General features: G+C 63.0%; 46 protein-coding genes, 2 tRNA genes and 1 pseudogene (1 of these 49 running past the window's edge). 12 read left to right on the forward strand and 37 right to left on the reverse strand.

Features of this window, described 5'->3' with window-relative positions:
- The first annotated feature begins 198 nt into the window (after positions 1-198).
- The gene (locus tag A9513_RS36710) at positions 199-1,503 is read left to right on the forward strand and encodes a PAS domain-containing methyl-accepting chemotaxis protein (RefSeq protein ID WP_016486921.1); all 1,305 of its coding nucleotides are present in this window, start codon (positions 199-201) and stop codon (positions 1,501-1,503) included.
- A gap of 14 nt (positions 1,504-1,517) precedes the next feature.
- Positions 1,518-1,782 (forward strand): annotated as a pseudogene (locus A9513_RS34720) (Tn3 family transposase); the annotation flags it as partial.
- Here A9513_RS34720 and A9513_RS07845 read toward each other — a convergent pair.
- The 24 genes from A9513_RS07845 to A9513_RS07960 form a co-directional block, all read right to left on the reverse strand.
- Complete coding sequence (locus tag A9513_RS07845; RefSeq protein WP_255302830.1) at positions 1,759-3,552, reverse strand: hypothetical protein; 1,794 nt, start codon at positions 3,550-3,552, stop codon at positions 1,759-1,761. The pseudogene A9513_RS34720 and the gene A9513_RS07845 sit on opposite strands and share 24 nt — an antisense overlap.
- Positions 3,552-4,166, reverse strand: coding sequence for a hypothetical protein (locus A9513_RS07850; protein ID WP_026146252.1), 615 nt, complete (start codon positions 4,164-4,166; stop codon positions 3,552-3,554). Before A9513_RS07850 ends, A9513_RS07845 begins: the two co-directional genes overlap by 1 nt.
- Entirely contained in the window at positions 4,163-5,422 is a 1,260-nt protein-coding gene (locus tag A9513_RS07855) for a hypothetical protein (RefSeq protein WP_065084406.1), read from the reverse strand. The genes A9513_RS07850 and A9513_RS07855 overlap by 4 nt, the downstream gene beginning before the upstream one ends.
- 413 nt (positions 5,423-5,835) lie before the next feature.
- A complete protein-coding gene (locus A9513_RS07860) occupies positions 5,836-7,548 on the reverse strand; it encodes a DUF262 domain-containing protein (protein ID WP_065084407.1) in 1,713 nt (570 codons plus the stop codon).
- A 94-nt stretch (positions 7,549-7,642) separates the two neighbouring features.
- Positions 7,643-10,651, reverse strand: a complete 3,009-nt coding sequence (locus tag A9513_RS07865) for a type I restriction endonuclease subunit R (RefSeq protein ID WP_065084408.1) — start codon at positions 10,649-10,651, stop codon at positions 7,643-7,645.
- Positions 10,648-11,808, reverse strand: coding sequence for a restriction endonuclease subunit S (locus A9513_RS07870; protein WP_065084409.1), 1,161 nt, complete (start codon positions 11,806-11,808; stop codon positions 10,648-10,650). The genes A9513_RS07865 and A9513_RS07870 overlap by 4 nt, the downstream gene beginning before the upstream one ends.
- Entirely contained in the window at positions 11,801-13,687 is a 1,887-nt protein-coding gene (locus A9513_RS07875) for an ATP-binding protein (protein WP_065084410.1), read from the reverse strand. The genes A9513_RS07870 and A9513_RS07875 overlap by 8 nt, the downstream gene beginning before the upstream one ends.
- Entirely contained in the window at positions 13,680-15,218 is a 1,539-nt protein-coding gene (locus A9513_RS07880) for a class I SAM-dependent DNA methyltransferase (RefSeq protein ID WP_065084468.1), read from the reverse strand. Before A9513_RS07880 ends, A9513_RS07875 begins: the two co-directional genes overlap by 8 nt.
- Positions 15,219-15,307: 89 nt before the next feature.
- Positions 15,308-16,810, reverse strand: coding sequence for a class I SAM-dependent DNA methyltransferase (locus A9513_RS07885; RefSeq protein ID WP_065084411.1), 1,503 nt, complete (start codon positions 16,808-16,810; stop codon positions 15,308-15,310).
- Positions 16,807-17,004 (reverse strand): hypothetical protein, encoded by a 198-nt coding sequence (locus tag A9513_RS07890; RefSeq protein WP_021250014.1) that lies wholly within the window; start codon positions 17,002-17,004, stop codon positions 16,807-16,809. The genes A9513_RS07885 and A9513_RS07890 overlap by 4 nt, the downstream gene beginning before the upstream one ends.
- A 66-nt stretch (positions 17,005-17,070) precedes the next feature.
- On the reverse strand, positions 17,071-18,132 hold the full coding sequence (locus A9513_RS07895) for a site-specific integrase (RefSeq protein ID WP_065084412.1): 1,062 nt from the start codon (positions 18,130-18,132) through the stop codon (positions 17,071-17,073).
- Positions 18,129-19,031, reverse strand: coding sequence for a hypothetical protein (locus A9513_RS07900; protein WP_065084413.1), 903 nt, complete (start codon positions 19,029-19,031; stop codon positions 18,129-18,131). Before A9513_RS07900 ends, A9513_RS07895 begins: the two co-directional genes overlap by 4 nt.
- Positions 19,028-19,249 carry an AlpA family transcriptional regulator gene (locus A9513_RS07905; protein WP_065084414.1) on the reverse strand — a complete coding sequence of 74 codons (222 nt, stop codon included), beginning with the start codon at positions 19,247-19,249 and terminating at the stop codon, positions 19,028-19,030. The genes A9513_RS07900 and A9513_RS07905 overlap by 4 nt, the downstream gene beginning before the upstream one ends.
- A gap of 141 nt (positions 19,250-19,390) precedes the next feature.
- Entirely contained in the window at positions 19,391-20,200 is an 810-nt protein-coding gene (locus tag A9513_RS07910; protein WP_034085895.1) for a hypothetical protein, read from the reverse strand.
- Entirely contained in the window at positions 20,197-21,375 is a 1,179-nt protein-coding gene (locus A9513_RS07915; RefSeq protein ID WP_065084415.1) for an integrase arm-type DNA-binding domain-containing protein, read from the reverse strand. Before A9513_RS07915 ends, A9513_RS07910 begins: the two co-directional genes overlap by 4 nt.
- A gap of 217 nt (positions 21,376-21,592) precedes the next feature.
- Positions 21,593-22,693, reverse strand: coding sequence for a redox-regulated ATPase YchF (gene ychF, locus A9513_RS07920; RefSeq protein ID WP_065084416.1), 1,101 nt, complete (start codon positions 22,691-22,693; stop codon positions 21,593-21,595).
- 40 nt (positions 22,694-22,733) lie between these two features.
- Complete coding sequence (pth, locus tag A9513_RS07925; protein ID WP_024767097.1) at positions 22,734-23,318, reverse strand: aminoacyl-tRNA hydrolase; 585 nt, start codon at positions 23,316-23,318, stop codon at positions 22,734-22,736.
- 38 nt (positions 23,319-23,356) lie between these two features.
- Positions 23,357-23,971, reverse strand: a complete 615-nt coding sequence (locus A9513_RS07930) for a 50S ribosomal protein L25/general stress protein Ctc (protein WP_024767098.1) — start codon at positions 23,969-23,971, stop codon at positions 23,357-23,359.
- A gap of 112 nt (positions 23,972-24,083) precedes the next feature.
- Positions 24,084-25,025: a ribose-phosphate pyrophosphokinase gene (locus A9513_RS07935; RefSeq protein ID WP_015478849.1), complete on the reverse strand. Its 942-nt coding sequence runs from the start codon at positions 25,023-25,025 to the stop codon at positions 24,084-24,086.
- Between the two features lie 52 nt (positions 25,026-25,077).
- Positions 25,078-25,152, reverse strand: a tRNA-Gln gene (locus A9513_RS07940).
- A 62-nt stretch (positions 25,153-25,214) separates the two neighbouring features.
- Positions 25,215-25,289, reverse strand: a tRNA-Gln gene (locus A9513_RS07945).
- 30 nt (positions 25,290-25,319) lie between these two features.
- The gene (gene ispE, locus A9513_RS07950) at positions 25,320-26,168 is read right to left on the reverse strand and encodes a 4-(cytidine 5'-diphospho)-2-C-methyl-D-erythritol kinase (protein ID WP_065084417.1); all 849 of its coding nucleotides are present in this window, start codon (positions 26,166-26,168) and stop codon (positions 25,320-25,322) included.
- A gap of 1 nt (position 26,169) precedes the next feature.
- Complete coding sequence (gene lolB / locus A9513_RS07955; protein WP_065084418.1) at positions 26,170-26,799, reverse strand: lipoprotein insertase outer membrane protein LolB; 630 nt, start codon at positions 26,797-26,799, stop codon at positions 26,170-26,172.
- A 3-nt stretch (positions 26,800-26,802) separates the two neighbouring features.
- Positions 26,803-28,569 (reverse strand): tetratricopeptide repeat protein, encoded by a 1,767-nt coding sequence (locus tag A9513_RS07960; protein WP_169890142.1) that lies wholly within the window; start codon positions 28,567-28,569, stop codon positions 26,803-26,805.
- Between the two features lie 146 nt (positions 28,570-28,715).
- On the opposite strand from A9513_RS07960, the gene hemA reads away from it, so the two are divergent.
- The 6 genes from hemA (at position 28,716) to A9513_RS07990 (ending at position 34,081) form a co-directional block, all read left to right on the forward strand.
- On the forward strand, positions 28,716-29,984 hold the full coding sequence (gene hemA, locus A9513_RS07965) for a glutamyl-tRNA reductase (protein WP_038803562.1): 1,269 nt from the start codon (positions 28,716-28,718) through the stop codon (positions 29,982-29,984).
- The gene (gene prfA, locus A9513_RS07970; RefSeq protein ID WP_065084419.1) at positions 29,981-31,063 is read left to right on the forward strand and encodes a peptide chain release factor 1; all 1,083 of its coding nucleotides are present in this window, start codon (positions 29,981-29,983) and stop codon (positions 31,061-31,063) included. The genes hemA and prfA overlap by 4 nt, the downstream gene beginning before the upstream one ends.
- Positions 31,064-31,077: 14 nt before the next feature.
- Positions 31,078-31,908 carry a peptide chain release factor N(5)-glutamine methyltransferase gene (gene prmC / locus A9513_RS07975; protein ID WP_037011947.1) on the forward strand — a complete coding sequence of 277 codons (831 nt, stop codon included), beginning with the start codon at positions 31,078-31,080 and terminating at the stop codon, positions 31,906-31,908.
- Positions 31,902-32,657: a molybdopterin-synthase adenylyltransferase MoeB gene (locus tag A9513_RS07980; protein ID WP_065084420.1), complete on the forward strand. Its 756-nt coding sequence runs from the start codon at positions 31,902-31,904 to the stop codon at positions 32,655-32,657. The genes prmC and A9513_RS07980 overlap by 7 nt, the downstream gene beginning before the upstream one ends.
- Positions 32,650-33,444 (forward strand): glutamate racemase, encoded by a 795-nt coding sequence (gene murI / locus A9513_RS07985; protein WP_065084421.1) that lies wholly within the window; start codon positions 32,650-32,652, stop codon positions 33,442-33,444. Before A9513_RS07980 ends, murI begins: the two co-directional genes overlap by 8 nt.
- Before the next feature lie 115 nt (positions 33,445-33,559).
- Positions 33,560-34,081: an acyloxyacyl hydrolase gene (locus tag A9513_RS07990; protein WP_024762576.1), complete on the forward strand. Its 522-nt coding sequence runs from the start codon at positions 33,560-33,562 to the stop codon at positions 34,079-34,081.
- 87 nt (positions 34,082-34,168) lie between these two features.
- Here A9513_RS07990 and phrB read toward each other — a convergent pair whose 3' ends face one another.
- The 4 genes from phrB to A9513_RS08010 all read right to left on the reverse strand — a co-directional run bounded on the left by phrB (position 34,169) and on the right by A9513_RS08010 (position 38,655).
- A complete protein-coding gene (gene phrB, locus A9513_RS07995; protein WP_024762577.1) occupies positions 34,169-35,596 on the reverse strand; it encodes a deoxyribodipyrimidine photo-lyase in 1,428 nt (475 codons plus the stop codon).
- Positions 35,593-36,543 carry a MerR family transcriptional regulator gene (locus A9513_RS08000; protein ID WP_065084422.1) on the reverse strand — a complete coding sequence of 317 codons (951 nt, stop codon included), beginning with the start codon at positions 36,541-36,543 and terminating at the stop codon, positions 35,593-35,595. Before A9513_RS08000 ends, phrB begins: the two co-directional genes overlap by 4 nt.
- Positions 36,544-36,561: 18 nt before the next feature.
- Positions 36,562-37,521 (reverse strand): DUF523 and DUF1722 domain-containing protein, encoded by a 960-nt coding sequence (locus tag A9513_RS08005; protein ID WP_037011966.1) that lies wholly within the window; start codon positions 37,519-37,521, stop codon positions 36,562-36,564.
- A gap of 150 nt (positions 37,522-37,671) precedes the next feature.
- Positions 37,672-38,655: an NAD(P)/FAD-dependent oxidoreductase gene (locus A9513_RS08010; protein ID WP_024762580.1), complete on the reverse strand. Its 984-nt coding sequence runs from the start codon at positions 38,653-38,655 to the stop codon at positions 37,672-37,674.
- 275 nt (positions 38,656-38,930) lie between these two features.
- Here A9513_RS08010 and A9513_RS08015 point away from each other — a divergent pair, with 275 nt between their 5' ends.
- The 4 genes from A9513_RS08015 to A9513_RS08030 all read left to right on the forward strand — a co-directional run bounded on the left by A9513_RS08015 (position 38,931) and on the right by A9513_RS08030 (position 43,902).
- Positions 38,931-39,836 carry a TIGR01777 family oxidoreductase gene (locus A9513_RS08015; RefSeq protein ID WP_065084423.1) on the forward strand — a complete coding sequence of 302 codons (906 nt, stop codon included), beginning with the start codon at positions 38,931-38,933 and terminating at the stop codon, positions 39,834-39,836.
- A gap of 123 nt (positions 39,837-39,959) precedes the next feature.
- The gene (hemH, locus tag A9513_RS08020) at positions 39,960-40,982 is read left to right on the forward strand and encodes a ferrochelatase (protein ID WP_024762582.1); all 1,023 of its coding nucleotides are present in this window, start codon (positions 39,960-39,962) and stop codon (positions 40,980-40,982) included.
- A 336-nt stretch (positions 40,983-41,318) separates the two neighbouring features.
- Positions 41,319-42,683 (forward strand): MFS transporter, encoded by a 1,365-nt coding sequence (locus A9513_RS08025; RefSeq protein WP_037014720.1) that lies wholly within the window; start codon positions 41,319-41,321, stop codon positions 42,681-42,683.
- A gap of 187 nt (positions 42,684-42,870) precedes the next feature.
- Positions 42,871-43,902, forward strand: a complete 1,032-nt coding sequence (locus A9513_RS08030; RefSeq protein ID WP_065084424.1) for a hypothetical protein — start codon at positions 42,871-42,873, stop codon at positions 43,900-43,902.
- 160 nt (positions 43,903-44,062) lie between these two features.
- On the opposite strand, the gene A9513_RS08035 is transcribed toward A9513_RS08030, so the two are convergent.
- The 9 genes from A9513_RS08035 to A9513_RS08075 all read right to left on the reverse strand — a co-directional run.
- Positions 44,063-47,119: a multidrug efflux RND transporter permease subunit gene (locus tag A9513_RS08035; RefSeq protein ID WP_065084425.1), complete on the reverse strand. Its 3,057-nt coding sequence runs from the start codon at positions 47,117-47,119 to the stop codon at positions 44,063-44,065.
- Positions 47,120-47,202: 83 nt separating this feature from the next.
- Positions 47,203-48,321 carry an efflux RND transporter periplasmic adaptor subunit gene (locus A9513_RS08040; RefSeq protein WP_065084426.1) on the reverse strand — a complete coding sequence of 373 codons (1,119 nt, stop codon included), beginning with the start codon at positions 48,319-48,321 and terminating at the stop codon, positions 47,203-47,205.
- A gap of 270 nt (positions 48,322-48,591) precedes the next feature.
- Positions 48,592-49,686 carry a DUF1513 domain-containing protein gene (locus tag A9513_RS08045; RefSeq protein ID WP_037009471.1) on the reverse strand — a complete coding sequence of 365 codons (1,095 nt, stop codon included), beginning with the start codon at positions 49,684-49,686 and terminating at the stop codon, positions 48,592-48,594.
- Positions 49,687-49,839: 153 nt separating this feature from the next.
- On the reverse strand, positions 49,840-50,901 hold the full coding sequence (locus tag A9513_RS08050) for an imelysin family protein (protein WP_065084427.1): 1,062 nt from the start codon (positions 50,899-50,901) through the stop codon (positions 49,840-49,842).
- A gap of 15 nt (positions 50,902-50,916) precedes the next feature.
- Positions 50,917-52,341: a di-heme oxidoredictase family protein gene (locus tag A9513_RS08055; protein WP_065084428.1), complete on the reverse strand. Its 1,425-nt coding sequence runs from the start codon at positions 52,339-52,341 to the stop codon at positions 50,917-50,919.
- Positions 52,342-52,532: 191 nt separating this feature from the next.
- On the reverse strand, positions 52,533-53,870 hold the full coding sequence (locus tag A9513_RS08060; protein WP_024762589.1) for an imelysin family protein: 1,338 nt from the start codon (positions 53,868-53,870) through the stop codon (positions 52,533-52,535).
- 281 nt (positions 53,871-54,151) lie between these two features.
- A complete protein-coding gene (locus tag A9513_RS08065; protein ID WP_024762590.1) occupies positions 54,152-56,233 on the reverse strand; it encodes a bifunctional diguanylate cyclase/phosphodiesterase in 2,082 nt (693 codons plus the stop codon).
- A gap of 194 nt (positions 56,234-56,427) precedes the next feature.
- Positions 56,428-57,009: a superoxide dismutase [Fe] gene (gene sodB, locus A9513_RS08070; protein WP_024762591.1), complete on the reverse strand. Its 582-nt coding sequence runs from the start codon at positions 57,007-57,009 to the stop codon at positions 56,428-56,430.
- 322 nt (positions 57,010-57,331) lie between these two features.
- Positions 57,332-57,671 carry the 3' portion of a LysE/ArgO family amino acid transporter gene (locus A9513_RS08075; RefSeq protein ID WP_037009461.1) on the reverse strand. Its footprint extends 263 nt past the window's final position, so the window shows 340 of its 603 coding nt (coding positions 264-603); its start codon lies off the right edge, out of view; its stop codon occupies positions 57,332-57,334.

The raw sequence follows: 57,671 nt of genomic DNA on the forward strand, positions 1-57,671 counted from the left end.
GGAAATGCCCGATTGAGGTCATGACAGAGGTAGTGGCGTTGCAGCATGATGCACCTGCTTCAATCCAGTAACCGTGTTGCACTCAGCTTCTGCAACCGCCCAACTATAAAGAGCTATGCTCTCAAGAAGCGGTTGCGCTAACCGATACAGTATAAATTAGGCCCCAAGTATTATTTTATTTGCACAAAGGTAATGATTATGTTTTTCAATAAAAACAAACAACTGCTGGACACAGAAAATAAGCTCTCAGAACTACAGTGGCAGCTTGATTCAATAAATCGAAATGTCGCGGAAATCAGATTCAGGCCAGACGGGAGCGTAATCTATGCGAGCAATATCTTTCTAGAGATGCTTGGTTACAAACTCGAAGAAATAGCAGGGCAGCACCACAGAATTTTCTGCGAAAAGAATTATGCTAGCACAGCTGATTATTCGCGCTTCTGGCAGAAATTGGCTGACGGCCATCCTCTATCAGGTTTATTTAGGCGGCTGCGCAAAGACGGTAACTTAATATTGATTGAGGCTACTTATATTCCAGTTCAAAATCAAGATGGAAAAGTTATTGAAATCATTAAGATTGGCTCAGATGTCACTCAGAGAGAAAACGAGTTACTCTCACTAAGAGCCGTCCATGCAGCCATCTCCCGCTCGATGGCGGAGATCGAGTTCACACCTAACGGTGACATTCTGCATGCAAATGAGAATTTCCTCCGTGCTATGGGTTATCGCCTCAGCGATATCAAGGGTCGACACCACCGAATGTTCTGTTTCGATAATTTTTATCAAGAAAATACAAATTTTTGGCAGAGTTTAAAGGGAGGAACTTTTTTCAGCGGGCAATTTGAGCGCAAGACCGCATCGGGAGAGACCATCTATCTTGAGGCCACCTACAACCCCGTCGTTGATGAAGCCGGCCAGGTTGTGAAAGTGTTAAAATTTGCCACCGACGTCAGCTCGCAGAAGCATAAGGCTGATGAAATCCGTCAAGCCGCAGAGCTTTCCTTCACCACCGCCGAGGAGACATCTCAAATTTCCGTGCGGGGCATGGAGTCCCTTGCTAGTTCAATTGAATTATCTCAGAGCACACTTAATTTAATAAACGGTGCGGTTATTTTGATTACACAGCTAAATGCTCAGGCTAAAGATATCGAGAAAATTGTTACCACCATCCAAGGCGTGGCAGAACAAACTAACTTACTAGCACTTAACGCCGCAATTGAAGCTGCCCGAGCGGGTGAAATGGGCCGAGGCTTTGCTGTAGTAGCCGACGAGGTTCGTCAGTTGGCAGCTCGAACTAGCAGTGCCACCGTGGAAATCCAGAATGTGGTAACTGCTAACGGAAAGCTTACTCAGCAACTGAATATAGATATGAACAGCATCGCTAGAAGCGCCGAAGAAAACAACGATCAGATCGCAACTGTAACAACTATTATGCGTGAAATCAGTGACGGTGCAGACCATGTTGCCCGTACCGTATCGACGTTGTTCAAAGACAATAGCTAGTGTCCAGTTTTAGGCAAAATCAGGATCGGAACTTCGAGCCGCAGCGCTACAGAGCCAGAAGCCCAAACTTGGTGACGGCCATCGTGCTATGGAACACGATGTATCTGGAGCGCATCACTTGGGGCTGGTCGAGGCAAGTCGGTGGGCGGCGAGCTGCTGCAATACCTGTTGCCGCTGGGCTGGGAGCACATCAACCTGACTGGCGATTACGTCTGGCGGCAGAGCCGCAGGCTGGAGGTCGGGAAGTTCAGGCCGCTACGATTGCCCGGAAAACCTTAGCGTACGATTTTTTCCGAATTCTGCGGGCACCCCCTGCTGCAAGGCCGCCAAATCCTGCTGGCGTTGCTGACGCTGCTGATCCAGTGCGTAGTGCCGCTGTGCCGACTGGGCCAAATGGGTGCCGAGTTCTGCGAGCCTGTCCTCCAGTGTCTGCAGCCGCGTCTTGCGCTCGGCCTCGCTCTGCTGCAGATCCTGCATTTGCGCGTAGTCTCGCAGTTCGGCATCCATCTGTGTCAGTTGCTGCTCCAATGCCTGGCGCTGTTGCTTGACCCTCTCCAGGGCTTGGGCGGTGGCCAATTGTTCTTGCAGCTGAGCCTGCTGTTGCTGCAGCTCCTGCTGCAATTCGCCCAGTTCCGTCAGAGTGCGTTGCTGATACTGCGCGGGCAGGGCTTCCAGCCGCAGTTGCAGGCCAGGCAAGTTGAGTTGCCGGGCATCAGCATCGGCCAAGGCTGCAATCAGCGCCTTGCCATCGAGATGGAAGTCTTCGCTGCCCAAAGTCAGTACCGGCTTGGCCAGCATCTTGTTCAGCGCACTGAGTTGTTCCGCAGATACGACACCGGCCAGTTGCTGATAGAGGTTCTGCCCCTGGGTGCGCAACTCCTGAGCCAGCTGCGCGGATTCCCGTTCGATCCGGGCCAGCTCGCGCTCGATGGCCGCAGGCGTGCGGCTCTGGGCCTGGCCGATCCGTACCACCAGCGCATCCCGTTGTTCCTGCAGCTCGCGGCGGCGCGCCTCCAACAGGGCGCGTTCAGGGATCAAGGCAAAACGCTGCTGCAACGCGCGCAACTGTTCGCTTTGTTGGCGGAGCTGCTTTTGTTCCAGTTCGCACTCTTTTTTCTCGCCAGCCGACCGCATATCCTCTTCGCGCAGGCGCTGCAGCTCGACATCGCACTGCGCCAACTCATGCTGCAAGGTTTGCTGGCGGGTCTCGTAATGCTGTTGCCACTGACCCAGTGCCGCGTCGATCAAGGGGCGCCAGCACAGCAATTTGCCGCGCAACACCAGGCGGGCCTCCTGCTTCCGTTCCAGTTCGCCAAGGGTGGCTTGCAGCCGCACGGCGGCCAGGTACTGGCTGCGTTCGGCGTTGAGATCGGCGAATGCCTTGTCCCATTCCGCCTTGAAGTCGATGCTGGCATCCGGCAGATCGCGCCGGAAAATCTGCAGCAGATAGTCTTTCACCTCGCTGGAGCGCAGTTTGTCCAGGCGCAGCGTGCGGGTCAGCACCCGCTGAAAAACGCTGGCATCGCTGGCGTGCTCCAGGCGGAAAACGCAGAAATCCTGCTGGCTGGCGAGCTTGCGGCTGCGCCCGCCATAGACCATGTCGGCGAATTCGCTGCTGCTGTAGCTGAACACCCGGCGCCCAAAGCTCGCCAGATGGCTGGCCAGTTGCGGTTGGGGCACCAGGGTGCCATCCGGCAGGCAGAACTCCTCGACCTTCAGCGGCCCGGCATAGGCGAAATACTCGTACTCGAAGCTCACCCCTTTGCCCACGCAACCCAGCACGACGGTGCCGGACTCCGGCAGCGACACCTCCAGCAGCACATAGGCGCTGTTGTTGGGGAAATAGAAGCGCCGGCTCTTGTCTACGTCATGCGCGCCGAAATCCATGCGGCGGCGGTCGATGATCAGCAGAAACTGCAGGGCATTGATCAGGCTGGTCTTGCCGGTATTGTTGGGCGCTACCAGAGAGACCGCACCATCGAGCGGCAGCTCGGCACGCGAGTAGCCGGCGCTGCCCAGCAGGACCAGACGTTGGAACCCGTACTGCATCAGGTGTTCTCCTCGTCGTCTGGTGCATCCGCAGTCCAGTCTTCCGCTGCAGGCGTGCTCTCTTCGTCGCCATCGGTCTTGGCCGTCAACGCCAGGCTTTCGAAATGATCGAGGTAACGGCATACAGCGGGCAGCAGTCGCCAGCCCGCCGGCTCTGGCACTGCAAAGCCGAGGTTGCAGGCGCGGCCCATCAGCTCCACCAGGGCGTCGGGGTTGAGGCCCTCGGCATCCAGCAGGTCTTGCTGTTGCTTGTAGACCTCGGCCAGCCAGGCGCTGTCGATCAGCCAATCGGTAAAGCGCTGCAGGGCCTTGCCGGCGTTGGCCTGGGCATCGAAGATCACCATGAACAGCAAGGCCAGCTGGCGGCTGATCTTGCCGATGTTGCTGTTGGCGTCACTGTTGTGAAACCAGGCAAAGCCCCTGGCATCCAGGCGCAGCTCGAACCCCAGCGCGGCAAACAAGCCGACATAGCTGGCCTCGTGCTGTTCCAGCTCCGCCCACAGCGCGGGCTCGGCCATTCGATTCAGGTGTTTGCCGGAGAGAAACAGGCGGAACAGCTCGGCCAATGCCGGCATTTGCGACAGGGCGGCTGCCAGAGCGTGTGGGATCGTCATTGCGGGATACTCACGCGGTGAGGGTGATGCAGGACGCGAATCGTCTGCAGCGTGGTTTTTTCAGGCTGGCTGGCTGCCTCGAACTGCCAGCCGGGCTCATGTTGCAGGTCATGGAACAGGCGCAGCAGGGTGGCATCCTGCAGGTGGGTGTAATGGCGGTGCAGCCAATCGAGCAGATTTTCCACCGGCAGGCTGCGGGCCAGATGCGCACGAATAGCGGCTTCGTCCACCTGCTCCAGCAAGGGAGCGTCATCGCCAGGCTCATCCTGCGGAAAGGCCACCGCCTGCGGCTGGTATTGGCGCGCGGCAGCCATGATCGCCCGTACCTCATCGCCCAATTGCAATTTGAAACCGCGCTCATTGCGCCAGACGGGGAGTGCGGTCTCATCCGCCGGGCGCGACAGCGCGCGACGCAGACCGCGTTTGCGCACCTGCCCCAACAGCAAGCTGATGGCACTGGTCAGTGCGTTGTGCTGACGCAGCTCTTCGCGTAAGGGCAGCAGTGTATCGGCGCACTGTTGCGCAACCAGCCGCCCAAAGCGCCGCAGTTCCTTGGCCTGGTGCGCCACCTGACGCAACTGCAGGCGATGCGAGTAGAGCGCACCCTGTACCGACAATTGCTCTAGGCTCAAGTCGAGCGCACGCTCCGCTTCTTCCAGATAGCGATAGAAGGTGCCCTGCGAGCCGCTGTCCATCATCTGGTTCATCGGCTCCACATAATGATCGTAGGCTTCCAGCACCTCGCGGTAGCGCTGGCTGATCGGCATGCTGCTGTCGGCGCTTTTGGCGTTTTCCGCCAGCTCAAAGAGCGCGTGCCGGTCCTGATCGAGCTGCAGACTGATCTGGCGGAAGAGTTCTGCCAGCTTGTTGGCGGCTCCGCGCACGCGATCCATGTCGGCCCCGAGCATCCCCTCATTGAGTGCTTCGGTGGCTTCACGGATGGCCGCAACACGCGCCTGCAGTACGGCAGCCAGGCCCAGCTCATGTTCACGGGTGAGGCCGCGCACGAACTCCAGCACATAGGCATTGAGCTGCAGATCGCTGCTGCGCGGCAAGGTTTGCAGGATGTCCGCATTGACCAAGGCACGTAGCACCGCGCCCTGCGTTTCGGCATCCCGTTGCCCGGATACCTTGGCAATGCCGTTCAACACCTGATCGCTGGTCAGCACGGCAAACTCGCGCGACAGCCGCACCAAAAGCTCCACGGTGTCCCAATGGGTGTAAAGCGCGTAGACCAGAGAGCGAGGGTTGGCCATGTCAGTTCAGTCTCCCACCACCGAGCAGGCATGCCCTGTGCGGCATGCTCTCACCCGCCAGCCGCACAGGGCGGCAACCCGGCGCATGGCCGCAGCGGGGTTTCATAAGGTTCAGGCTGGACGCATCGACCATTCGTTGTCCCCACGCCGCCGCGCCCGATTTCTGGCGAAATCGAGCCCAGCGGCCACATTCTTTGTGCTCTCGCGAGCCAGCACAAAGAATGTGCTCATCGCGCCGGGGACAAGCGACTCTCGGCCTGCGTCCCACCCGGAATGTGTCAGGCATGGTGGCAACACTGTGTGCACAAAGTGGCGTCAATGTGGTGAACAGCGTGGCAACATTGTGTTGAACATGGCGGCAGCATTGTGGCGACATGTGGGTCACAGTGTGGCAACAAGGTGGCGCTGACAGCTCAAGCGGTCGCATGGATGAAAGCATTCAGTGCCGCCGCGATGCGTTTACGGCGCTCTTGCAAGAACGCCTTGTAGTGATCCAGTGCCAACAGTTCCTCCTCCACCGGGATGCACTGTGCTGCGAATGGTGTTTCACCGTGCTGCGTCACCAGCGGCAACAGGTAGGTCACAGGCGCTTTGTCGCTGATCGCGCGATTAGTTTTGCCGCCGATGAATGCCAGATTGGCGATGTCGTCGGCCTCGCGAGGGGTGTAGCTGCCGCGCAGCAATGCCTTGGGGAAAATGTGATGAAACTGCAAGCGGTGCTGACTGCCCGAGTGGTCCAGGGCAATGGCCAGGTGGCTGCGCCAATCCTTAGCGCCTGCCGCACGAAACGCCAGGAACATGGTCTTGAACAGCGCGCTGCGCTGGTTGCGCCCCTCCAGCTCTTCCGGCGTGATGTCAAGGCGGCCGAACTGGAGACGCAGCCGGTCGATCAATTCATTGACGCCGCCGCCATTACGGATGGTCGCCAAATCCTGATCCAGAATGGTCTCACTGGAACCCCGGGAGAAACGGCCTTTGGCATTGGCAGCCAAGGCCCAGTAACGTAGCTGCTGCGCCTCTTCCGTGCTGAGGGCATAGTCGCGGCGATGCCCAAAGTAGGCCAGTACCACGAGTAAGAAGGGCGATGACAGCAAGGCAGGGCTGTCGATACCCAGATTGCTGCGTGCGAAATTGAGGGCAAATTCCATCCCCTCGCAGGCTTCTTTCCACGCTTGCTGCAGTACCTCCAGGGTCAGGCTGCCGACGGTCAGAAAACGGGATTGCCCGGTGGCAAAGGCCATCAAATTCTTCAGGTGCAAACCCAGATCCAGCTCGAAACCGTTCTGGGCGCAAGCATTCTGGAAATCCAGGAAGGTCTGCAGCGAGTGCCGCCATTTGGCCGTGATCTGCGCCAGAGCCAGATCGGAGCTGCGCAGCTTGGCGCCCAGCGAGTTGACCCGCACGAAGATTTCCGTGACCTCGTCGTAGGACAGTGTTCGCTCCAGCACGTCCATGCGATACACGTACTTGCGAATGCCGCGTAGCCGGGCCAGGCGCTGACTGTATTTCTCGTAACGCGGATCATCAAAGCCACTGATGCCCGCACGTTTGAGGAAAGGCGCATCGCTGTCGGTCTTGAAGACTTCGGATACCTTCACCCACTGCGGCAACTGCTCCAGCTTCCGGGTCGCCACCACGAAGGTCATTTTGTTGAAGCGCGTCAGCAGTTCGTCCTCGCTGGCGTCGGCCTCGTCGCCGCCCAGCTCGCCTTCCTCATCGACCTCAGCGTCATCGCCGTTCTCATCCACTTCGGTCACGACGGCCAGTTGGTCGGGATGCTCCAGATTGAACAGCAAATCGATGGGCCGACGGCGACCGCGTACCGACACCGGCTCGCCACGAATGACGGCAGATAACGAAGTCAGACGCTGTTGTCCATCGAGCAGCAGGCGGGTGCTCTGATAAGGGTTATTGCTTTGGCTGACGGCAAAGCTTTGCAGGGGCACGGCCTCATCGGTTTCCCATAGAAGGATCGCCCCCGAGGGATAGCCCCGATACAGGGAGTCGAGCAAGTCGCGCACGCGCGTGGAGCGCCAGACATACTGCCGCTGCATTTCCGGCAAGCGCAGCTCACCGCGCTCGATCATGGAGACCAGTTCTTCAACGCTGGCTTCAGCCTTGGCCATGCTTCGTTCCTCTCTATCCTTGATGATGGTTGCCGGCGACACCGGGCCAACCGATCCGCAACACCGTTTCCGAACCCATTTTCATGCTGGCCGCTCAGTAATACTGCCGGATGTAGCTGTAGGCCTTCTCGAACAGCTCCTCATCCGCATGCAGCTTGTACTTGAACAGCGCTTTCCTGAGCGCTTTCTTGACCTCACGCTCGCCGGCCTGCGTACCTTGCCACCCCGGGAACCGGACGAGGCGCACGATCTCGTCGATGTCCGCGACCACGCGTTCGACCATGATGGGCGTCTCGGCCGTCTTGACCTCGTTGAACAGCTCGGTCAGCGCAGCCTTGCCACGATCCTCGTCCTCTTCGGGCGGGACCTCCTTCTCGGCTTGCAGCGTCTCCTTGGCGATCTCCAGTAACTGCTTCAGAAATTCGACGCTGTTGATCTGCCCGGATTCGAAGCGGTCCTTCAGCGCATCGAGCCGCTCCGACAGCTTCTTGAACTTGGGGTTGCCGCCATGCCCACGCAGTCGGCGCTTGAGCTTGATCTCGATCTCCTTGGCCTTCTTCGGGTCGGGGTTCGACAGCACGGCCTCCAGCAGATCAGCGTCCAGCACCAGGGTGTCAAGGTCATCCCGCACGGCGTCCACATGCACGTTCTGGTGGATCAGCTCGATGGTCTTTGCGCCCAGCGAATGCCAGATCAGCTTGCCGTGGCCACTGGAGGGCTGCACCGACTGGTACACCTGCGACAACCACTTGTAGTCCTTCTCGAAGGGGCCCAGAACGGTGTCCGGTGACAGCGCCTCCCAGATCTTGTTGAGCACGCTGTACTCGGCGGCGAAGTTGTCTCGCACCTCGTTATTGGGCAGACACTGCTGCGCAGCGATCAGGCCCTCGTAGCCTTGCAAACTGCGGTCGCAGCCAGCAAAGAAGGCCAGGCATTTCTGCATCGCCTCAGGCAGCTTGTCCTTCAGCTCCTGGATGTTGCTGACCACCTGCTTGACGCTCTGGTCGTCGAATTCCAGCGCTGCTGCCACGTCATCGAAGATGCCGAGGTAGTCGACGATCAGGCCGTGGGTCTTCTGCTCGGAGTAGGTGCGGTTCACCCGGCAGATGGCCTGCAGCAGCGTGTGGTCGCGCAACGGCTTGTCCAGGTACATGGCCTGCAGGATGGGCGCGTCGAAGCCGGTCAGCAGTTTGGCCGTGACGATGATCAGCTTCAGCGGATCGGCCGGGTCGCGGAAGCGATCGAGCAGCCGTTCTTCCTCATCGCGTGAACGGTCATAGGGCGCGTACTCTGGATGTTCCTTCTTGTCCGCCGCCTGCACCGACATCACGATGTCTGTGGCCTCGGGCGGCAAAAGCTTGTCCAACTCGGCCTTAAACAGCAGGCAGGACTCCCGGTCGAAGGTGACGATCTGGCCCTTGAAGCCGTTGGGCTCCACCTTGGTCTGGAAATGCTCGACGATGTCCTCACAGACCTTGCGGATGCGCTCGGGCGTCTTCACCAGCACGGCCATCTTGGCGGCGGTCTTGGCGAGGTTGTCCTTGTCCAGATCCGACAGGCCGCCGGTCAGGTCTTTGTAGGCGGCGTCCAGCGCGGCCTTGTCGATGTGCAGATCGATCAAGCGCGGTTCGAAGTGCAGTTTCAGCGTGGCACCGTCGCGGATCGACTCCTCGAAGCCGTACCGGCTCATGTAGCCCTTCTCATCCTCGTCGGCTCCGAAGGCGTAGAAGGTGTTGCGGTCGGCACGGTTGATCGGCGTGCCGGTCAGGCCGAACAGGAACGCATTTGGCAGCGCCTCGCGCATCTTGCGACCGAGGTCGCCTTCCTGCGTGCGGTGGGCTTCATCTACCAGTGCGATGATGTTGCTGCGGTCGTTCAGGCTGCCCCCTTTTGTTGAATTGGGGCCCTCGCCAAACTTGAAGATCGTGGTGATGATGATCTTGCGCACGTCCTGCGCCAGCAGCTGCTGCAGCTTCTCGCGGCTGTCGGCTTTTTCCAGGTTGGGAATGTCCGCGCCGGTGAAGGTGCCGGTGATCTGAGTATCCAGGTCGATCCGATCCACCACGATCAGCACGGTGGGATTCTTCAGGCCGGCGTGCATGCGCAGCTTCTGGGCGGCAAAGACCATCAGCAGCGACTTGCCCGAGCCCTGGAAGTGCCAGATCAGCCCTTTCCTGGGGTAACCCGCCAGCACGCGCTCGACGATCTTGTTGGCCGCTTCAAACTGCTGGTAGCGGCAGATGATCTTGATGCGCTGCTTTTTCTTGTTGGTGGCGAAGAGGGTGAAGCTGCCGAGGATGTCCAGCACCACATGCGGGCGCAACATGCTTTCAGCGGACAGCTTGAGCGACTTCAGCGGGTGGTGCTGACCATCGTCACCGTCGCCATCCAGATGCCACGGCCCCCAATCCTTGACCGGCAGGCCGATGGACCCGTAGTGGTAGGCCTTGCCCTCGGTCGCCACCGAGAACACGTTGCAGACGAAGAGCTCAGGCACGAACTTCTCGTAGTCGTCGTGCACCTGCACCGCGCCATCGACCCAGCTGATGCACTTCTTGACCGGCGTCTTGGCCTCGATCAGCACCAGCGGCAGCCCGTTGACCAACAACACCAGATCGGCGCGGCGCTCGGTGGGGCCTGCGCGGTAGATGAACTGCTGGGTGACGATGTACTGGTTCTGCGCCAGGTCATCCAAGTCGATCAGCCGCACCGGCACATGCTCGTTGTTGGGGCCGAAGGGCATCGAGCGCTCACCGCGCATCCAGGCGGTCATTTCCTCGTTGGCGCGGATCAGCCCATCCGATCGCACCGACAGCACGATGGCGCGCAGCTTGTAGAGCACCTCGTCGGCGCGGTCGGGCTGGGCGGCAATCTCGGGGTTTAGGCGGATCAGCGCATCCCGTAGCCAAGGTTCGACCAGCACTTCCTGAATCTGGCGCGGCACCTCAGACGGAGCAGCGTAGCGCCAGCCGATGCCTTTGGGGCTGGGACCGTAGCTGGCTTGAGGTTCCTGGGCGGTGTTGGCCGGGACAGCCTTGACTGGGCCGGCGAGCAGATCGCGGACGTAGGCTTCGACGGTGTTGGATTCGTTGAAAGAGCTCACTCTGCGTCCCCCGCAATTTCTGCCAGCAACTGCTTCTTCATCTCCTCTGCGGAAGAGCGGCGCACCATCGCTGCTCTTTCCGCGGACTTCGCGCACGCAATCTCCTCCAGCAGCTGCTTCTGCACCTCCAAGGGCGGTAAAGGCAGACGAACACGGAGTAAGTTACTGGCGTTCACGTTCGCCTGGCTTACCGCTTTCGTCGCATATGCAAGAACTTGTCGACGCCCGAAATCAGAGTTCAGGTAAAGCGTGAGGAACTTCGGTTCCAGCTTTTCAGGGATAGTCTTGATCCGTACCAGGTACGAAGCAAAGACGTGATCGCCCTCGAGCTCGTACACTCCTGTTCGGCCAACTAGCTCATAGCTGTTTGTCCGGTTGAAAAGCACATCGCCGTCGACCAGCCGATAGGCTTCGAAGTCTTTCTCGCTGAGGTCTACATACTTGATGTCATTTTCGACGCAGAGCCCATCTTCAATATTCATCATTCGCAGCATCGGATATTGACCGTCCGATCCGGCGTTGATTGAGAGGCCGTACTGGGTCCCCTGAACGACTGAGCCAAGGTCGACAACTGGCCATTCCCGATTCAGCACGTCGGACAGCAATGAACGAACAAGCTTGTCGGCGGAGCCGCCTATCTTCCGATGCGACTCAGTCGTGCGCTCTATCGCTTGAAGCAGATCAACAAGCCTTACTTGTTCATCAATTGGCGGTAGCGCGAACTCCTGAATGGCCATCGTTTTCCAATTGATTGTGGGCGACAGTGAGCCAACAGATATTTCCACTGCTCGCTTCATAAACAGATCGCTCTGCATGAAGAAGGGCAGGAACTCCGGCAGCACGACTTCGGGCTTGGCACGCAGTACCATCGCATGGGCCGAGCAGATGCCATCAAATTCTGCAACACCGAGCTTGCGCTGGTAGGCGCGACGGCGTCCGAAAATGATGTCGCCCTTCTTGAACATCAGCTTGGTGGCTTCCACATCGTCCGGCGAACCCCAACGGCGAATCTTCAGTGAGTCGGAATCCAGATGTTCCAGGCCAACGTAGTGCTCCATGCCCGACTCGGACGGGTTGTCGATGCGGACATTGACGTTCGTCGCCATCTGCTCGAAGCGCCAGACTTTCCAGCCGGGTTTCAAATCCCTTTCAATCATTACGCTTGTCCTCTGGGGCAACATACGCCTGGTGTGGATGTTTGGCGCTTTCCGGGTAGCGGAAACGTAATTGGCCGTCACGCACCATGGGGATCAGATGCTTGTTACGCAGATAGTCACGGTCTTTACCCAGCAAGGTTGCAAGTTGATCACCGCTCTGGGGCGCCCACTGGCACAGGCGGCGGATACCGTTACGCAAGGCTTCGCTGCTGATCCGGCCCTGCAAGGTTGCAAGTAAGGTTGCAAGCTCAGGCGGCAAGGTTGCAAGCTGAGAGTTGCATGCTTGCTGGCCCGCTACCGCCTCTGCAGGCTGAGGCTGGCCAACAGGAGGGGTGTCTGCGGGGACATCCAACGGCAGCTCTGACTGTGCGCTCTCCAGAGTCGGCCGAGGCTCATTACCGGCCAGGGTGTAATAGGTGCGACTGCCTGCACCCCGCTTCTCAAGCAGGCCCCGGTCGCGCAGCCGGCGCAGTACCATGCTGGCGGCCAGGGTATCCGAGCCACAGAAGTCGCGGCAGGCGGTGTTATCCACCGCGCCGGTTGCCCGCACATAGATCAGCACCTTGGCTTCGTCGGGGCCCTGTGTGCTGCCCGCATAATTGCGCAGCCAGGTGTGGTCTTCTTCGGTGAGCAGGTTGTGCAGAAACAGGGTGAGCTTAAATTCATTGGCCTGCCGGTCTGAGTGGAACTCTGGCAGCGGCAAGCCTGCATCCGCAGCCAGGCGCCGCATGGCACGAATCCCCGTACCCTTGGCTTCGGCCAGATGCAGATCATGCAGCACTGCTGCAATGGCTGGGTTGCGCAGACGTGAACCTGGCAAGCCCAGCTGCGCTGGCTCCTTGAGGGAGTAGCCGACGTTACGAATTTCGATGCGGTTGCTGTAGCGAATGATCTGCGTTGGGCTGTGTAGGGTGTAGTTGCGGTGCATGGCGGCATTGGCCAGCGCCTCGCGGATCACCTTGCGCGGCAGAATGGGCTCTTGCACGCTCTGTAGCTGGCCCTCTGGCAGGCGAAAGCCTTTAGGCAGCTCATCAATAATGCTGGCTTCGGCGAGCGGCAATGCCAGTATCAGGGGCTTGCGGATGTCGATGGATTGGAAGCGATTTTCTGGATCTTCGACCCATTCGTTGCCCGGTACACGTATGTAGTCAATACGCACCATGGGCAGCAATCTGCGCAAAGCTAGCGGTTTACCGAACAAAACGATGCCAGCCAATGTGGGTTGCAAAACACCATCCACACGCCTTAGTGCCCCCAGGGCTTCGAGCATGTCTTCGTCGCCATAGTCCAGCTCTTCGGCCTGGGGGTTGATGCGGGCACGCTCACGCCGATACGCGGCAATGGCGGTCGGGTCAAAGTCGTCGGCGCGGGCATCAGAAAGAATGCTTGAATCAGGGCCATGCAAGGGCTGGCTTTCACCACGCAACACCCAGAGGTCTTCATCGACGCAGCGCTGGTCGCTTGAGCCGATGCGGCGGTAAGCGCCGCCTGGTAGGCCCGTAGCTTTTTTGTAGATGGGTTTGTGAGTGACGTCAGCCTCGGGCACATACACCACCAGCAGCGTCTTGCCACCCACCTGCTCCAACTGCATCTCTGGCCGCAGAGCGACGTTGAGCATGCTGGCACACTGGCTGGCGAGATCACGCTGCACCTTGTCCGGATCGGGCAACCCCACCGGCCGGTACACGGTATCGCCCTTGTCGTTGATCGCCCAGTCCACGCCCAGTAGCAGGTAGCCGCCATCCAGGCTGGGCTCGTTGGCAAAGGCGATGACCGTTTCCATCACCGATTTACCCATGTCGCTGGCACGCTTGGCTTCGATGCGGGCGGACTCGTCCACCGCATTGAGTTCATCCAGTAGATCGGTAGCGCTACGCATCGGCAGCCTCCTGAGCGACGAGACCATCGAGCGTTTCGACCAGCGCATCCATCTGTTGCCAGAACGCGCGGCCATCGGTTTGCCATTGGTCCCAGGCAGAGCGCAGCGATACCGCGTCACCATTGCTGTCGGTGGCGATGGCGGCAGCAATGCGCTTCACGTACAGCGGGATCGAGAGGTTGCCGGCATTGGCACCGATTTCGGCCAGAGTGGCGACCTTGGCGAAACCGGGCACATCGGCAAACGTCTTGTAAGCGGTCAGGATGCGCTGCTGGTGCTCGGGCTTCAGAAAGCTCTGCGCCCGCTCCCGGGTGACCTCATTCACCGCGTCGATGAAGATCACCTTGCCCTTGCGAGCGGCGGCCTTCTTGCGGTTGCAGATGAGGATGCACGACTCCATCGGGGAGTTGTAGAACAGGTTGGGGCCCAAGCCGATGACGGCCTCGACCCAGTCCTGCTCGACCATCTTGGCGCGCATGGACTGTTCTTCGTTACGGAACAGCACGCCGTGGGGCCAGAGCACGGCGCAGCGCCCCTTGGCGGTGAGGCTGGTCAGGATGTGCTGCTGGAAGGCGTAATCGGCGCGGCCCTGCGGCGGCGTACCCAGCGAGTTACGGCCCCACTTGTCACTGCTCCAGGCCTCGCGATTCCACTGCTTGATGGAGTACGGGGGGTTGGCCAGGATCACGTCGAACTGGCGCAGGCGATCGCCTTCGATGTGTTTGGGTTCGGCCAGGGTGTCACCCCGAATGATCTCGAAGTCCTCCACGCCATGCAGGAACAGGTTCATGCGGGCAATGGATGAGGTGATGAGATTGCGCTCTTGCCCGTAGAGCTTGAGCGTGCGGTACTCGCCGCCCGAGCGCTTCACTTCGTCCAAGGCCGAGATCAGCATGCCGCCGGTGCCACAGGTAGGATCGTAGATCGACTCACCCGCCTGCGGTGCCAGGAGTTGCGTCATCAGGTGGACGACGGTGCGGTTGGTATAGAACTCGGCTGCCGTGTGGCCTGAGTCGTCCGCGAACTTCTTGATCAGGTACTCGTAGGCGTTGCCGAGCTCGTCTTCGGGCACGTTGGCCACTGAGAGTGTCTGGGTCGAAAAATGCTCGATCAGGTTTTTCAGCGTTTCATCGGGCAGGCGCTCGCGGTTGGTCCACGGCGCATCGCCGAAGATGCCGTCGAGCAGATCCGGGTTGGCGCTTTCGATGGCGCGCATGGCCTTCTGGATGGCGGCACCGACGTTCTTCGGGGTCTGGCGTATATCGTTCCAGTGCGCGCCCTCGGGAATCTGGAAGCGGTGGTTCTCCGCGAACTGCGCGTAAGAGAGGTCACCGCCTGAGTTGGCCAGCGCCGCCTGGTATTCCTCGTCCCAGACATCCGAGACCCGCTTGTAAAACAGCAGCGGGAAGATGAACTGCTTGTAGTCACCCGCGTCGATGAGGCCGCGCAGCAGCACGGCGGCGCCCCACAGGTAGCTTTCGAGTTCCTGTTGGCTGATGCGTTTGGTGCTACGAGCTTTCTCTTGTTCCATCTGGGCAAACTTTTCCTTCAGTCGAGCGCGCGCAGCATTAGCCAGTTCTTCAGTAAATATCTTGTTGTCTTTGAATGGGCGGTCCGAACTCATTGCAGCCATCCCCCTTCAGTCATGACCTGCGCGAGCCGCTCTTCGGCTTCACGGCAGCGGGTGAGCGCGTCCTTGAATGCCGCGATGGCAGCGGGCAGCGGCGGGATGTCTTCCTGCAATGGCGGAAGAACATAGCGCGAGATGTTCAGCGTCCAGTCCTCGGCTTTGATCTCGTCGAGACTGACTACCCGGGCCGCGTCCTGCACGTCAGCAAAGCCGCGATACCAGCTGAGGATTTCGGTGGCGTGCTCGGGCTCCAGATAGTTTTGCGCGCGGCCCCGGCGGAACAGGCGCGACGCATCGGCGATCAGCACCTTCTTCTTGTGCTTGGCCGGCTTGCGCTTGCGCAGAACCAGGATGCACGCGGCGAGCCCGGTGCCGTAGAAAAGGTTGGGCGCCAAGCCGATCACCGCCTCGACCAGATCCATCTCCAGCAGCTTCTGGCGGATGTTGCCTTCCACACCTTTGCGGAACAGGGCGCCCTGGGGCAGCACCACAGCCATGCGGCCGCTGACGTCGGCCATCGACTTGACCATGTGCTGCACCCACGCGAAGTCACCGCTGGATGAAGGCGGCAGACCGGCAAAATTGCGGCCGAAGGGATCGTTCAGCCACAGGTCCTCGCCCCACTTTTCCAGCGAAAACGGCGGATTGGCGATGACGCAGTCGAAGGTGGCCAGCCGATCGACCTCGAAGAAGGCCGGGTTGCGCAGCGTGTCGCCGCGCACCACCTGGAAATCTTCAATGCCGTGAAGGAACAGGTTCATCCGCGCGATGGATGAGGTGGTGAGGTTTTTCTCTTGTCCGTACAGCTTGCCCCACAGCCGCTTCACGTCGCCATGCTGTTCCTTCACGTGCTGCACGGCGGCCAGCAACATGCCGCCGGTACCGCAGGCCGGGTCGTAGATGGTTTCGGCTTCCTTGGGATCGAGCATGTCGATCATCAGCCGAACGACGCTGCGCGGGGTGTAGAACTCGCCGGCCTTCTTGTTGGTGGCGTCGGCGAACTTCTTGATCAGGTATTCGTAGGCGTCGCCGAGCAGGTCCGAGTTGACGTTCTTGTTGCCAAGCGGCAGCTTGGAGAAATGCTCGATCAGGTCCTTGAGCAAGGCATCGGACAGCCGCTCCTTGTTTGACCACTGGGCATCGCCGAACACGCCGTACAGGGTGTCGGGGTTGGCTTTCTCAATCTCGCGCATCGCGCGCTGAAGGGCCGTCCCGACATTGCTGGCCTTGGTGCGAACGTCGTTCCAGTGGCAGTCTTCCGGGATCTGGAAGCGGTGCGACTCCGGAAACCAGGCCAGTTGCTCGTCGCCGGTCTCATCGACGATCTCCTGGTACTCCTCGTCCCAGACGTCGCAGATGCGCTTGAAGAACAGCAGCGGGAAGATGTAGGTCTTAAAGTCAGCCGCATCCACCGGGCCGCGCAGGATGTTGGCGGATTCCCAGAGGTGGCTTTCAAGCTGGTTGAGTGTGATTGTCGAAGCTGCTTGCGTCATTTGGATGGCGTGCTCCTGACTGGCGTTTTCGCGAGGCCATCGGCGTGCAGATCGTGCGCGCGGGCATACTCCAGCACCAGGATTTCGATCATCGAAGCCACCGAGCGGCGCTCGCGCTCAGCCGCCAAGCGCAAAAGCTGCTTGATCTCAGCGGAGGTGCGGATGGATAGGGTTTCGTCCTTCAGGCGTGACATGGCAGCGTCTCGTCAGTAATGTCATGCAAATGTACTGCATTTTGCTCCACCTCGCCACGATTCTCGTCAGGGCGTAGATTCCGTGCTTGAGGCTGCTCGATAACACGGCACCTTAGCGGCGGTCGGCTTTACAGGGCGCTCAGCCTCGATGACGATGGGTTGCAGTGCATGCCGGCTGCTGGCCTGATTGGCTTGGCCGTAGTGTCGCCGTGTCTTGGCGCTGGCATGTCCCAGCCCCTGGCTGACTGAGTCCGCAGCCGCGTGCCGTTTCAGGTCGGCTGCCCATTGGTGGCGCAGGCAGTAAGCCGTGATAGCGTGCTTGTGCTTCGGCCAGAGGCTATGTGCTAGCCGACGGACTTCGACGGTGAAGTTGACCGGGCTGTCAATGCAAACGAGCAATTCCCGCCGCCCCGCTAGCCGGATGCGCAGCGCCTCCAGCAATGGATGGGGATCGTGTGCGCCATAGGCGATCAAGCGGTGCGGCTGGCCTTGATGCGCCTTGACCTTGGCGCCATCGATCTCGAATCTGATCTCGCCCATGCCGCTGCGCGGATTGTCCACCCGGCGAATGTACACGCCTTGCCGGAGCTCTTCCGGGCGGCAGCCGGTCAGCGCGGCGACCAGAGTCGCATCGGCATACTTGCCTTTCGCAGCGCGCCGATACAGTTGCTCGCGCCAGTCGCCGGGGAGGCCGCGCAAGGCTTGCCGCTTGCTGGCACGCTTGCGGCGCTCACCGGCAGAGCCGCTTTGCCGGGCCATATCGAACTCGCGCAGAAATGCACGCTGTTGTTGCAATTGGGCTTGGATGGCCATGACTTGCAACTCGTCCACAGGTTGAGCAGAGAGCGCGGAATGCAGGCTTTTCAGGCGCTCGACAAGATCGGCGTACAGGCAGTAGCGAAGCGCTGCGACGCGCTTGTAGTAGGTTGTCGGACGCTGGGTGGCCGTGATGACTTCGGCCATTCCACCTTCGGCGTAGCGGGCACGCAACAGCAGCGTTCGGCCGAGCTGGCGATAGTCTTGCCTGGTCTTGCTACTCAAGCTGGCAAACTCATCGGCCGGGAGCATGGCTTGCATCTCGCGCCGGCACGATTCGATCAGCGTAAGCATCTCATCCGCGTCGATCATTGCTTCCGGCCATGAAACATCGCTTTCAAATCGGCGATGGCCTTTGCGCGTTCAGCCTTAGCTTTTTGACGCTCGGCTTCTGACTGTTGCACAGTGGGGCGCGATGCCGCTACTTCCATCGCCTCCTGTCGGTTCTTTCGCCAGCGAGCGATATTCGGCGCGAACTCAGCGATGAATTCTCCCGCGACAGCGCTATTCATCACGGCCAGCAACCATGAGCGGACGGAGCGGATGCCCGCATGCTTGCCACTGCCGGCCGCCGATAGCACGCCAGCCAGCTCGTCGGCGACAAGCTGTATCTGTTCTGCCGTGAGCGAGGGCCCGAAGCGGCGGGTTACGTCGCCTATGACGCGCAGGTAGGGTAGAAGGGAAGGGTGCGACAAGTCCAAGGGCGCGGAAGCCTCGCCAATTTTCTGAGAGTTATCCACAGCCCCGGTCTGTAGTAGTGGTTTTATATTTTTAACTACTACTTCTTCCTTGTATTCACCTACACCTATATCACCGCCCTGACCGGCGACGGATGTGCCGTCCACGGTTTCTCCGTCGCCGGCCAAGCCGGCCATGGATGTCTGTGGCGCCTTTTGCGAAACGGGTGTCAACACGGACTCCCATCGCCAAAGCCCTTCCTCGTCCTGAAACTTCCTCCGCGCCAGGTAGCCGGCATCTTCAAGCTCGCGCAGGATGCGGCGGCAAAGGTCTCGCCCAAGATGGCCTTTCGCTCGCGACTGATCGTGCAGCACGCGCGGCAGTGCGACAGCGCGCAACTGCCAGTTACGGCCTAGCGAGAGCAAGTGGCAAGCCACGCCTCGGGCTTCATAGCTCAACCGGGAGTCGCGTAACAGGCTGCAAGGCAGAGACCACCAGTATTCGGCGGAGTCGTCAATGCGGATGCGGCTCATGACTTCGCCCTCTGGCGAGCCAGACAACCGGCGTGCTCACGCTCCGCCGCCTGGGTCTCAAGCCACGCCTCGATCTCGTGGGCAAAAAAGCCAATCGAACGGCCGCCAGGGCCTAGCCGAACTGGCTTTGGAAAATCTTCAGTCTGGCAAAGTCGCCATAGGGTTGTCCGGCTGACCGAGATCTTCGTGCAGACATCCTGCGTCTTGATGATTTGCATGCTGTTCCTCTTAACGTGTTGAAACACGAAGGGATCATGCAAAAGATCTGGTTATGAAGTCAGGGAGCACGGTTGTCACCTGCACTCCCTATTCTCGGGCCTGAAATCACCCAGCATGCAAACCGGTGTCGAGCAGTGGCCTCAGCTGTGCCAGTCGAATGTTTCACAAAATGGCCGAGACAATCCAAGCTCGTATCCTTGGCAAGATGCCGTAAGGATGCTGCTTGTGGGCAGGGTTGGTTCACGTCCCTCGGAGACGGCTTTCATTATCTGGGACATGTAAAGATTGGGCTCTATCACTGTTTTCTTCAGCAGCACCCTGACTACAACTCCATCGATAGCGACGGTAAATCCTTTGCTGAAACGCCCCAGATAGTGATTGGCGCGATGAGCAGGCGTGGTTTCAGCATCGGCCTTCATGCCGCCTGCAGCATAGATGGCGCCGAGGAGATAGGCGGATGGCTCGTTCTTGCTGTTCACCGAGTGGTACTCGAACTCCTTGCTCCACTTGATCGGAATTCTGAATTGCTGGCAGGTGACGATAAATTGCTTCGCGATCAGTTCCTTGGCCTCATGTTCTCTGCTTGCTCCGGACGCTGATAGTTGCCTGCTCACGGAGTGTAGCGACTCGCAGAACAGCTTATGGGTAGGCAGGTCCTTCCTCAGAAATTCGGGTAATAGCGCTGCCGACTCTTCGTCCAGGCTTCGAAGCGCCTTGCTTAACCGGGACGCCGCATCTCGGAGTCTTTTTAGTTGCTCAAGTGTGCCTTCTTCAATTTCAGGGGGCGGCATCGTACGCCAACGAAAACTTTCTGCCAGCCGCAGAAAAGCATTTACACATTGCTCGCGGCGCTGAACGCCATATCGGTCGCAGGTTGCCTCTGCTCTGGTGCGCAGCTCGGCGACGGCATCGGAGTTGGGAATATCTGGAGCCATGATCTTTGTGGTCATGCCTGTGCTTGCTCTTTCCATTCGTCCAATCTGTCCGCCCATTCCTGCATCATGGTGCGGCGCTCATCGAAATAGGTGGCGTGGTTGTAGGTACGACGCACATTGTTCTGGTCGGCATGGGCAAGCTGCGCCTCGATGGCATCGGGGCGGTAGCCCATCTCGTTAAGACGGGTACTGCCGCTGGTCCGCGTGGCGTGTGGGCTATAAGCGCCACTCCACCCCAAAACCTTGAGCGCCTGGCGAAGCGATGCGGCGGACATAGGGGCGTTGCGATCATCCCGGCCAGGAAACAGGTGCTTGCGGTTGCCGGTAATGGCATGCAGTCCTTTGAGCATCTCCACTGCCTGTCGTGGCAGAGGCACGACGTGCTCCTTGCGCGCTTTCATGCGCTGCGCCGGGATACGCCAAACAGCCTTCTCAAGGTCAAACTCATCCCAAGCCGCTTCGGCCACTTCGCTCGGTCGCGCCAAGGTCCACCACATCAGTTGCATGCAATGACTTACCTGAAAGCTGCAACGGTGGTTTGCGACGTCACTCAGCAGTTTGCCGATCTGCTCTTTACTCAGCGCCGGTTTGTGCTGGGTCTTGTTTGCTGGTAGCGCCTTGCGTACCGGCCAAACCGGGTCGCTGTCCGCTCGCAGGGTGGCGACGGCGAACTCGAATACGGCGGACATGGTGCGCCGCGCCTCGGCGGCGACCGTGGGGGCGCCACGCTTTGCTGTTTTCTGCAGGATGTCCAGGACATGGGCTGGCGTTATTTCGCGAGCCGGCATATTGCCGATACTGGGGAACACCACGCGCTCCAGCATATCCAGACGCCGGTTCTTGGTGACATCTTCCCAGTCCTTTGTCTGCAGCCACTCCTTGGCGACGATCTCGAAGGTGTTCTTTGCTTCGCTGGCTTGCCGGATGCGGTCGAGCTGCCTTTGCTGGGCGGGATTGATGCCTTGCTTGACCAGTTTGCGTGCGGCCTCGCTGCGTTCCCTGGCTTCAGAGAGCGTAACGGCAGGGTATTCGCCAAGCGCAAACATGCTGGCCTTGCCATCCAGTGTGAAGCGGTATCGCCAAGCCTTGACTCCGTTGGGCTTGACTTCGAGGTAGAGCCCGCGCTGATCATTCAAGCGGTAGAGCTTCTCCTTGGGCTTGGCGTTGCGGCAGTGCGCGTCGGTAAGCATGGTGGCTGACTCCTTGTCATGGCGACAGCGTCACTATACTCATTTATTCGCACGCCATCCAAAAACTGTACTCACCATCGTACTCAGGCATGCTTTGACTGCTCGGGAAACTTGGAGCAGCACTATGAAACAATAAAACCGCGCAACTGCGCGGTTTTATTGGGATTTACATACCTTCCCGGTGTTTCATGAAACATCAGGAAAACGGCTGGGCGACTCAGACGTTGAAGCGGAAGTGCATCACGTCACCGTCCTTGACGATGTACTCCTTGCCTTCCAAGCGCCATTTGCCGGCTTCTTTCGCACCCTGTTCGCCCTTGAACTGGATGAAATCGTCGTAGGCGACGACTTCGGCCCGGATGAAGCCTTTTTCGAAGTCGGTGTGGATCACAGCCGCAGCCTGCGGGGCGGTGGCGCCGACGCGCACGGTCCAGGCGCGGACTTCCTTCACGCCAGCGGTGAAGTAGGTCTGCAGGTGCAGCAGTTCGTAGCCGGCGCGGATCACGCGGTTCAGGCCGGGTTCTTCGAGGCCGAGGGCTTCGAGGAACATGTCCTTCTCTTCGCCGTCGTCGAGTTCGGCGATCTCGGCTTCGATCTTGTTGCACACCGGTACGACCATGGCGCCTTCTTCTTCGGCGATGGCGCGGACGACGTCCAGGTGCGGGTTGTTCTCGAAGCCGTCTTCGGCGACGTTGGCGATGTACATCACCGGCTTGCTGGTCAGCAGGTGGAAGCTGCGCACGACGCGCTTCTCGTCATCGCCCATGTTCTTCATCAGCGAGCGGGCGGGTTTGCCTTCGCTGAAGTGGGGGATGAGCTTTTCCAGCAGGGCTTTCTGGACCAAGGCGTCCTTGTCGCCGCCCTTGGCGTTGCGCGCGACCTTCTGCAGTTGCTTCTCGCAGCTGTCGAGGTCGGCGAAGATCAGTTCGAGGTCGATGATTTCGATGTCGCGCTTGGGGTCGACGCTGTTGGAGACGTGGATGACGTTCTCGTCTTCGAAGCAGCGCACGACGTGGGCAATGGCGTCGGTCTCGCGGATGTTGGCGAGGAACTTGTTGCCCAGGCCTTCACCCTTGGACGCGCCGGCTACCAGGCCGGCGATGTCGACAAACTCCATGGTGGTCGGGATCACGCGCTCGGGCTTGACGATCTCGGCCAGCGCATCGAGGCGGGCGTCGGGCATCGGCACGATGCCGCTGTTCGGCTCGATGGTGCAGAAGGGGAAGTTTTCCGCCGCGATGCCGGATTTGGTCAGGGCGTTGAACAGGGTGGACTTGCCGACGTTGGGCAGGCCGACGATGCCGCAGTTGAATCCCATGCTAGGTCCCTCGCGCCACGTGGCGGAAATAGAGGTGTAATCAGGCCTTCTGGCTGTGCAGCTTCTGCATCGCGCGGGTCCAATCCCCGTCGAGCATTTCCGGCAGCACGCCGAGGGCGAAGTCGATGCTGGTATCGAGCAGTTCCTGTTCGGCGCGCGGGGCGCGGCCGAGAACGAAACCGGAAACCAGGCTGCTGTGCCCCGGATGGCCGATGCCAAGCCGCAGGCGATGGAAACCGTTCTGGTTGCCGAGCTGGGCGATGATGTCGCGCAGTCCGTTGTGCCCGCCGTGTCCGCCGCCCTTCTTGAGCTTGGCGACGCCGGGAGGCATGTCGAGTTCGTCGTGGGCCACCAGGATGGCTTCGACCGGAATGCGGAAGAATCCGGCGAGCGCCGCCACGGCCTGGCCGCTGCGGTTCATGTAGGTGGTGGGAATCAGTAGACGAACGTCGCGGCCCTTGTGGCTGAACTTGCCGACCAGGCCGAAGTACTTCTTGTCGAGAGACAGGTTCGCGCGTTGCGCGTCCGCCAGTCGCTCAACGAAAAGGGCCCCCGCGTTATGCCGGGTCTGGTCGTATTCAGGGCCTGGATTTCCCAGGCCAACGATCAGTTGTACGGCAGTCACGACGGGGGCCCCTTCCTTAAAGGCAATGGTGCGCGCGATTACTCGGCAGCAGCTTCGCCTTCACCTTCTTCTTTCACTACGCGGGAAGCGTGGATGTTGGCGACGGCCAGGTCGTTACCGTGGGCCAGTTGCACCAGCTCTACGCCTTTGGGCAGTTTCAGGTCGGACAGGTGAACGATCTGACCCAGTTCTACTTTGGCCAGGTCGACTTCGATGAATTCCGGCAGGTCTTTCGGCAGGCAGGAAACTTCGACTTCGGAGATCACGTGGGAGATCTCGCCGCCGCCAGTCTTGACGCCAGCAGCAGTGGCTTCGTTCAGGAAGTGCAGCGGAACGTGAGCGGTCAGCTTCTGGCCGGCAACGACGCGCTGGAAGTCAGCGTGCATGACAAAGCCTTTGGACGGATGGCGCTGCAGGGCCTTGATCAGTACGGTTTCCTTGGCGGAACCGACGTTCAGGCTGATCACGTGGCTGAAGGCAGCCTCGTTTTCCAGCAGTTTGGAAATCTCGCGCAGTTCCAGGGTGACGGATTGCGGGGCTTTTTCGCCACCGTAGATCACAGCCGGGATCAGGCCAGCATTACGACGCAGGCGGCGGCTCGCACCTTTCCCCAGGTCGGAACGCTCTTGGGCATTCAGTACAAAATCAACCATTTGACTATCTCCAAAATGACAAGATCGCCCGGACGCTTGCGACCAGCGTTCGGGCGATTTTGCTGATGCTCCGCCGACATGGCGAAGCGCTTTACGTCAGGCCTGTCCCGCCTTAGCGGAACATGGCACTGATCGATTCTTCATTGCTGATGCGGCGCATGGCTTCAGCGACAACCGGAGCGATGTCCAGCTGGCGGATGCGGCCACAGGCTTGTGCAGCAGCGGACAGCGGGATGGTGTTGGTCACCACCAACTCGTCCAGTACGGAGTTCTCGATATTCTCGATGGCGCGGCCGGACAGCACCGGGTGGGTGCAGTAGGCGATGACCTTGGCGGCGCCGTGCTCTTTCAGAGCCTTGGCGGCGTGGCCGAGGGTGCCGGCGGTATCGACCATGTCGTCGACCAGTACGCAGGTACGGCCTTCGACATCACCGATGATGTGCATGACTTCGGACTGGTTGGCCTTCGGACGACGTTTGTCGATGATGGCCAGGTCGACGCCCAGGGACTTGGCGACGGCGCGCGCACGCACCACACCACCGATGTCCGGGGAGACGATCATCAGGTTCTCGAAGCGCTGGTCTTCGATGTCGTCGACCAGTACGGGCGAGCCGTAGATGTTGTCGACGGGGATATCGAAGAAGCCCTGGATCTGGTCGGCGTGCAGGTCAACGGTGAGTACGCGGTTGACGCCTACGACGGTCAGCATGTCGGCAACGACTTTGGCGCTGATGGCCACGCGAGCGGAACGCGGGCGGCGATCCTGGCGGGCGTAACCGAAGTAGGGGATGACTGCCGTGATACGAGTCGCCGAGGAGCGGCGGAAGGCATCGGCCATCACCACCAGTTCCATCAGGTTGTCGTTGGTCGGTGCGCAGGTCGGTTGAATCAGGAAGACGTCCTTACCACGAACGTTTTCGTTGATTTCAACGCTGATCTCGCCGTCGGAGAACTTGCCGACAGAAACGTCACCGAGGGGGATGTGCAGCTGCCGTACGACACGGCGTGCCAGATCGGGGTTGGCGTTCCCCGTGAAAACCATCATTTTGGACACGCTGCGGTACCTGTGTCGGCTTGAGGGTAGGCCCGGTTGAGCCAGAAGAAAATGGCAGGGGCGGCTGGATTCGAACCAACGCATGGCAGGATCAAAACCTGCTGCCTTACCGCTTGGCGACGCCCCTGTAGCTTACAACTTGCGGAGCAATGTGTTCGTTGACGCTGTACGTATAACCCCTTGGGTTAATGGCAGGGGCGGCTGGATTCGAACCAACGCATGGCAGGATCAAAACCTGCTGCCTTACCGCTTGGCGACGCCCCTGTATCGTACAACCGATTACATTACTGCTTCTCAGGCCTGGCCTTGCAGCTTTCGGTGCAACATCGAGATGTTACGGCCCTGGGCAACAAAACTCGGCAGAGTGGCCGGAAGTTGGCGGCGAACTTTATCAGCATCGCCCTTGTTTGGGAAGCTCCCAAACACACAAGCTCCGGTGCCGGTCAATCTCGCTTCGGTAAATTTACCTAGCTGGATCAGTGCGTTACGTACATCCGGGTAACGCTTCTCGACGACCGGCTGGCAGTCGTTATGACCGTCCACCCCGAGAAGGCTGCGAACTTTAATGGGCGGAGTATCCCGTGTCAACTCGGGATCGGAGAAAACTTCTGCTGTGGAGACAAAGACTTGCGGCACAACGACGAGGAACCAGGGCTCGTCGAGTTCCACTGGCGTAAGTCGCTCGCCGACGCCTTCGGCAAATGCCGCTCGGCCGCGTACGAATACCGGGACGTCTGCGCCCAGGCTCAGGCCCAGTGCGGCAAGGCGGTCTTCGTCCCAGCCCAGTGACCACAAATGATTCAGCGCCAGCAGGGCAGTGGCGGCATCGGAACTGCCGCCGCCAATGCCGCCGCCCATGGGCAGGCGCTTGTCCAGCCAGACATCGGCGCCCAGCTTCGTGCCGGATTGTTCCTGCAGCCGGCGTGCGGCTTTCACGATCAGGTTGCTGTCGTGGGGCACGCCTGCGATGTCGGTGTTCAGGCGGATTTCGCCGTCCTCGCGCACAGCGAACTGGAGTTCGTCGCCATGATCGAGAAATTGGAACAGGGTCTGCAACTCGTGGTAGCCGTCGGCGCGGCGACCGGTGATGTGCAGGAACAGGTTGAGCTTGGCCGGTGCCGGCAGGGTCAGGCGGTCTTGCATGTCACTGCTGGCTCGCCTGGCCCAGCTGGCGCGGTTGCCAGGTTTTCACCACCAGGGTGACGTCCAGGTCCTGGCCGTGCAGCTTCAGGCGCTCGGGCAGCCAGTAGCCGTTCTGTTCGCTGTAGCGGATGTATTCCACGTCCCAGCCGTCCTGTTGCAGCCTGGCCAGGCGGCTGTCGCTGTCGAGGGTCAGGCGACTCTTGCTGTCCGGGGCGGGCAGGCCGCGAATCCACCAGAGCAGGTGGGAAACCGGCAGGCGCCAGCCCATCTGCTGTTCCAGCAGCTCTTCGGGGGAGGCGGCTTCATAGCGGCCCTGGCCGGCGACTTCGAGGGTCACGGCGCCTTCGCGGCCGGTCAGCCGCGCGGCGCCGCGGCCGAGCGGGCCGGACAGGCGGATGTCGTAGTAGTCCTGGCGCTGCAGCCAGAACAGGGTGCCGCTGCCCGAATCCTTGGGCGCGCGGATGCCGACCTTGCCGTCGATCTGCCAGCCGTCGAGGGTGGCGATACGGGCCTTGTGGGCATTCCAGGCGGTGGCGTTGCCCTGGCCTTCCAGGGCTTCGTGGGGGCCGAAGCTGGAGCAGCCGGCCAGCAGGGCCAGCGCGGCAGCGCCGATCAGGTGACGTAAACGCATAAATCAGAGGGTTCCGGAGCCGGTCAGGCGCAACATGGTGTCGCGCAGGACGGCGCTGTCAGGCTGGCTTTGCAGGGCGGTGGCCCAGACCTTGCGGGCTTCGCTCTGCTTGCCCTGGGCCCAGAGTACTTCGCCCAGGTGTGCGGCCACTTCGTGGTCGGGGAAGCGTTCCAGCGCCTTGCGCAGGTAAGTTTCCGCTTCGCTGAGGTTGCCCAGGCGATAATTCACCCAGCCCAGGCTGTCGAGGATCGCCGGGTCGTCCGGGTTCAGCGAGTGGGCCTTCTGGATCAGGTCGCGGGCTTCGCTGTAGCGGGTGGTGCGGTCGGCCAGGGTGTAGCCCAGCGCGTTGAGCGCCATGGCGTTGTCCGGCTCGCGCTGGATGATCAGGCGCAGGTCCTGCTCCATCTGTGCGAGATCGTTGCGCTTCTCGGCGAGCATGGAACGGGTGTAGAGCAGGTTGAGGTCGTCCGGGAACTGCTTGAGGCCTTGCTGGATGACGCTCCAGGCGCGATCGACCTGGTCGCGGTTGGACAGGCCTTCCGCTTCGATCAGGTACAGCTGGATGGCGTAGTCCGGTTGGCGGTCGCGGGTTTCGGCGAGGCGGCGCGAGGCATCGTCATAGCGTTTCTGGTCCAGCAGGATCTCGGTGGAGCGCAGCTGGGCCGGGAGGAAGTCGTTGCCCGGTCCGACCAGGGCGTACTCCTTGAGCGCGGTTTCCGGGTCCTTCTGCTCCTCGGCCAGGCGGCCCAGGTTGAAGTGGGCGGAGTCGACGTGGCTGTCGCGCTCCACCAGTTCCTGCAGGTAGACCTTGGCCTCGTCCCAGGCCTGGGCTTCGAGGCAGACCAGGGCCAGGGAGAAGCGCAGGTCGTCGTCATCGGGGAATTGCTCGACCAGCGCGGAGAACTCGGCCTTGGCGTCTTCCAGGCGGTTCTGCTCCACCAGCAGGCGGGCGTAGGCGAGGTGGACGCGCTTGTCGTCCGGGTGTTCCTTGATGCCGGCCTTGAGCAGTGGCAGCGCTTCATCGCTGCGCTTCATGCTCTGCAGCAGGCGGGCGCGCAGCAGCAGCGGGGCGACGTCGTGCTTGCTGGCGGAATTGTCTTCGAGCAGGTGCAGGGCTTCCTGCGGGCGGCCGTCCTGTTGCAGCAGCAGGGCCTTGCCGAACAGCAACTGGCCGTTGTCCGGGTACTTCTTCAACAGGCGATCGAAGCTCTGCAATAGGCCTGCGCGGGTATCCGGGTCGGTCTCGGCGGCGGACAGCGCGAGGAAGTCGAAGTGGGTGTCGCCCTGGCCATTGAGGACTTTCTCCATGTACACCATGGATTCGTCGTACTGCCCGGTGCGCGCCAGCTGGATGGCGGCGGCGCGCTGGGCGTCGAGGTTGTCCGGCGCGGCCTTGGCCCAGATCAGCGAGGTGTCCAGGGCTTCCTGGTCGGCGCCCAGGTATTCGGCGATGCGGAACGCGCGCTCGGCGACGCCCGGATCGCGGGTTTCCTTGGCCTGCTCGACATAGTTGGCGAGGGCGATGTCGAAGCGGTTGCGCTGGCCGGCCAGTTCGGCGGTCAGCAGCGAGAACATCGTGTCCTCGCTGAAGGAGCCGTACTTCTGGTCCTTCTGGGCAGCCGCGGCCTTGTCCTTCTCCGCGGAAGCACTGTCGGAATTTTTCTGTGTAAGAGACTGGCAGCCGCCGAGCAGCAGCAGAGCAGTCAGCAGCGCAAGAGACTTGTTCATAGAGGAAGGACGAGGGCCTGACCTGCGAAATGGGACCATCATGACATAAGGAAAGTGCCAATCCCATGGGCAAGCGCCGCTGGATGGCCTGTATACGATTTGCAGTGTGCGATACGTCGCGGGTGGTTGTCCTTCACTGGCCTAAGTAGGACAATTGCGGGCTTTCCGATCAGCATCAGCGATTCTGCATGGCCTTCATTGCCCTCGGCATCAACCACAAGACCGCGTCCGTGGCCGTGCGCGAGCGCGTGGCTTTTACTCCCGAGCAGATGGTCGAGGCCCTGCAGCTGCTGTGCAGGCTGACCTCCAGCCGCGAGGCCGCGATCCTCTCCACCTGCAACCGCAGCGAGCTCTACCTGGAGATCGAACACCCGGATGCCGGCGACGTGCTGGCCTGGCTGGCCGATTACCACAACCTGGGCATCGATGACCTGCGCGCCTGCGCCTACGTCCACCAGGATGAGGAAGCCGTGCGCCACATGATGCGCGTGGCGGCCGGCCTGGATTCCATGGTACTGGGCGAGCCGCAGATCCTCGGGCAGATGAAGTCCGCCTACGCGGTGGCCCGCGAGGCCGGCACCGTCGGGCCGATGCTCGGGCGCCTGTTCCAGGCTACCTTCAGCACCGCCAAGACCGTGCGCACCGACACGGCCATCGGCGAGAACCCGGTGTCGGTCGCATTCGCCGCTGTAAGCCTGGCCCGGCAGATATTCAGCGACCTGAGCCGCAGCCAGGCGTTGCTGATCGGCGCCGGCGAGACCATCACGCTGGTCGCCCGCCACCTGCACGAGCAGGGCGTGAAGCGCATCGTGGTCGCCAACCGCACCCTGGAGCGCGCCAGCCAACTGGCCGAGCAGTTCGGCGCCCGCGCCATCCTGCTGGCAGACATGCCGGACGAGCTGGTCAACAGCGACATCGTCATCAGTTCCACCGCCAGCCAGTTGCCCATCCTCGGCAAGGGCGCGGTGGAGCGAGCCTTGAAGCAGCGCCGGCACAAGCCGATGTTCATGGTCGATATCGCCGTGCCGCGCGATATCGAGCCGGAAGTCGGCGAGCTGGAAGACGTCTACCTCTATAGCGTCGACGACCTCCACGAAGTGGTCGCCGAGAACCTCAAGAGCCGCCAGGGCGCCGCCCAGGCCGCTGAGGAGCTTGTCGGCGATGGCGTCGTCGAGTTCATGCAGCGCCTGCGCGAACTGGCCGCGGTCGACGTGCTGCGCGCCTATCGCCAGCAGGCCGAGCGCCTGCGCGACGAGGAAACCCAGAAGGCCCAGCGTCTGCTGGCCAATGGCGCCGACCCGATGGAAGTCATCGCCCAGCTCAGCCGTGGCCTGACCAATAAATTGCTGCATGCTCCCAGCGTGCAGATGAAGAAACTCTCCGCCGAGGGCCGCATCGATGCGCTGGCCGTCGCGCAGGAACTGTTCGCCCTCGAGGAGGGCACTGACAAGCGATGAAAGCGTCCCTCCTGAAAAAGCTGGATATCCTCAGCGATCGCTTCGAAGAGCTCACTGCGCTCCTGGGCGACGCCGAGGTGATCAGCGACCAGACCAAGTTCCGCGCCTACTCCCGTGAGTACGCCGAGGTGGAGCCGGTGATCCTTGCCTTCCGCGAGTTCCGCAAGGTGCAGTCCGATCTTGAAGGCGCCCAGGCGCTGCTCAAGGACAGCGACCCGGACCTGCGCGAGATGGCCGAGGAGGAGGTCGCCGAAGCGAAGACTGCGCTGGTTGGCCTGGAGGACCGCCTGCAGCGCATGCTGCTGCCCAAGGACCCCAACGACGGCCGCAACGTCTTCCTGGAAATCCGCGCCGGCACCGGCGGCGACGAAGCCGCGATCTTCTCCGGCGACCTGTTCCGCATGTACTCGCGCTACGCCGAGAAGCAGGGCTGGCGTGTGGAAGTCATGTCCGAGAACGAGGGAGAGCATGGCGGCTATAAGGAAGTGATTGCCCGCGTCGAGGGCGAAAGCGTCTTCGCCAAGCTCAAGTTCGAGTCCGGCGCACACCGCGTGCAGCGTGTGCCGGCGACCGAGTCCCAGGGTCGTATCCACACCTCGGCGTGCACCGTCGCGGTGCTGCCCGAGCCGGACGAACAGGCGGCCATCGAGATCAACCCGGCCGACCTGCGCGTGGACACCTACCGCTCCTCCGGTGCCGGCGGCCAGCACGTGAACAAGACCGACTCGGCGGTGCGCATCACGCACATTCCGTCGGGCATTGTGGTCGAGTGCCAGGAAGAGCGTTCGCAGCACAAGAACCGCGCCAAGGCCATGGCCTGGCTGGCGGCCAAGCTCAACGACCAGCAGCAGGCTGCGGCCCAGCAGGCGATCGCCAGCACGCGCAAGCTGCTGGTCGGTTCGGGTGATCGCTCCGAGCGCATCCGCACCTACAATTTCCCTCAAGGGCGCGTCACCGATCACCGCATCAACCTGACCCTGTATTCCCTGGGCGAAGTGATGGAAGGCGCGGTGGAGCAAGTGATCGAGCCCTTGCTGCAAGAGTTCCAGGCCGACCAGCTGGCCGCGCTCGGCGATTAAGAGAGCGACAGACCATGGCAACCATCATGACTCTGCTCAACGAGGCGCAATTGCCGGACTCGCCCAGTGCGCGCCTGGATGCCGAGCTGTTGCTCGCCGCCGCGTTGGGCAAACCGCGCAGCTTCCTGCGCACCTGGCCCGAACGCGTGGTCAGCCGCGAGGCGCACGACCTCTTCGACCGCTACCTGGCGCGCCGCCTAGCCGGCGAGCCGGTGGCCTACATCCTTGGCCGCCAGGGCTTCTGGAGCCTGGACCTGGAAGTCGCGCCGCATACCCTGATCCCGCGCCCGGACACCGAACTGCTGGTGGAGACCGCGCTGGCGCTGCTGCCGGCCTCGCCTTCCCGCGTGCTCGACCTGGGCACCGGCACTGGCGCCATCGCCCTCGCGCTGGCCTGTGAGCGCCTGAGCTGGCAAGTGCTGGGTGTGGACCGCATTCCCGAGGCCGTGGCCCTGGCCGAGCGCAACCGCGAACGGCTGCGCCTGACCAATGTCGCCTTCCGTGCCAGTCACTGGTTCTCTGCGGTCGATGGCGAGCGCTTCTCGCTGATCGTCAGCAACCCACCCTACATTCCCAGTACCGACCCGCACCTCAAGCTGGGCGACGTGCGCTTCGAGCCTTCGAGCGCGCTGGTCTCCGGGCAGGACGGGCTGGACGATATCCGCCTGATCATCGACCAGGCGCCGGACCACCTGGAAAACGGCGGCTGGCTGATGCTCGAGCACGGCTTCGACCAACCTGACGCCGTGCGCGACCTGCTGCAAGGCCGTGGCTTCACTGCCGTGGAAAGTCGCCGCGACCTGGGTGGCCACGAGCGCATCAGCCTGGGGCGCTGGACATGCTGACCGACAACGAACTGCTGCGTTACAGCCGGCAGATACTGCTGCCACAGATCGACGTGGACGGCCAATTACGCCTGAAAGATAGCCGCGTACTGATCGTCGGCCTCGGCGGCCTCGGCGCTCCGGTGGCGTTGTACCTGGCCGCCGCCGGCGTTGGCGAGCTGCACCTGGCGGACTTCGATACGGTCGACCTGACCAACCTGCAGCGGCAGATCATCCATGACAGCAACAGCGTGGGAGTGAGCAAGGTGGATTCCGCCATTGCCCGCCTCACGGCGATCAATCCGGACGTGAAGCTGGTCGCCCATCGCCAGGCGCTGGACGCCGACTCCCTCAAGGCCGCGGTTGGCGCCGTCGACCTTGTGCTGGATTGCTGCGACAACTTCGGCACCCGGGAGGCGGTCAACGCCGCCTGCGTTGCCGCGAAGAAGCCGCTGGTGAGTGGCGCGGCCATTCGCCTGGAAGGGCAGCTCTCGGTGTTTGACCCGCGCCGTGAGGAAAGCCCCTGCTACCACTGCCTCTATGGCCATGGCAGCGAAGCCGAGCTGACTTGCAGCGAGGCCGGCGTGGTCGGTCCGCTGGTGGGCCTGGTGGGCAGCCTGCAGGCATTGGAAGCGCTGAAGCTGCTGGCTGGTTTCGGCGAGCCGCTGGTGGGCCGCCTGCTGCTGATCGATGCGCTGGGCTCGCGCTTCCGCGAGCTGCGGGTCAAGCGCGATCCGCAGTGCGCCGTGTGCGGAGCGGCGCATGGCTGATGCCGCGCCGGTCGGTGTGTTCGACTCCGGCGTGGGCGGCCTGAGCGTCCTCCACGAAATCCGCGCGCGGCTGCCCCATGAATCGCTGATCTATCTTGCCGACTGCGGCCATGTGCCCTACGGCGAGAAGACTCCCGAGTACATCCGCGCGCGTTGCCGTGCCATCGCCGAATTCCTTCTGGGCCGTGGCGCCAAGGCGTTGGTGCTGGCCTGCAACACTGCAACGGCCGCTGCGGCCGCCGACCTGCGCGAGCTTTATCCACAGCTGCCCATCGTTGCCATGGAGCCGGCGGTGAAGCCCGCCGCCGAGGCGACCCGCAGCGGTGTGGTGGGCGTACTCGCCACCACCGGGACCTTGAAGAGTGCGCGATTCGCCGCGTTGCTGAATCGTTTCGCCAGCGATGTGAGGGTTATCACCCAGCCTTGTCCTGGGTTGGTGGAGCGCATCGAGCTGGGCGATCTGGACGGCCCCCAGACCCGTGAACTGCTGATGAGTTATGTTGCGCCGTTGCTGGCCGAAGGCTGCGACACGCTGATCCTGGGCTGCACGCACTATCCTTTTTTGCGCCCGCTGCTGCGCCAACTGGTGCCGGCCGACGTTTCGCTGATCGACACGGGGGCTGCCGTAGCTCGCCAGCTTGAGCGGGTGCTGCAGGCACGGGGGATGCTGGCTGAAGGCCACGCAAAAAAAATTGAGCTATGGACCAGCGGCGCAGTCGAAGCCTTTGAACCGGTATTGCCAGTGCTCTGGGGAACTGACGAACCTGTCAGTCACTTCCCTGGCTGATGGAAAAATAGCTAGCTATCTACTTTGGTCTGTCAGTAAATGCTGACAAATGGCCTTATAATTGCCAGCTATTCGCGGGGATTTTTCATTCAGCTTTCTAATAAAGGACGTTTCGATGAAGAAACTGCTCTCGCTTGCCACTGTGGCAGCTCTGACTCTCGGATACATGGTCTCTTCGCAGGCAGCCAGCCTGACCGGCGCTGTCGGTTTCACCGGGCAGAACGACATGACCTACCGACTGGGCCTGGGTTTCGACTGGGACAAGAGTTGGTGGGAAACTTCGACGGGCCGCCTCACCGGTTACTGGGACGCCGGCTACACTTACTGGGAAGGCGGTGACCAAGCCAGTGGCCGCCACTCGCTGTCCTTCAGCCCGGTATTCGTCTACGAATTTTCCGGCGAGAAGGTCAAACCCTTCGTTGAGGCAGGTATCGGCGTAGCCGTATTCAGCGGTTCCCGTGTCGGCGACCAGAACCTGGGTGGCGCCTTCAACTTCGAGGATCGCCTGGGCGTCGGCCTGCGTTTCGGCGAGGGCCAGGCCTTGGGTGTCCGGGCCATGCACTACTCCAACGCCGGTATCAGCCAGCCGAACGATGGCATCGAATCCTACAGCCTTTATTACACGCATCCGCTGTAACAGATCGCTGACAAAAAGCCGGGCCCAGCGCCCGGCTTTTTTATGTGCGCCATATCGAGGTTCAGCCGCACCCACGAAGAGGGGGCCTCAGCGGGAGTTTGCGAGGCTTTTGAACGCCTCCAGCGCCCGCTCCCGCGTGGCCGAGAGGTCGCACATCGGCTGTGGATAACCGTCAGGCCCGAACAGGCCCTGCTTCGACGGATCGTGCAGCGCGCGCCCCTGCAGTCCGGCCAGCTCCGGAACCCAGCGGCGGATGAAGCGGCCGTCCGGGTCGAAGCGCTCGGATTGCGAGATCGGGTTGAAGATGCGGAAGTAGGGCGCCGCATCGGTCCCCGTGGAGGCGCTCCACTGCCAGCCGCCGTTGTTCGCCGCCAGGTCGCCGTCGATCAGGTGGCGCATGAACCAGCGTTCCCCCTCGCGCCAGTCGATCAGCAGGTTCTTGGTCAGGAACATCGCCACCACCATGCGCAGGCGGTTGTGCATCCAGCCGGTGGCGAGCAACTGGCGCATGGCGGCGTCGATGATGGGGAAGCCGGTACGACCCTGCTGCCAGTCTTCCAGGTCCTTCTTGTCCTGGCGCCACTTCAGCTTCTCGGTGTCTTCGCGGAATGCGCGGTGCCGGCTCACGCGCGGGAAGCCGACCAGGATGTGCTTGTAGAACTCGCGCCAGAGCAGCTCGTTGATCCAGCTGACTGCGCCACTGTTGCCGGTCTCGAACTCGCCATGGTTATTCGCCAGCGCCGCATGCAGGCATTGCCGGGGCGAGAGCACGCCAGCGGCCAGGTAGGGCGATAGGCGGCTGGTGCCGTCGCGGGCGGGAAGGTCGCGGGTGTCCTGGTAGGTCCTGAGGATCTCGTCGGTGAACAGCACGATGCGCTCGTGCGCGGCGTCTTCGCCGGCGGGCCATTCTTCGCGCAGTTGCGGCGGCGGAGGCTCGAAGCCTTCTATGTATTCGGGCACCTCATCGCTGGCGATATTCAGCTCCTGCTGTGAGCGGGGCGCAGGCACAAGGCTGGGTACGCCCAGGTTGAGGCGTTCGTAGCAGACCTTGCGGAACTGGCTGTAGACCTGGAAGTAGGTGCCGCTCTTGGTGAGGATGGTGCCGGGTGTGAAGAACAGCTGGTCAAGGTGGCTGCGCAAGCGGACACCGCTGTGCACCAGTTCCCTCTCCACGGCGGCGTCGCGGGCCGTTTCGTTGACGCCGTACTCCTCGTTCACGTGCAGCGTCTCGATGTCCAGCTCGCGGCAGAGTTGCGCGATGACCTTCGGTGCCTCGTCCCAGTGGTCCGCTGTGCGGATGAGCAGCGGGATGTGCAGCTCGCCGAGGCCGGTGCGCAGCTCGCGCAGGTTGCGCAGCCAGAAGTCGACCTTGCTCGGTGCATCGTCGTGGCGTTGCCACTGGCTGGGGCTGAGCAGGTAAAGGGCTATCACCGGCCCGCGCTCGGCGGCGGCATGCAGGGCACTGTTGTCGCGCAGGCGCAGGTCGGTGCGCAGCCAGACGAGTTGGCGCTTCATGCAGCCTCCCCGTTGAGCAGGTGCAGCTCGCGCAGCAGGTCGAACGCGGCGACTGGGTCGCTCGCCAGGTGCAGCGGCGGTTCGCCGATGGCCAGTTCCTGCAGCGCATCGGGGTGGATGGCAGTGGCGGGGCCGGCCAGCAGGCGCGGGCAGTCGACGCCAGCCAGCAGTCTGGGCAGTTGCAACAGGTTCTGCGTGTGGCTGGAGTAGAGCAGCACGGCGCGTGGCTGCAGTCGCTCCACCGCCAGTGCCAACTCGCCCGGCGGTAGCGGACAGTCGAATATTTCCAGTGGGCAGCCGGCGCTGCTGGCCAGCCAGGCGGTGAGCCACAGGCCTGGCTCCAGCGGCAAGCCGGACTGGTTGACCAGCAGCAGCGGGGCACCGCGTTGCTGGCGGTTGTGGTGGTACAGGCGGGTGCCGAACTTGGTGCGCAGCCAGGTATGGAAGAACACCCGTTCCAGCTGCGCACCGAACTGGCCCTGCCAGCGCCGTTCCAGTTCGTCCAGCAGCGGCAGCATCAATTGTTCGCAGAGTGTCTGTGCGGGGTAGATCGCCAGCGCGCCATTGAACAGTTCGTCCAACTGGCGCTCGCTGATTCGGCCGATGGCGGCGATGCATTGCTGGCGCAGGTCGTCCCAGGGGGAGGCGGAGGTGTCCACCGGCAGCGGCGCGTTGTCGTCGAGTAGCGCGCGGATCTTGCTCACTGCCACGCCTCGGCCGAGCCAGGTAAGGATGGCCTGGATGCGCGAGATCTGCGCTTCGGAGTAGAGGCGGTGGCCCTTGGGCGTGCGCTGGGGGACGACCAGGCCGTAGCGGCGTTCCCAGGCGCGCAGGGTGACCGGGTTGACGCCGGTGCGCCGGGATACTTCGCGGATCGGCAGCCAGCCGTCGGCCAGGGCCTGGCGGTAGTCGTCGTCCGACTCGCGGTGAGGGTGGTCGGGGTTCATGGGGATCCTGTGGGTACGTCAGATGGCATTGCGCAGGCTCAGGTCTTCCGGGTGCGGTTGCAGGTAAGCCTGAGCGTCGATGTAGGGGTGCGGGTGCAGGCGGAAGTGGTGCTTGAGCAGGGTCAGCGGCACCACCAGCGGTATCACGCCTTCGCGGTACTGATCGATCAGGCGCTGCATCTCGGCCTTCTCGGCGGAGGGCAGGTCGTGCTTGAGATAGCCGGCCAGGTGCTGCAGGACATTGCTGTGGGTACCGCGGGTGGCGCAACTACCCAGGGCCTGCATGAAGTCGCGGAAATAGCCCGGGGCGAAGTCTTCCAGCGGTTGTTCGCCGATCTTCGCCAGACGCTGGCCGAGGGCGCTGTACTGACGCGGGTTGTGTGCCAGCAGCTGGTACTTGTAGCGCGAGTGGAAGGTGATCACTGCATGGCGCGTGAGGCCCTGGGTACAGAGCTTCTGCCATTCGGCGCAGGCGAAGACGCGAGTGAGGAAGTTCTCGCGGATTACCGGATCGTTGAGCCGGCCTTCTTCTTCCACCGGCAGTTCCGGGCGCGCGGCGCAGAAGGTTTCCGTGTACAGCCCGCGCCCGCCCGCTGAGCGCAACTGGCCGTCGAAGCGGTACAGCTTCACCCGGTGCAGGCCGCAGGAGGGCGATTGCTGCATGAAGATGTAGCCACAGATGTCCTGCTGCAGAGTGGCCTGCTGGCGGCCGAAATTGCGCAGGGCTTCGCTGACGTCGCGGCCGCCCTCGCGCTGGATCAGCGCGCGGGGATCATCCTGGTCGCCCACCAGGCGCAGGGTTGGGCGTGGCACGCCGAGGCCGATGGCGACTTCTGGGCACAGCGGGACGAAGTCGAAATAGCGGCTGAGCACGTCCAGGCACAGGCGCGAGGCCTTGTGCCCGCCGTTGTAGCGCACCGGTTCGCCCAGCAGGCAGGCGCTGATGCCGAGCTTGGGACGTGGCGGGATGCTGGACATGGTTTTGACCGATTTCTTGTACATGATGATTTATTTGTACAACTATCGGCCAGGATAGACGCAAGCCTGTACAAGTGCAAAGCTTTGTACAGGGGCGCGACGCCAGCGTGGGGCTTCACGGCCTCTTTGGAAGGTGAGGGCCGTGCGCGATCAGAGGTGTTCGAGCAGGCGGCGGGCGGCTTCCAGGCCGCTCAGCCAGGCGCCTTCGACGCGACCGGAAAGGCACCAGTCGCCGCAGGCGTAGATGCCCAGGTCAGCATCGGCCAGGGCGCCGAACTGATGGGCTTCCATGGGCCGGGCGTAGAGCCAGCGGTGGGCGAGTGCGAAGTCGGGCGCGTGCACGGCGCAGCCGATCAACTCGGCGAAGGCCCCGCGCAGGTGTTCGATCACGCTTTCCTTGGGCAGGTCGATGTGCTGCTTGCTCCAGCCGCTGGCGGCGTGCAGCACCCAGGTGTCCAGTTGTTCGTCGCGCCCCGGCTTGGAGTGGTTGCTGGCCAGCCAGGACAGCGGGCCCTCGTGGACGAAGCAGCCTTGCACCGGCGTATCCAGCGGTTCGCGGAAGGCCAGGGCGACGGCCCAGGTGGGTTCCATGGGAATGCTCGCGGCGGCGGCGGCCAGCTTAGGCGCGCTGGCCAGGAGGGCGGCGGCCTGTGGCGCAGGGGTGGCGACCAGCACGCGGCTGAACGGACCGTGCGTCTGCCCCTCGGAGTCCTGCAGGTGCCAGTGCTCCTCGCCGCGGTATACCTCGGTGATGCGGCACGCGAAGGTGACGACCTGGTCCTGCAGCAGTGCACGAGTAATCGCGCTCATGCGCGGGGTGCCGACCCAGCGTGGCTGCTCGTCGGGAGAGGGGCTGAGCTCGCCGTCGCGGTACTGGTAGAGGGCTGGGTCCCATTCGGCGACCCAGCCATGCTCGCGCCACTGCTGAATGGCGTCGAGGAAGCGCCGGTCGCGGGCGGTGAAGTACTGTGCGCCGAGGTCCAGTGCACCGGCCTCGCTGCGCTTGCTGGCCATCCGGCCGCCGCTGCCGTGGCCCTTGTCGAACAGCTGGACGTCCTGTCCGGCGTCACGCAGGGCGTGGGCCGCCGAGAGTCCGGCGATACCGGTGCCGATAATGGCAATGGGGGCGCTCATGACATGCCTCGTATTCTGTGTCTTTCAGCGTAACGAGCGGGATACTCTTGTACAAACGAAACTATCTGTACAATTGTGTTTCAGCTGTCTGCGCTCGTCATCGATAGGAATCCGATCATCGGAACCTTCGGTGCCGCATCGGTTCATTCAGAGATGAGCCCGGCTCGGGTTCCGGCACTTACAGCGTAGACCTCGCCGCAGAGGGAGTGTCAATGCAATCGCCTCCCTCTCGTCCAGACTGATGGAAGGTGGAACAACGCAACAAGGAGTTCGCCATGCATATTCTCTTGACCGGCGGTACCGGCCTGATCGGCCGCCGCCTCTGCCGCCAGTGGAGCGCCGAGGGGCACCAGCTCACCGTGCTCAGCCGCCAGCCGCAGCGCGTTCCGTCGCTGTGCGGCGAGACGGTGCGCGGCATCGCCGACTTCGAAGGCTATGGCGACGGGCCGCTGGACGCAGTGGTCAACCTGGCCGGCGAGCCGATTGCCGACAAGCCGTGGAGTGCCCGGCGCAAGGCCTTGCTGTGGGACAGCCGGGTGCGCCTGACCGAGCGCCTGGTGGCCTGGCTGGAAAGCCTCAGCCAGCGCCCGGCAGTGCTGATCAACGGCTCGGCGGTCGGCTGGTATGGCGACGCGGGTGAGCGCCCGTTGGAAGAGAACAGCGCAGCGGCCGGCGAAGACTTCGCCAGCGAGCTGTGCCTGGCCTGGGAGCAGATCGCCCGCGAGGCCGAGGCACTGGGCATCCGTGTGGTCCTGGTGCGTACCGGGTTGGTGCTGGCGCCCGAAGGTGGCTTCCTCAAGCGCCTGTTGCCGCCGTTCCGCCTGGGCGCGGGCGGGCGATTGGGGGACGGTCGCCAGTGGATGTCCTGGATCCATATAGAGGACCAGATCGCCCTGATCGATTTTCTTTTGCGCAAGGCCGATGCCGAGGGTCCCTATAATGCTTGCGCGCCGCAGCCGGTGCGCAACCGTGACTTCACCCAGGAGCTGGGCCAGGCACTGCACCGGCCGACGCTGATGCCCATGCCGGGTTTCGCCCTGCGCCTGCTGCTGGGCGAGATGTCGACCCTGCTGCTGGGCGGCCAGCGCATCGTGCCGCGACGCCTGCTGGACGCCGGCTTCGAGTTTCGTTTCCCGGAGCTGAAGGAGGCCCTGGCCGACGTGCTTCGCGAGGCCCGCTGAACCCCGGCCTGCCGAGGCCCTGCGACATCGGTGACAGCCTCGGGGCCTCTTGATGGTGCGAGCTGCGTGTAAACTGCGCAGCCCGCACGATGACCGCCTACCGCACCGGTTTAAGGACACTGCATGACCCAAAACGCCCTCCTGCTGGTCAACCTGGGATCGCCGGCTTCCACCCGGGTCGAGGACGTGCGCCGCTACCTCGATCAATTCCTCATGGACCCCTACGTGATCGATCTGCCCTGGCCGATTCGCCGGCTGCTGGTTTCGCTGGTGCTGCGCAAGCGCCCGGAGGAGTCCGCCCATGCCTATGCATCGATCTGGTGGGACGACGGCTCGCCGCTGGTCGTGCTGAGCCGCCGCCTGCAGGAGGCCGTCCGGCCGTTCTGGTCGCATGGCCCGGTGGAGCTGGGTATGCGCTACGGCGAGCCGTCCATCGAGGGTGCGCTGCTGCGCCTGAGCCAGCAGGGCATCACCCAGGTGACCTTCGCGCCGCTCTACCCGCAGTTCGCCGACAGCACCACCACCACCGCCATCGAGGAAGCCCGCCGTGTAATGCGCGAGCATGGCCTCAAGCTGGAGCTGAAGGTGCTGCCGCCGTTCTACGCGGAGCCCGAGTACCGTCAGGCGCTGGTGGATAGCGTGAAGCCCTATCTGGAGCAGCCCTACGACCATCTGTTGCTGAGCTTCCATGGCTTGCCCGAGTCTCACATCCGCAAGCTGGTGAAGGACAAGAGCCACGACCTCACCGCCAGCTCCAGCCGGGGCGTGCACGAGGATGTCATGGCTGTCTGTTACCGCAGCCAATGCCTGCGCACGGCCGAAGACTTCGCCGCGGGTGCCGGGCTGGAGGACGGGCGCTGGTCGGTGTCCTTCCAGTCGCGTCTGGGACGCAACAAGTGGATCGAGCCCTATACCGAGGCACAGCTGGACAAACTCGGCAAGCAGGGCGTGAAACGGCTGCTGGTGATGTGCCCGGCCTTCGTCGCCGATTGCATCGAGACGCTGGAAGAAATCGGCCAGCGCGGCAACGAGCAGTTCCGCGCGGCAGGTGGCGAGGAGCTGGTGCTGGTGCCTTGCCTGAATGACCAGGAGTTGTGGGCGCGCGCGCTGGCCAAGCTGTGTGAGCGGACGCCTGCCGCGATCTGATCGACTTCGGCGCTCTGGCTTCCCCTCACCCTGACCCTATCCCATAGGGAGAGGGGAGCGTTCGGTACAGGATGAAAGCTCAGCGTCAGCCGGCTCGGATTGCCCCCCCTCCCTTTGGGAGAGGGCTGGGGTGAGAGTATCTCCGGTACTTGCCTGCTCTTCGTAGGAGCGCCCCTGCTGAAACCCGGCGGCCAGCCTCTGACCACCCATTCATCAGCCAACGGCCGACGCACGCATTCAGAGACCTGATAGTGCGCGCGCTGTGTGTTCGCAATGCCTACTCTGCCGGTCTCCCCTTCGCCTTCGCCGCGATTGGCGGCGTATCAGGAGCCCGGCATGAACAACAACAATAACGGCTACCCCTCCAGTGCCGTGGCCTGGTCCACGGTTGCGATCCTCATGGTCGCCTATGTGCTTTCCTTCATCGACCGACAGATTCTCAACCTGCTGGTCGGCCCCATCCGCCGCGACCTGGAAATCAGCGACACGCAGATGAGCCTGCTGATGGGCCTGTCCTTCGCGCTGTTCTACACCCTGTGCGGCATTCCCCTCGGGCGCATGGCGGACAGCCGCAGCCGCCGCGGGCTGATCACCGTCGGCGTGCTGATCTGGAGCGCCATGACCGCCGCCTGCGGCCTGGCCAAGCAGTACTGGCACTTCCTGCTGTTCCGCGTCGGTGTCGGCGTGGGCGAGGCGGCATTGTCGCCGGCAGCCTATTCGCTGATCGCCGACAGCTTTCCGGCCAATCGCCGCGCCACCGCCATCAGCGTCTACTCCATGGGCATCTACCTCGGCTCGGGCCTGGCCTTCCTGCTCGGCGGCCTGGTAATCAAGTTCGCCTCGGCCCAGGGCGACGTGCACCTGCCGGTCCTCGGTGAAGTGCGCCCCTGGCAGCTGATCTTCCTGATTCTCGGCGCGGCCGGTGTGCTGTTCACCCTGCTGATGCTCGCAGTCAAGGAGCCGACCCGTCGTGGCGTGGGGGCCGGCGTGGTGGTGCCAATGAGCGAGGTGGGCGCCTACCTGCGCGCCAACCGCAAGACGGTGATCTGCCACAACTTCGGCTTCGCCTGCATCTCCTTCGCCAGCTACGGCAGCGGCGCCTGGGTGCCGACCTTCTTCGTCCGCACCTATGGCTGGGACGCCGGCCACGTGGGCGTGGTGTACGGCAGCATCGTCGCCGTGTTCGGCTGCCTGGGCATCGTCTGCGGTGGCCGCCTGGCCGACTACTGGGCCAAGCGCGGGCGCACCGACGCCAACATGCGCGTGGGCCTGCTGGCCGCCATCCTGGCCATCCCGCTGAGCCTGGTCTACCCGCTGCTGGACAGTGCCAATGCGGCTGCCGCGATGATGGCGCCCATCGTGTTCTTCCTCAGCATGCCCTTCGGCGTCGCCCCGGCGGCGATCCAGGAAATCATGCCCAACTCCATGCGCGGCCAGGCCTCGGCCATCTACCTGTTCGTGGTCACGCTGCTGGGCCTGGGCGTCGGCCCCACCGCCATCGCCCTGGTCACCGACTACGTGTTTGCCGACGACATGGCGCTGCGCTATTCGCTGCTGATCGTCAGTGCCGTGGCCCTGCTGGCGGGCGCGCTGTTCCTGGCCAACGGCCTGAAGCCGTACCGGGCCAGCCTCGAGCACCTCAAGAGCTGGAGCCTGAAGGGCGAGAGCGGCAGCGGCGCGATGCAACGCCAGCCGGCCTGATACTGCCAGTTCGGCACCGAGCCCCCGAGCAGCGATGCGCGGGGGCTTTTCTTTGTGCGTGGCACAATGCGACGGAACATGGGTTCGAGGGGAGATTTCCAGCATGGAAGGAAAGGGCATTCGTGCAGGGCTGCTTGTCCTGGGGGCACTGGCGCTGTGCGCTCCGGCAGGAGCGAACGAGCCTTGGGTGGCGTTCACGCAGAACGACCTCATCGGCTTCAAGGATGCGCAGGGCACGGTGCAGGTCCCGCCCAGGCTCAGCCCGATGTTCACGATGGCGCGGCGCTTCGAGCACATCATCGCCACCGGGGAGGAAACCGCCGACGGTTACCGCACCTACCACCTGCTGCGCGATGGTCGTCGGGTGGCGCCGGATGCGGTCTACTTCTTCGACAACGCGCCGGTCTGCGAGAGTGAGAACAGCATCCGCTTCCGCGATCGCCAGCGTGACAAGGTGGGGTTCCTCGATGGCCATGGCCGGGTGCTGATCCCGGCCGAGCTGAGCGACGCCAGTGCCATGCGTAACGGCATGGTCGTGGCGCTGACGGGGGCCAGCCGAACCTGCGCCGATCCGGGTATCAGCCTGGAGCATTGTGAACACCGAGGCTGGAAGGGCGGCACCGAGTTGCTGCTCGACCGCCATGGCAAGGCGCTGGTGTCGAACTTCGACAGCACCCGTGCTGGCGCGCTGGACTGGTTCTCGCAGCAGGTGAGCGAACAACCCTCCAACGACCCGCGCCGCGTCTCCTTCCAGGGAGTCGACGGTCGTTACATCAGCTTCGTCGACATCGAGAAGGACTTCGCTCTCTGGTTCAGGGACGTTTTTCTCGCGCAGCTCGATGATGATTCGCTGAAGGCGCACAGCTACTCGCGAGTCTGGCACGGTCAGGGCAGCGAATCGCTGGATGACTGGCAGGCCGCTCCGGTGGGCGATGTTTTGCGCCAACACGTGGCCGAGCTGCGCAAGCGCCTGGAAACCCTGCGTGCGTCAGGTGGCTATGGCGTGCGCCAGGACGACATGGGCTGGCCGTTCGACCCCGAGAGCGACCCGCAATACTTCGACAACTGCGGCGACTTCGCTCAGTGGATGACGCCCAAGGTCTCGGCCATGGAGCACTGGGAGCAGGGCTCATTCGAGCCGGCCAAGCATGCGAGTTTCGATTTCATCCGCACCGCCGACGGGTATCGGCTGGTGGCGTTTTCGATTCCGAAACAGTGAAGTCCCGGTTGTGCAGGAACTCTAGGAGCGAGCTTGCTCGCGAACGCGGTTTAGCCAGGGACATTGGCATCAGGCGGTTCGCGAGCAAGCTCGCTCCTACAGGGGCTGGTCGCACGGATCAAACAGAGAAAAAAGCCCCGTGGATGCGGGGCTTTTTCATTCAGTGCGCCGTGGCTGGCGTGCCGGCTTCAGCAGGCTTCTTGTCCGGCTTGGCCAGCAGCGTGTACACGCAGGGCAGGACGAACAGGGTGAACAGCGTACCGACGCTCATGCCCGTGGCGATCACCACGCCGATGTCGAAGCGGCTGACCGCGCCGGCGCCGCTGGCGAACAGCAGCGGGGTCACGCCCAGCACCATCGCTGCGGTGGTCATCAGTACCGGGCGCAGGCGGATCGCCGCGGCTTCCTCGACCGCCTCGCGCACCGACAGGCCACGCTCATGGCGCAGCTGGTTGGCGAACTCGACGATGAGGATGCCGTGCTTGCTGATCAGGCCGATCAGCGTCACCAGGCCGACCTGGGTGTAGATGTTCAGGCTCGACAGGCCGAGGAACAGCGGGATCAGCGCGCCACAGATCGACAACGGCACGGTGACCATGATCACCAATGGGTCGCGGAAGCTCTCGAACTGTGCCGCCAGCACCAGGAAGATCACTGCCAATGCCAGGGCGAAGGTGATCATCAGCGCGCTGCCTTCCTGCACGAACTGCCGCGAGGCGCCTGCGTAGTCGAAGGAGAAGCCGCGCGGCGATTCCTCTTCGGCGAAACCGCGCACCGTCTCGATGGCCTCGCCCATGCTGACCATGGGCACGCCGGAGATGATTGCCGAGTTCAATTGCTGAAACTGGTTGAGCTGGCGCGGGCGGGCGCGCTCGTGGAAGGTCACCAGGGTGGACAGCGAGATCAGCTGGCCGCTCTGGCTCTTCACGTAGTAATTGTTCAGCCAGCTCGGGTTGTCGCGGTAGGCGCGCTCGACCTGGGCGATCACCTTGTAGCTGCGCCCGTCGATGGTGAAGCGGTTGATCTCGCCTTCACCCAGCAGCGCGCCGAGGGACACGCCCAGGTCCTGCATGCTGACGCCCATCTGCGCGGCCTTGGCGCGGTCGATGTCGACCACCAGTTCGGGCTTGTCGAAGGCCAGGTCGAGGTCGAGGAAGGCGAACTTGCCTGATTCCTCGGCACGCTTCTTCACCCGCTCGGCCACCTGCAGCAGGGACTGGTAGTCGCTGGCGGTGTTGATCACGAACTGGAACGGCAGGCCCTCGCCGGTCCCTGGCAGCGACGGCAGGTTGAAGCCGAAGATCTGCAGGCCGGGAATCTTGTTCAGCTCTTCCTGTACCGCATGCAGCAGCTCCATCTGGCTGCGGTCGCGCTCGTCCCAGGGCTTGAGCAGCATGCCGCCGATGCCGGTCTGCACGCCGTTGTAGCCGTTGATCTGGAACGCCGAATAGTACTCGGGGAACTTGCGGAAGATACCCTCGAACTCGGCGGTGTACTTCGACAGGTAATCCAGGTTCGCCGTCTGCGGTGCGTTGGCCATGATGAAGACGATGCCCTGGTCTTCCTCCGGCGCCAGTTCCTTGTGGGTGAACATCAGCAGCAGCGGGATGATCGCCAGCACCAGCAGGGCGAAGACGATCACCACCGGACGGCTGTTCAGCGTGCCATGCAGGGCGCGCTGATAACGCTGCTTGAGCCCCTCGAAGATCAGGTCCAGGCGATGCGCCAGGCCGCTGGGGTTTTCGTCGTGGCGCAGCAGACGCGAGCACATCATCGGCGACAGCGTCAGGGCGACGATGCCGGAGATGATTACCGCACCGGCGAGGGTGAAGGCGAACTCCTTGAACAGCGCGCCGGTCAGGCCGCTGAGGAAGCCGATGGGCGCATACACGGCGGCCAGGGTGATGGTCATGGTCACCACCGGCACGGCGATTTCCCGCGCGCCCTCGATGGCGCCCTGGAACGGCGACTTGCCCTCCTCGATGTGGCGGTGGATGTTCTCCACCACCACGATGGCGTCGTCCACCACCAGGCCGATGGCGAGCACCATCGCCAGCAGGGTCAGCAGGTTGATCGAGTAGCCCATCATCTGCATGAAGAACAGCACGCCGATCATCGACAGCGGGATGGTCACCACCGGGATGATCACCGAGCGGAACGCGCCTAGGAACAGGAAGACCACGACGATGACGATCAGGATCGCCTCGCCCAGGGTCTTCACCACCTCGTCGATGGAGGCCTGGATAAAGCGCGTGGCGTCGTAGGCGATGGACACCTTCAGGCTCGGCGGCAGCTGTTCTTCCAGCTCCGGCATCTTGGCGCGGACTTCCTTGATCACGTCCAGCGGGTTGGAACTGGGCGTGCCCTTGATGCCGATGTACACCGACGGGATGCCGTTGAACGAGCTGACCGCGTCATAGCTCGCCGCGCCCAGTTCAATGCGCGCCACATCGCCCATCAGTACGCGGCGGTCGCCGGCGGTCTTCAGCGGGATGGCGGCGAAGGCTTCCGGGGATTTCAGGTCGGTGGTGGCGTTCACCGAGGTGACCACCATCTCGCCCTTCACCTCGCCGGCGGCGGAGAGGAAGTTGTATTCGCGTACCGCGCTGGATATATCGCCCGCTGTGATGCCGTAGGCGGCCATTTTCACCGGGTCCAGCCACAGGCGCATGGCGAACACCTGGTTGCCGAGGATTTCGGCTTCGGCGATGCCCGGCAGGGTGGCGAGCTTGGGCTGGATCACCCGCGACAGGTAGTCGGTGATCTGCGGGTTGTTCATCTGCTCGCTGAAGAAGCTGATGTACATCAGCGCCGAGGCGTCGGCCGCTTCCTTGTCGAGGATCGGGTCCTCGGCATCCGGCGGCAGCTGGGTCTTCACCTCGCCGATCTTCGACAGCAACTCGGTGACCAGGCGATCGGTGTTGGCGCCGATGTGCGCGTAGATCGAGATCACCGAGTAGTTCTGCCGGCTCACCGAGGTCATGTAGTCGATGCCTTCGGCGCTGGCGAGGCTCTGCTGCAGCGGCTGGGTGATGTAGCCCTGGATGGTCTCGGCGTTGGCGCCGGCATAGAAGGTGGTGACGGTGATCAGCGCGTTTTCCATCTGCGGATATTCGCGGATCACCAGCTTGCTGAACGCCTGCATGCCGAGCAGGACGATCAGCAGGCTGACCACGGTCGCCAGCACGGGGCGACGGATAAAGGGATCGGTGAACATAGCTCAATCCTTTAATGCGGACCCTGCCGGATGACGGCGGGGTCTGTTGGCGCGCAGCATCGAGCGACGCGCCGGCTATGCGATTACTGCGGGTCCTTGACGATGGCCACGGCGGTACCGTTGTCCAGCTTGAGCTGGCCGGAGGTCACCACTTCTTCGCCGGCCTTCAGGCCCTCGAGGATCACCACGTTGCCTTCGCGGCGTTCGCCGGTCTTCACGAAGCGGCGTTCGACTTCCAGCCTCGGTGCGTCTCCGGCCTTGGCCTCTGCGGCTTTCTCTCCGTCCTTGGGCTTGTGCGGCACCACCACGTATACCGAGTTGCCATACAGGGTGAAGGCCACGGCGGTTTCCGGCACCACGACGCGCGGCGCACTGTCGGGCAATTGCACTTCCAGGTTGGCGAACATCCCCGGCAGCAGCTTGCCCTCCGGGTTGGCCATGCTGGCGCGGACCAGCAGGTTGCGCGTCTGGTTGTCCACGCGCGGGCTGATGGCGTCTATCTGCGCGTCGAAGCTCTGGCCCGGATAGGCTGCCACGCGCACCACCACCTTCTGCCCGCGCTTGAGCAGCGGGAAGTCCTGTTCGGGCAGGAAGAAGTCCACTTGAAGGGTGGAAAGGTCCTGCAGGGTGACGATCTCGGTGCCGGGGGAAACGTAGTCGCCCACGTCCACCTGGCGGATGCCGATGGTACCGGAGAACGGCGCGAGGATGCGCTTCTTCGCCAGCGCCGCCTTGAGCTGCGCGACGGTGGCGGTGGAGCGGTTCAGCTGGGCGGCGAGGCGGTCGTACTCGCTCTTGGAGATAGCCTGGCGGCCCACCAGGCTCTTGCCGCGCTCGTACTCGACCTGGGCCAGCCCGAGGTCCGCCTCGGCGGTGCGCAGGGTGGCCTGCTCGACGTCGGATTCCAGTTGCACGACCGGCTGGCCGACCTTGACCTTGTCGCCGGAGACGAACTGCACGGCGCTCACAGTGCCGGAGACTTCCGCAGTCAGGGTCACGCCCTGGATCGCGCGCAGGGTGCCGATGGCTGCCAGACGGCTCTGCCAGTCGCGTTCTTTAGCGTGGGTCGCGTTCACGCTCACCGGCGGGCGGGGAGCCGAGAACATGGCGATCTGTCGGGTGATGGAGAGGTATTTCGAGCCGGCGAGCACCGCAACGATGACGGCAACTACGCCCAGCATGATCAGCATGCGGCGCAACATCTTCCTGTTCCTTGGTACGTGCCTGGCAGCTATCGAGCGCGATCGCTCGCCCACTATTGGCCGGGCGGCCTTCCGTTCGCGCAGATGTCGATCAGGCTCTGAAGCCTATACGTGGGACGCCCCATTGCGGGGCGCAATTGCGCACCTTATTCCTGAATCGGTGGCGAGTCAAAGGGCCGCGTTTACAAGACGTTTCCCGCTGAAACTGAAGGGTTTACGAGAAATGCGCGCTGAATCGGTGCAAATCTGGATGCAGCGCGCGGGCCGTAATCAAGCCAGGTGCAGGTGGTTGTCCCAGAAGGCCGGCGGCAGGTCCAGCGGCGTGCCGGCGATGCGTTCCTGGCGGCAGTCGTAAATGCGGCAGCGGCCCTGGCCGGAGGTGACGACAAAGCCGTCCTTCACCGCGCCGACGCCGGCGCAATCGGGCAGCGGCGCGTCCAGGCGCACGGCGCCGCTGTCCAGGTCCCAGATGAAGAAGCGGTTGCCGCGCGGCGCGGTGAGGGCGACCAGGCGCAGCTCGTTGTGCACGGCGACGCTGGCGGTGTACTGGGTCATCGCCAGGCGCTGCTCGTCGGCCAGCGGGAAGGGCTGGAAGGCCTCGCCGGGGCGCTTGATGGCGAGCAGGTCGGCGCGGTCGTGAGCATCGCCCATATACTGTTGACCGGCGACGATGGTGCCGTCCCCGGCGATGGCCAGGTGGCGCACGCTGTTCATCTGCTGCGGCAGGGTTTCCTTGGAGATCAGCGAGCCGTCGCGGCGCATCAGCACCAGGCTCGGCTCCATGGCGTCGAGGTTCATTTCCACGCGGCTTTCGGCTTCGGTACGGATACCACCGTTGGCCACCACCAGCGTTTCGCCGTCGGGCATCCAGGACACCTGGTGCGGGCCGAGGCCGTGGGTGGAAATCTCGCCGGTGTGGCTCAGGCGCTCACCGTCGAAGCGGTACACGCCGAGCATCCCGCGGCCCGGATCGGTGGTGTCGTTCTCCGTCGCGTAGAGCCATTCGCCGTCCTTGTGCCACACGCCGTGGCCGTAGAAGTGGCGGTCGGCCTGCGAGTCGAGGGTCTGCAGCAGGCGGCCGTCGTTCAGGTCGATCAGGTAGCTCTGCCGGCCCGGCCGGCGGGCGACGAACAGCGCCAGTGGCAGCTCGGGATGCTGCACCACGTCGTGGCAGCGCAGGCCGACTTCGGTGGCGAAGGCGCAGCTGCCGTCCAGGCGATAGCCCACGGCGTAGTGCTTGCCATCCGCGTCGTCACGGGCGGACAGCACCAGGGGCTCCTTGCCCTTGCGTGACAGCGTCCAGCCGCCGAAGGTCAGGGCACCGAGCAGCAGGCTGCCCAGGCCGATCACGTGACGTCGCAACATGGCGTTCACCTCTATCACTTCTCGTATTCCATCGGTCTTGCGAGCTAGAGCCAGGTTAGGCGGAAAGGTGCGGCGAATGCGGAGTTGGCTTCCAGCCAATGAGCAATTCGACGTATTTTCCAACGACACCTGGCCGACGCGCAGCAGACCGAATCAGTCTCCGTCGTTGGCGTTGAACCCCAGCTGTACGCCGAGAGCTTTCGCCAGGTCGCTTTCATGCAGGCGGTGGACGACGTTGAGGCTGTCGTACAGCTCGTTCAGTTGCTTGATGCCGGCATCGTCCTTCAGCAGTTCGCTCAAGGGTTTATTGATGGCTTTCAGCTTGCCGTGGACATCGGCGTAGGCCGCGTCGATCTTGCCGGCCAGCTCTTTCTGCTCGGCCGGCAGCAGGGCGCGCAGGCCCTTCTTGTCGGTGCCGTCCCACAGCGCCTGGGCGCCGGTCAGGCTGGAGTCCAGGCTCGCCAGCGACATGTCGCTGCGCCAGCCTTCGGCCTGGAACGGCTGCGGGATGCCCTTGCTCTGGCGACCCAGCGGGGTGCCGAGTTTCTTCTTCAGCATGTCCAGCGCGGTGACCTGCACGCGCAGCAGTTCGGCGATGGCCTCGTGAGCGTCAGCGTAGCGGTCGTTGGGGAATTTGGAGAGCTGGGCGAGCATGCCGCCGTCCTGCTTCCACTGCGCCAGGATGTTCTCCGCCAGGGCTTGCTGGTGGCTGCCGATGGCTTCCAGCAGCGGGCAGTAGCGCGCCTTGGTCTCGGCGTTGGCCAGGTCGATCTTGGCGTCGTAGAGGATGTATTCGTAGGCGGTCAGGCCCTGGACCACGACGCTGGATTTATCCAGGGTCGCCGGGGAAATCGCGTTGCCGCTGCTCAGCAGTTGCTCGACCTGGCGCGCCACGAGGTTCTTCTTGTCCGGCCAGAACTGCACCTGCCAGGAACGGTTGCCTTCGGCCAGTGGGCCGACCAGCAGCGGCTGCAGCTCGGCCCAGGCCTTCTGGGCGGCCATGAAGTCGGCGCGGGCCTTGCTCAGGTCTTCCTTGCCCTGGCAGTAGGCCAGGGCGCTGGCGGCCAGCGCGCGGTCGGCGTCGACCCAGCGGCTGTAGGTCGGCAGGATCACCTGCTGGGCCAGCGTGGCGCTGGTGGTCGCCTGCGGATCGGTGGGCGAGCAGGCGCCCAGGGCGATGGCGAGGCTGGTGATCAGAAGTCGGGGGCGGAACATGGTGGGCTCGGCTCCTTAGAGTGAGTTCAGGAACGCCAGCAGGGCGTCGCGCTGCCCGGCGTCGAAGTTCAGTACGCGTTGCTTGGCCGCTTCGGCTTCGCCGCCGTGCCAGAGCACGGCTTCGAGCAGGTTGCGGGCGCGGCCGTCATGCAGGAACTGGGTATGGCCGTTGACCGTTTCGGTCAGGCCGATGCCCCACAACGGCGCGGTGCGCCAATCGCGGCCGCTGGCGAGAAATTCCGGGCGATTGTCCGCTAGTCCCTCGCCCATGTCATGCAGCAGCAGGTCGCTGTACGGGCGGATGACCTGGTTGGCCAGTTCGGGCTCGGCGGCGTTCGGCCCGGTGGTGAACTTGGGCGTGTGGCAGCTGGCGCAACCGGAGTCGAAGAACAGCCCCTTGCCGGTCAGCACCTGCGGGTCGTCGACCTTGCGCCGCGCCGGCACCGCGAGGTTGCGGGCGTAGAAGGCGACCTGGTTGAAGATGTGCTGGCTGACTTCCGGCTTGCCGCCGTCGATGGCGTTCTTGCAGGCGGTCTGCGCTGCCGTGCAGTCGTCGCTGGGCAGCAGGTCGCTGGTCAGGCCCATGTCGCCGGAGAAGGCGTGGGCGTTCTGCTGGGCGACGTTGGGCTGCCCGGCCTTCCAGCCGAAGCGGCCGAGGACGGTCTGTTGCGTGGCATCGTCCCAGACCCGGTTCGGTCGGCCGTGGATGCCGTCGCCATTTTTGGCTTGGCGTTCCGCGTTGGCGAGGATGTCCGCCTCGCTGATGGACTCCAGCAGGCCCAGGCCGATCATCGGCGGGGCGATGCGCGCGGAGAACATCGTGTCCGCGTGCATCGGGCCGTAGCCCAGGTCGCTGATGCGCAGTTTCGGCTTGCGCAGCTCGACCACGGTGCCGTCCTTGAAGGTCACCGGCACCGCGTCGTACTCCACGCGGACCTTGCCTTCGGGCGCCACGCCGGGGATCGCCGAGTCCTGGAACTGGCCGCCGTACACCGGCTCGGGCACCACGCCCAGGCGCTTGATGGTCTCGGCGTCGGCGGAGCCGGCGGGGATCGACAGGCGCACCAGCATCGACACGGCGTTGACGTCGTTCAACTCCGGAGGATGGCCGCGGCCGTCCTTGATGTGGCAGTTCTGGCAGGCGTTGGTGTTGAACAGCGGGCCGAGGCCGTCGCGCGCGGTGGTGGTGGTCGGCGCGATCACCCAGGGATTGCGGAAGAAGCTGTTGCCCACGGCGAAGTCCAGGCGGCGGCTCGGCGTGAGGTTGGCCGAGGGCATGGAATAGGCGTTGCGGTCGCTCTGCTTGACCGTGGTGGCGCCGCCGGAAAGCGCTTCGCCAGGTTCGCTCACGGCGTGCTGGGAGGTCTCCGGCTTGCACGCGGCAAGGGCGAGGGCAGTCAGCAGCGGCACGAGGTGCAGGGCGGTACGGCGGTGGAGCATCGACGGGTTCCAGAGCGGTGACAGGGCAGCGCGCCATGTTATCAGGGGCGTCAAATGCAAATATGAAAAATTTGTATTTGCGAACGACATCGTTTGCCGCCCGGAAACGACAAAGCCCCGCAGTGCGGGGCTTTGCCTTTGCCATTTCAGTAGCTGCGGCCTGGAGCCGCAGTCACTTCAGGACGCGCGGATCAGAACTGGTGATCGGCGTTGTCCGGCTTCAGGTCCTGCACGCCGACCGCGGTAGCGGCCTTCTCGATGGCGCCGGTCTGCTTGACCAGCGAGGCGATGGCGTCGCGGATCTTCTGCTGATCGTCCTTGTCTTCCGGAGCGATCATCTGGTCGAAGTGCACACCGTCCTTCTCTGCACGGTCGACGATGACCTGCATCTTGGCTTCGGTGTTGGCCAGGTCATTCTTCAGATCGGTATCGGCGGCGGCGTCAGCCTTGGCGACCAGGTCGGACAGGCTCGGGCCCTTCACGACGCTGCCGTCGGTGCGCTTGTATTCGCCCAGGTAGATGTTGCGGATGGACTTGGCGTTGAAGAACAGGGTGTTGTGGGTGTTGTCGCTGAAGCAGTCGTGCTCGTCTTCGGTGGAGTTGGCTTCCAGCGCGACTTTCATGCGCTCGCCGGCCAGCTCGCCGAGGGACAGGGAGCCCATGCCGAAGAACATCTTGCGCAGATTGTTCTCGGCGGTGTCGGCCTCGACCTTGGCGCGGTAGTTGTCGGCGACGCCGGACTTGAAGTTGCCGTGCATTTCTTCCAGGTCGGAGACCAGCAGGTCGGTGACGGCCTTCAGGTAGGCAGCGCGACGGTCGCAATGACCATTGGTGCAGTCCTTGCCCTGGGCGTAGTCGGTGTACTTGCGATCGCCGGCGCCCGGCTTGGTGCCGTTGAGGTCCTGGCCCCAGAGGAGGAATTCGATGGCGTGGTAGCCGGTGGCGACGTTGGCTTCGGAACCGCCCAGCTCGTTCAGGCCCTTGAGCTTCTCGCCGGTGATTTCCTTGACGTCGATCTTGTCTTCGCCGACCTGGATCTCGGTGTTGGCGATGATATTGGCGGTGGCGCCGGCGTTGCCTTCGGCGTGCTGGTAGTCCTTGGCGACGTAGTCGATCAGGCCTTCGTCCAGCGGCCAGGCGTTAACCGCACCTTCCCAGTCGTCGATGATCGAGTTGCCGAAGCGGAAGGCTTCGCTCTGCGAGTAGGACGGGCGGGAAGCGATCCAGGCTTCGCGGGCGGCCTTCAGGGTTTCTTCGCTGGGCTTGGCGATCAGCGCGTCGACGGCGGTCTGCAGGGCCTTGGCGGTGGTCAGGGCGTCGCCGTAGGTGGCTTCGGCGATGTCCAGGTAGTTCTTCACCACGGCCTTGACCGCGGCCTCGTCGACCTTGGCAGCCGCTGCCGGGGCAGTGCTCTGGGTGCTGGCAGCCGGCGCGGCGGCGGGGGCTTCGGCTTTCTTGTCATCGCCGCAGCCGGCGAGGGAAATGGCGATGGCGAGCAGGCTGGCAGTGGCCCAGGGCATACGAGTCATGACGGGTTCCTTTGCATGGAGAGGAGGCGCACGAAAAAGGACTGCGCAAGAAAATCCGCAACATAATGCGAAAGATTTGCATTTTTGAAAAGAGAGATCGCTGGCGCCATTCGCCGCGGGGCCAGTAAGTTGCCACCAGAGCGGCCGCTCGCCGGAGTATCACGTGATTTAAGCGGGAGGCCGTTGTAGGGCGAAAAACACCTCTGGCGTTATCCACCGACATTGGAAGCGCAGGCGCCGGATAAAGCGTTCCGCGTTGTGCGCCCTACGGTAAGGCGGAGTCAGTGACGTTCGACGGAACCGTTGGAGTTGCCGCCGGCAGCCTCGGCCAGGCGCCGCGCCTGCTTGAGGTAGAGGGTCAGCTCGCGCGCCGGCAGCGGCTTGCTGTAGAGGTAGCCCTGACCTTCGTGGCAGCCCTGGGCGATGATGTAGGCCTCCTGCTCGACGGTCTCCACGCCCTCGGCGATCACCTGCATGCCCAGGCTCTTGCCCAGCTGGATGATGGCGCGAACGATGGTGGCGTCGTCGTCGTCCAGCAGCAGGTCCTGGACGAAGCTCTTGTCGATCTTGATCTTGTCCAGCGGCAGGCTCTTCAGGTAGCTCAGCGAGGAGTAGCCGGTGCCGAAGTCGTCGATGGCGATCAGCGCGCCGGCACGGCGCAGGCTGAGCAGGTGTTGGGCGGCAGTGGAGATGTCCTCCATCAGGCCGGTCTCGGTGACCTCCAGTTCCAGCGAGCGCGGCGGCAGGCGGTGCATCTGCAACAGGTTGCTGACCACGCGCGGCAGGGCGTTGTGGCGCAACTGCACGGTGGACAGGTTGACCGCCAGGCGCAGGTCGTCAAAACCCTGGTCGTGCCACTCGCGCAGTTGGCGGCAGGATTGGTCGAGCACCCATTCGCCGATGCTGAAGATGCTGCCGTTCTGTTCCGCCAGCGGGATGAACAGGTCCGGCGCGACCCAGCCCTGGGTCGGATGCTGCCAGCGCAGCAGCGCCTCGACGCCGACCACGCGGTGATCGCGGTAATCCACCTGCGGCTGGTACACGAGGTGCAGTTCGTTGCGCGCCAGGGCTTCGCGCAGGTCCTTCTCCAGTTCGCGGCGGCGGCGCATCTCGCTGTCGACGCTGGCGATGTAGAACTGGTAGCGGTTGCGCGAGCGGCTCTTGGCCAGGGTCATGGTCTGTTCGGCTTTCTGCAGCAGCTTCTCGGTGGTCTCGCCGTCCTCGGGGAACAGGGTGATGCCGATGGTGGCGCGCAGGTGGACCAGGTGCTGGTCCAGCTCGAAGGGCGCTTCGAGGTCGTCGAGGATCTGCTGGGCGAGCTCCGCTGCTTCGTAGGGCTGCTCGATGTCGGCCTGGACCAGGGCGAACTGGTCTCCACCCAGCCGCGCCAGGGCGCCGAGGTGCGCGCTGCGGGTGCGCAGGCGGTCGGCGAGGGCGATCAACAACTGGTCACCGAACTGGTAGCTGTACTGCTCGTTGATGCCCTTGAAGTCATCCAGGCCCAGGCAGAGCACGGCGACGCGGCGCTGCAGGCGCGAGGCGCCTTCGAGTATCTGGTCCAGGCGCTGTTGCAGCAGCTTGCGGTTGGGCAGGCCGGTGAGGAAGTCGTACTGGGAGATGCGCAGCAGGCTGTCTTCGGCCTCGCGGCGCAGGTGGCCGTTGCGCTCGATGGAGGCCAGCAACTGGTTGGCGGTATTCACCCACAGGCCCAGTTCGTCCTTCTCATGGCCGTCGGGCATCGGCAGCTTGTGCTGGCTGGGGCGGTCCGGGTTGATCGAGGCCAGGTGTTCGATGATCTTCGACAGCGGCTTGGTCAGCAGCCAGTGGTAGACCATGAACAGCACCAGGCTCAGGGCCATGGCGCGGAGGATGCCGGAGATGAAGATGATCACCGAAGTGGCGACGAAATCGTTGCCGTAGGGCGCGGTGTCGAGGGTGATCTTCAGGTCGCCGTAGTATTCGTTGGAGCCGCCCCGGCCGGCGAGGCGGATGGAGTAGTTCTGCTCGGCGCCGAGGATCGGGTCGGTCAGCCAGCGGGTATTGGAGTCCAGCAGCGGGCGGGATTTTTCCGCCAGCATGGGTTCGTCCGGGTGGCCGATGGCGGCATAGCGCACGGCTTCGTGCTGGAACAGGCCTTCGAGGACCTGCATCGCCATGTCGCGGTCCAGGCTGTAGACGGCCTGGGTGGAAGGGTCGCGGACCATCGCCAGGATGCGCTGGGCGTCGTTGTGTACGTTCTGGCGCGCCTTGTGGGCGTCATAGACGATCTGGGCACAGCTGAGTACCACCCCGACCACGAGGGCCGCGAGCAATACCATTCGCAGCAGCTTGAGGGAGAGGCTGTGCCGGGGATCCAGTTTCAAGGTCTTTCCTTGTTTCTCGCCAGGGGCGAACGACTGGGGCTGAGTATTGGCAATTGGCGCAATGGCGTCAAAGGGCCATCGTTGTGTTTCGTGACTGTACCGGCCTTTCAGGTTAGCCGACACGAAGGCGTTACGCGCCCATTACGAAAAAACCCGGCACGGGGCCGGGTTTTTTCAGATCAATCGGGGGGCGATCAAGCAGCGAACTGCTCGGCCACGAAATCCCAGTTGACCAGGTTCCAGAATGCCTCGACGTACTTCGGACGCAGGTTGCGGTAGTCGATGTAGTAGGCGTGCTCCCAGACGTCGCAGGTCAGCAGCGGAGTGTCGCCGCTGGTCAGCGGGCAGCCGGCGCCGATGGTGCTGGCCAGGGCCAGGGAGCCGTCGGCTTTCTTCACCAGCCAACCCCAGCCGGAGCCGAAGGTGCCGATGGAGGTCTTGCTGAACTCTTCCTTGAACTTGTCGAAGGAACCGAAGGCAGCGTTGATGGCGTCAGCCAGGGCGCCGGTGGGCTGGCCACCGCCGTTGGGGCTCAGGCAGTTCCAGTAGAAGGTGTGGTTCCACACCTGGGCTGCGTTGTTGAAGATGCCGCCCGACGAGGTCTTGACGATGTCTTCCAGGCTCTTGCCTTCGAACTCGGTACCCGGAACCAGGTTGTTCAGATTCACGACGTAGGTGTTGTGGTGCTTGTCGTGGTGGTATTCCAGGGTTTCCGCGGAAATGTGCGGCTCAAGGGCGTTCTTCGCGTAAGGCAGCGGCGGCAATTCGAAAGCCATGGTCTCTCTCCTATCTCACTCAGTCTGGGCTAGCGCGACGAGCGCGCGACCGGTACACGGGGCCGGTTCGATGTTTGTCGCGGCATCCGGGCGTAGCTGCAATGCGCCCCATCAAGAGGCAGGCAGCGCGCCAGTTGCGTCCGGAAGGCTCAGAGCCCGCCGGCGCCGCGAAGGTCGGATCATAGCACCCGACCTGTGGCATATCCACGCAGCAACTGTAGGGGCAAAGGCCCAAGGTCGCGGGCTGCGTGCAATCACTCCACCTTAGACTGACCGGGACGGCGGATCGTCGTTCGGACTATTTTCCCGCGAAGTGCTGGGATCAGGCGGCAAACACCAGTTGCGCGGCCATGCCCAGCATCATCACGGCGACCATCAGGTCCACCAGGCGCCAGGTGGCAGGGCGCGCCAGCCAGGGCGCGAGCCAGGCGGCACCGAAGGCCAGGGTGAAGAACCACAGCAGGGATGCGCTGGCCGCGCCCATGGCGTAGGCGCCGGGGGCGGCCTGCTGGGCGCCGAGTGAACCGATCAGCAGCACAGTGTCGAGGTAGACGTGGGGATTGAGCAGGGTAACCGCCAGCGCGGCCATCAGCACGGTGCGGCGCGAGCGCGGGCCGGTTTCTCCGGCGTTGGCCATGGCCTCGGGTGCGACTGCACGACGC

Origin of the sequence: Pseudomonas sp. AU12215, from assembly GCF_001675465.2 — a bacterium.
GTDB lineage: Bacteria > Pseudomonadota > Gammaproteobacteria > Pseudomonadales > Pseudomonadaceae > Pseudomonas > Pseudomonas nitroreducens.

What these genes read in the sequence shown, in the direction of transcription:
- A9513_RS36710 (WP_016486921.1), top strand. Translation starts at nt 199, where the DNA reads ATGTTTTTCAATAAAAACAAACAACTGCTGGACACAGAAAATAAGCTC.
- A9513_RS07845 (WP_255302830.1), bottom strand. Translation starts at nt 3,552, where the DNA reads ATGCAGTACGGGTTCCAACGTCTGGTCCTGCTGGGCAGCGCCGGCTAC.
- A9513_RS07850 (WP_026146252.1), bottom strand. Translation starts at nt 4,166, where the DNA reads ATGACGATCCCACACGCTCTGGCAGCCGCCCTGTCGCAAATGCCGGCA.
- A9513_RS07855 (WP_065084406.1), bottom strand. Translation starts at nt 5,422, where the DNA reads ATGGCCAACCCTCGCTCTCTGGTCTACGCGCTTTACACCCATTGGGAC.
- A9513_RS07860 (WP_065084407.1), bottom strand. Translation starts at nt 7,548, where the DNA reads ATGGCCAAGGCTGAAGCCAGCGTTGAAGAACTGGTCTCCATGATCGAG.
- A9513_RS07870 (WP_065084409.1), bottom strand. Translation starts at nt 11,808, where the DNA reads ATGATTGAAAGGGATTTGAAACCCGGCTGGAAAGTCTGGCGCTTCGAG.
- A9513_RS07875 (WP_065084410.1), bottom strand. Translation starts at nt 13,687, where the DNA reads ATGCGTAGCGCTACCGATCTACTGGATGAACTCAATGCGGTGGACGAG.
- A9513_RS07880 (WP_065084468.1), bottom strand. Translation starts at nt 15,218, where the DNA reads ATGGAACAAGAGAAAGCTCGTAGCACCAAACGCATCAGCCAACAGGAA.
- A9513_RS07885 (WP_065084411.1), bottom strand. Translation starts at nt 16,810, where the DNA reads ATGACGCAAGCAGCTTCGACAATCACACTCAACCAGCTTGAAAGCCAC.
- A9513_RS07890 (WP_021250014.1), bottom strand. Translation starts at nt 17,004, where the DNA reads ATGTCACGCCTGAAGGACGAAACCCTATCCATCCGCACCTCCGCTGAG.
- A9513_RS07895 (WP_065084412.1), bottom strand. Translation starts at nt 18,132, where the DNA reads ATGATCGACGCGGATGAGATGCTTACGCTGATCGAATCGTGCCGGCGC.
- A9513_RS07900 (WP_065084413.1), bottom strand. Translation starts at nt 19,031, where the DNA reads ATGAGCCGCATCCGCATTGACGACTCCGCCGAATACTGGTGGTCTCTG.
- A9513_RS07905 (WP_065084414.1), bottom strand. Translation starts at nt 19,249, where the DNA reads ATGCAAATCATCAAGACGCAGGATGTCTGCACGAAGATCTCGGTCAGC.
- A9513_RS07910 (WP_034085895.1), bottom strand. Translation starts at nt 20,200, where the DNA reads ATGACCACAAAGATCATGGCTCCAGATATTCCCAACTCCGATGCCGTC.
- A9513_RS07915 (WP_065084415.1), bottom strand. Translation starts at nt 21,375, where the DNA reads ATGCTTACCGACGCGCACTGCCGCAACGCCAAGCCCAAGGAGAAGCTC.
- ychF (WP_065084416.1), bottom strand. Translation starts at nt 22,693, where the DNA reads ATGGGATTCAACTGCGGCATCGTCGGCCTGCCCAACGTCGGCAAGTCC.
- A9513_RS07930 (WP_024767098.1), bottom strand. Translation starts at nt 23,971, where the DNA reads ATGGTTGATTTTGTACTGAATGCCCAAGAGCGTTCCGACCTGGGGAAA.
- ispE (WP_065084417.1), bottom strand. Translation starts at nt 26,168, where the DNA reads ATGCAAGACCGCCTGACCCTGCCGGCACCGGCCAAGCTCAACCTGTTC.
- lolB (WP_065084418.1), bottom strand. Translation starts at nt 26,799, where the DNA reads ATGCGTTTACGTCACCTGATCGGCGCTGCCGCGCTGGCCCTGCTGGCC.
- A9513_RS07960 (WP_169890142.1), bottom strand. Translation starts at nt 28,569, where the DNA reads ATGATGGTCCCATTTCGCAGGTCAGGCCCTCGTCCTTCCTCTATGAAC.
- hemA (WP_038803562.1), top strand. Translation starts at nt 28,716, where the DNA reads ATGGCCTTCATTGCCCTCGGCATCAACCACAAGACCGCGTCCGTGGCC.
- prfA (WP_065084419.1), top strand. Translation starts at nt 29,981, where the DNA reads ATGAAAGCGTCCCTCCTGAAAAAGCTGGATATCCTCAGCGATCGCTTC.
- prmC (WP_037011947.1), top strand. Translation starts at nt 31,078, where the DNA reads ATGGCAACCATCATGACTCTGCTCAACGAGGCGCAATTGCCGGACTCG.
- A9513_RS07980 (WP_065084420.1), top strand. Translation starts at nt 31,902, where the DNA reads ATGCTGACCGACAACGAACTGCTGCGTTACAGCCGGCAGATACTGCTG.
- murI (WP_065084421.1), top strand. Translation starts at nt 32,650, where the DNA reads ATGGCTGATGCCGCGCCGGTCGGTGTGTTCGACTCCGGCGTGGGCGGC.
- A9513_RS07990 (WP_024762576.1), top strand. Translation starts at nt 33,560, where the DNA reads ATGAAGAAACTGCTCTCGCTTGCCACTGTGGCAGCTCTGACTCTCGGA.
- phrB (WP_024762577.1), bottom strand. Translation starts at nt 35,596, where the DNA reads ATGAAGCGCCAACTCGTCTGGCTGCGCACCGACCTGCGCCTGCGCGAC.
- A9513_RS08000 (WP_065084422.1), bottom strand. Translation starts at nt 36,543, where the DNA reads ATGAACCCCGACCACCCTCACCGCGAGTCGGACGACGACTACCGCCAG.
- A9513_RS08005 (WP_037011966.1), bottom strand. Translation starts at nt 37,521, where the DNA reads ATGTCCAGCATCCCGCCACGTCCCAAGCTCGGCATCAGCGCCTGCCTG.
- A9513_RS08010 (WP_024762580.1), bottom strand. Translation starts at nt 38,655, where the DNA reads ATGAGCGCCCCCATTGCCATTATCGGCACCGGTATCGCCGGACTCTCG.
- A9513_RS08015 (WP_065084423.1), top strand. Translation starts at nt 38,931, where the DNA reads ATGCATATTCTCTTGACCGGCGGTACCGGCCTGATCGGCCGCCGCCTC.
- hemH (WP_024762582.1), top strand. Translation starts at nt 39,960, where the DNA reads ATGACCCAAAACGCCCTCCTGCTGGTCAACCTGGGATCGCCGGCTTCC.
- A9513_RS08025 (WP_037014720.1), top strand. Translation starts at nt 41,319, where the DNA reads ATGAACAACAACAATAACGGCTACCCCTCCAGTGCCGTGGCCTGGTCC.
- A9513_RS08035 (WP_065084425.1), bottom strand. Translation starts at nt 47,119, where the DNA reads ATGTTCACCGATCCCTTTATCCGTCGCCCCGTGCTGGCGACCGTGGTC.
- A9513_RS08040 (WP_065084426.1), bottom strand. Translation starts at nt 48,321, where the DNA reads ATGTTGCGCCGCATGCTGATCATGCTGGGCGTAGTTGCCGTCATCGTT.
- A9513_RS08045 (WP_037009471.1), bottom strand. Translation starts at nt 49,686, where the DNA reads ATGTTGCGACGTCACGTGATCGGCCTGGGCAGCCTGCTGCTCGGTGCC.
- A9513_RS08050 (WP_065084427.1), bottom strand. Translation starts at nt 50,901, where the DNA reads ATGTTCCGCCCCCGACTTCTGATCACCAGCCTCGCCATCGCCCTGGGC.
- A9513_RS08055 (WP_065084428.1), bottom strand. Translation starts at nt 52,341, where the DNA reads ATGCTCCACCGCCGTACCGCCCTGCACCTCGTGCCGCTGCTGACTGCC.
- A9513_RS08060 (WP_024762589.1), bottom strand. Translation starts at nt 53,870, where the DNA reads ATGACTCGTATGCCCTGGGCCACTGCCAGCCTGCTCGCCATCGCCATT.
- sodB (WP_024762591.1), bottom strand. Translation starts at nt 57,009, where the DNA reads ATGGCTTTCGAATTGCCGCCGCTGCCTTACGCGAAGAACGCCCTTGAG.